We start from the raw sequence: 53,079 nt of genomic DNA on the forward strand, positions 1-53,079 counted from the left end.
ACCCTGCACGGTGCCGAGCGCGGCGTAGTGGTCGAGCCCCCAGCGACCGTCGACCCGCAGCGAGCGCACCACGAGGTTGACCATCGGTGTGGCGGCACCTGCGCGAGCCCGAGCTCGTGCGGCGCTGGTTCCGGTGGGAGGACGCCGAGCTCGACGAGCGCATCAGGGACGACGTCGTCGACGCGCCCGACGAGCACGAGCGGACCGGCGACGGCACGACGACGCGCACGCTGACGTGGCCCCGGAGCGTGCTCGTCGTCGAGGCCCGCGCGACCACGGGCTCCGCGGCGGGTGTCCCGGCGACCGAAGCCGCGGCGACCGGTGCCGCGACGGCAGGCCGCCGGGCGCCCGGTGGTGGACGGACACGGCTCTCGGTGACCCGGCCCAGCCGGGAGGGCTCGCACGCGGCGTACGACGGCGTGCGCGACGAGCTCGACGAGCTGTGGATCGCGTCGGCGCAGCAGCTGCGGTTCGCGCTCGGCGTCCAGCCCGGCGAGGAGCGGCGCACGCTCGCCGTGATCGGCCTCGACGCCGGCACCTCGCGTGACCGGCTGCTCGCCCGCGCGGGGCTGCACGGCGTGCGCGGCGTCCCGGTCGGGGGGAACGTGCAGGCTCGTCGGCCGGACGGGACGTTGCTCGGCGGCACCGTCTGGTTCAAGACCGACCAGCAGCTGGGGCTGCACCTGCACGGCATCACCGCGGCGCTCCTGGTGCTGCAGGAGACGCCCGTCGCGAGCGACCCGCCCAACGGTGCGGTCAACGCGGTGCTCAACGCGTACGGGGTCGACGATGCGACGTTCGCCGACGTGGGTGCGCGCTGGAGCGCGTGGTGGTCGATGGCGGCGCGCGGCGAGCGCGTGATCTAGCGGTCGCCCGCGTCGGTTGTCCTCACGCGCTCGTTCACAGGTCGAGCTGCCACTCGCCGGCCCCGCCCTCGGGTGCGAAACCGAGCCGCACGTTGATCGCGAGCATGTACGAGTTCTCCTCGGCGTTCCACGTCCCGACGCGGCGCACGGCCGGCAGGTCGCGCTCGAGGCGCTGCAGGTTCGCGGCCTTGACCAGCATCCCGAGTCGGTGGCCGCGGTGCTCGGCGACGACGAGCGTGTCGTGCTGGTGCACGTACGCGTCGGTGTGCGGCACGGTGAGGAACGCCGAGTAGGCGACGAGTGTGCGCGACGGCACGTGCTCCGCCGCGACCGCGAGGTACCCGAGGCGGCGCTCGGCGAACTCGTGCTCCTGGTCGCGCACGCGCGCCGCGTCCCACGTCTCCTCGCGGTAGTCGAGGCCGCCCGTGGGGGCGTCGGTGCTCATGCGGGACTGGAGGTACGCGAACGAGTCGACCCACTCGTCGGGGCAGTGCGCGTCCCACAGCACGAGCCGGTAGTCGTCGCCCGCGACAGCCTGGGCGTCGGCGAGGTGCCCGTCGAGCGTCCCGGCGGGCAGCGGGAGGTGCAGCACGGAGCGACGCTCGACCTGCTCGAGCCGCCAGCCGCGCGCGAGCAGGAAGCGTGCACCGGGGTCGTCCGCGGGCACCCGGCCCGACCCCGTGGGGGCGACGAGCGCGTCCTGGTCGGGAGCGGCCTCGGTGCGGAAGTCGGTCGACGCGGTGACGCGCGTGCGGCCGGAGTCTCGTGCGATCGCGAGGAGCGAGTGGTAGAGCGCTGACCCGATGCCGCGGCGTCGGTCGTCGGGCAGCACCCCGAGCTCGACGTACCCGGTGTGCGTGTTGTCGCGCTGCGGCAGGTTCAGCGCGCCGTACCCGACGGGTCGGCCGTCCTCGAGGGCGACGAGCCGCACCTTGCGCTCGTAGGCCTGCGCGCGCAGCGACCCGAGCACCTCGAGGGCGTCGCGGCAGAAGTCGACCTCGCCCCAGGTGTCGAGCGTGACGGCGTTGGCGACGTCGACGTACGCGAGCAGCGTCGCCGAGTTGTCGGGCTGTCCCGACGCGGGGACCGTGACCTCCTGGAGCTCCCACATGTCCCTCAGCGTCCGCCGCGTCGAGCGCCGCGTCCACCGGAATACGCGTAGAGTTCGGTAGACCGAAACTTCAGACGCGGAGGACCGGATGACGACGACGGCCACGCGGCCGACGAGCCGCGCCACGCGACTGCCGTGGCTGCTCGGACCCGCGTTCGTCGCCGCCGTGGCGTACGTCGACCCCGGCAACGTCGCCGCGAACCTCACCGCGGGGGCCCGCTACGGGTACCTGCTGCTGTGGGTGCTGGTCGTCGCGAACGCGATGGCCGTGCTGGTGCAGTACCAGTCGGCGAAGCTGGGGCTCGTCACCGGGCGGTCGCTGCCCGACGTGCTCGGCGACCGCCTCGGCCGGCGCGGGAGGCTCGCGTTCTGGGTCCAGGCGGAGCTGGTCGCGGCCGCGACCGACATCGCGGAGGTCGTCGGAGGGGCCATCGCGCTGCAGCTGCTGTTCGGGGTGCCGCTGTGGCTCGGCGGGATCATCGTCGGCGTGGTCTCCCTCGCGGTCCTCGCGACGCAGGACCGGTACGGGCAGCGACGGTTCGAGACGGTCGTCGTCGGCCTCCTGGCCGTCGTGACGATCGGCTTCCTCGCGGGGCTCGTCGTGAGCCCGCCCGACGCGCGCGGCGTGCTGTCCGGCCTGGTCCCGCGGTTCGACGGATCGGACTCGGTGCTGCTCGCGGCGAGCATGCTCGGTGCGACCGTCATGCCCCATGCGATCTACGTGCACTCCGCCCTCGCGCGTGACCGGCACGGTCACGCGCCCGCGGGGCCCGCGCGCGACCGGCTGCTGCGTGCCACCAGGTGGGACGTGGGCACCGCGCTCGTCGTCGCCGGGATCGTCAACATCGGGCTGCTGCTGCTCGCCGCGTCCGGGCTGCGCGGGCTGCCGGGCACCGACACGATCGAAGGGGCGCACGCCGCGATCGTCGCGGCGCTGGGCACCGGCATCGGCGTCGCGTTCGCGGTCGGGCTGCTCGCGTCCGGGCTCGCGTCGACGTCCGTCGGGGCGTACGCGGGCGCGACGATCATGCAGGGCCTCCTGCACCGCCGCGTGCCGATCCTGGTGCGCCGGGTCGTCACGCTCGTGCCCGCGGTGGTGCTGCTCGCCGTCGGTGCCGACCCCACGTGGACGCTCGTCGTCAGCCAGGTGGTGCTGAGCTTCGGCATCCCGTTCGCCGTGGTCCCGCTCGTACGGTTCACGCGCTCGCGGGACGTCATGGGTGACGCCCGCAACGGCGGACGGCTGCACGCGGTGCTCGTGACGGTCGTCGTGCTCGTCGTCGCGCTCAACGTGGCTCTGCTGGGTCTCCTGCTGCGGGGGTGACGTCGGCGTCGTCGAGGCGCATGGTCAGCACGACGACGTCGTCGTGGCGCTCGACCGGAGGGGCGAGCCCGTCGAGGACGCGGCGCGCGCTCAGCCGCCCCGCTCTCGCGAGCTCGGCCTGCGCGCGGTCGAGCGCGCCCGGCAGGTCGCCCGTGCGCCGCTCGACGAGGCCGTCCGTGTAGAGCACGAGCGTGTCGCCCGGGCGCAGGTTGACGCTGCTGTCGGTGCGTGCGCGCTCGGGCACGAAGCCGAGCGGGAGGTCCGGGCGTGCGTCGAGCCGCTCGACCTCGCCCGACGCGCGGCGCACGAACGGCGGCGGGTGGCCCGCGTTCGACCACGTGAGCCGGCGCCGCCCGTGCGGGGTCGGCGGCTCGAGCCGGGCGAGGATCGCGGTGGCCGTCGCCTGCAGACCGGTGCCGACGTTCGCGCGGTCCAGCAGCTCCAGCACGCGCGACGGTGGCTTGTCGTGCTCCCACAGCAGGCTGCGCAGCATCGGGCGCAGCTGGCCCATGAGCGTCGCGGCCTGCAGGTCGTGGCCCGTGACGTCACCGACGACGACCGCGAACCCGCCGTCGCTCAGCTCGAGCGCGTCGTACCAGTCGCCACCGACCTGCTCGGTGACCTCGGCCGGCGCGTACGCGGCCTCGAGCGTCACGCCGGCAGGCTCCGGCAGGCGCGAGAGCATGGCCTCCTGCAGCGTGCGCGCGACGTCCGTGCGGCTCTCGAGGAGCTGCGCGCGCTCGAACGCCGTCGACGCGTCGCTCGCGAGGGTCACCACCAGGTCGCCCAGCACGCCCGTGAGCGTCCGCGGCCCGTCCCACCGCAGGACGATCGCGCCGAGCAGCGCGGTCGACGTGGTCAGCGGCAGGAACGCCGCGGCGCCAGGTCCGCCCACTCCGGCGACGAGCGGGAAGGCGGCACCCATCTGCGCCGCGTCGTCGAACAGCAGGGGCCGGCGGCCGAGCATCGCGGAGATCGCCGGCGACGCGCGGTTGGTGACGGGTTCGCGCTGCCACAGCGTCGGCGGACCGCCGGGGACGTCGGCGTGCCGCACCCACTCGAGCATGTCCCCGCGGACCACGCCGATCGCGGCCCTGCTCGCGCCCGTGAGCTCGATCGCCGCGCGCTCGACGGCGTCGAGCACGTCGTGCGGGGTGCGCGTGCGCGTGAACGCCTCCGACAGGTCGAGCAGCACCCGCGCGTGCTCCTCGCGCCGGTCCGCGAGGGCGACCGCCTCGCGCTGCCGGATCTCCGAGCCGCACGCGAGCGCCAGGTCCTGCAGCACCTCGAGCTCGTCGTGGGTCCACTCGCGCGGGTGGTCGTCGATCGCGCACAGGCTGCCCACGGCCACGCCTTCCCGGTCGTGCAGCGGGAAGCCGGCGTAGGCGATCACGCCCAGGTCGGGGATCGCCAGGTTGTCGCGCACCAGGTCGACCGTGCGGGCGTCGGAGACGACGAGCGGACGGTCGCGCGCCACGACGTGCTGGCAGAAGGAGTGCGACAGCGGCGTGCCGCGCCGCGACTGGTACGGCTCGGGCAGCCCCAGGGCGCCCGGGAAGCGCTGGCCGTCGGGGCCGACGAACGTGACGAGCGCGACGGGGACGTGCAGGTACGCCTGCACGAGGCGCGCGAACCGCTCGTAGGCGGGGTCCGCGTCGGTGGTGGGTCCGAGCAGGTCGGCACCGGTGCGGGCGGTCTCCCGCACGTCGTCGTCCGGCGGCCCGGCGCTGGTTCTCACGGACGGCATTGTGCGTCAGGACGCAGCGTCACGGACACCCCCGGGGCGAGCGTCGACGTCGGCGATGTCGTCCGCGCGCTCGTCGGCCGCGGCGACGCACACCGTGAGGGCCGAGCGCCGCACGCTCACCTCGAGCGTCGTCGAGTCGTCGATCACGTCGCCGTCGAGCTGACGCGGCTCGGGTGCGCCCGCGCGCACCAGCACGTGCGAGCCGCGGAACGTCTCGCGGTGGGGCGCGTGCCGGCGGCGCAGCGCGATCGCGACGACGAGCTTGAGCCAGTGCCCGATGTTGCGCGGCGCGACGACCGCGACGTCGAGCTCGCCCGAGTCGGGCCTCGCGTCGGGCAGGAGGTCCACGCCCCCCTGGAGCCGGCCGACGTTGCCGACGACGACCGTGCGCGCATGCCGGCGCAGGGTCTCGCCGCCGTCGACGGTGATCTCGACGTGCATCTCGCGGTCGACCAGGTGCCGCAGCGCGGAGAACACGTACGCGACCGGGCCCATGACGTTCTTCACGCGTGCCGGGGCGTCGTCCATGATCTTCGCGTCGAAGCCGATGCCGGCCATGATCGCGAACGCCTGCCCGTCCACCTCGCCGACGTCGATGCGTCGGCGCTCGCCCGCGGTCACGGCGCGGACGCCCCCGTCGACGTCGGTCGGGATGCCCAGGTTCTTGGCCAGCAGGTTGCCCGTGCCGCCCGGGAGCACGGCGAGCGCCGCGTCGGTCCCGACGAGGCCTTCGATCACGGCCCGCACGGTCCCGTCTCCGCCGCACACCATGACGACTTCCGCGCCGTCGCGCGCTGCCTGACGCGCCTGGCCCGTCCCGGGGTCCTCCGCGGTGGTCTCGAGCCACGCGGGGGCGGGCCAGCCCGCGTCGGCGAGCGCGCTGGTGATCTGCTCGCGCAGCTCGTCGGTGCCCGTGACGCGGTGGGCGTTGACGACGACGGCGGTGCGCTGGGGTGTTCGGGCCACGCCGAGAGTCTGCGGGTGCCCGCCCGTTCGCGCGACCGCTGGGGTGCTACTCGCCCGTGCTGCCGTCGATGGACTCGCGCACCAGGTCGGCGTGCCCGTTGTGGCGCGCGTACTCCTCGACGAGGTGCACGAGGATCCAGCGCAGGCTGAACCGGCCGCCGTGGTGGCGGCTCTCCCGGACCGAGAGCTGGTCGAGGCCCCCGGAGGCGAGCGCGTCGTCGACGATGCGCCGCGACCGCTCGACCGACGTCGCGTACAGTGCGAGGAGCTCCGCACCCGTGTCCTGCGCCGCGCTGTTCCACTCCCAGTCGCGGTCCGCCGACCAGTCGACCGACGCCCACGGCTCGAGGGCATCGCTCCCGAGCAGGACCTCCGAGGTCCAGTTGTCCTCGACCAGCGCGAGGTGCTTGAGCAGCCCGCCGAGCGTGATCGTCGACGGCGGGAGCGTCTGCCGGAGCTGCTCGTCGGTGAGGCCGCCGCACTTCGTGAGCAGGGTCGCCCGGTGGAACTCGAGGAAGCCGAGCAGCGTCTCGGCCTCGGAGCCGGACAGCGGCGGGTCGACGCGAGCGGGGGACGGGTCGGTGGGCGTCGTCGGCGTCGTCATGCCCGCGAGCGTATCCGGGCGCCTGGCGCGGGGGCTGCGTGGGGGTTGCGTGGGGGCGCCCACCGGGTCGGCTGGGTCGGCTCAGAGCACGCGGGCGAGCTGCTCCAGCGCGGCGGCCGGGTCGCCCACGGGCACCAGGACGTTGCTCGTCACCCCGACGCGTGTGAGCTCGTCGATGCGTGCGCGCACGCGCTGCGGAGTGCCGGCGAGCGCCAGCTCGCGGACCCACGCGTCCGGCAGCGCTCGTGCGAACTCCTCGCGACCGGCCGAGGCCGCGCGGAGCGCAGCGACGTCGGCGCCGATCTCGAGGGGCGCCAGGTGGGGCGCCCAGTCGGGGTCCCCGACCCACTGCAGCGCGGGCCGGACGGCGTCGACCGCGGCGGCCTCGTCGTCGTCGACGGCCGCGACGTTGTAGGCGACGAGCCGGTGCGGCCCGGCCGCCGCGACCTGCTCGAGCGCAGCCCGCACGTACTGCGGGGTCACCGGCTCGGCCAGCACGGTGCCGTCCGCGACGCGGCCGGACAGCGCGAGCGACCGCGGTCCGCGCACGCCCAGCAGGACGTCGGGGACCTCGTCGGGCACCGCCGAGGGGTCGAGCACGACGTCGTCGAGGTGCACGAGGCCGTCGACGCTCACGCGCTCGCCACGCACGATCGAGCGCACGGCGGACACGTGCTCGCCGAGCAGGGTCAGCGGTGAGCGCGGCCACGTCCCGACCTGTCGCATCCACCCGGGCATGCCGTGGCCGACGCCGATCGTCACGCGCCCGGGGAACAGCTGCGCGAGCGTCGCGACCTCCATCGCGGCGAACGCGGCGTTGCGCGCCCCGGCGGGCAGGATGCCGATGCCCACGTGGATGCGGTCGGTCGCGGCGAGCACGGCCGCGGCCTGCGCGACTCCCCCGCGGAAGCCGAGGTCCTCGACGACCCACAGCTCGTCGAACCCGAGCTCGTCGGCCCGGCGCGCGAACGGCAGGACCTGCGACGCGGGCAGGTCGCGCGGCAGCATCGTGCCGATCCGGGGTGCGGTCACAGCTCCTCCACGGCGTCGCCGTAGGCCTCGACGAAGCGCGCGAACAGGGAGAGGAACGTCTCCGCGTCCGGCCCGAGCGTGTCGAGGCTCGCCGAGAGGGCCCCGAGCGCGCCTGCGAGGTCGCGTTCGAGAGCGGACCGGCCCTCGTCGGTCGGCTCGAGCAGGCGGGCCGTGTGCCCGGGCTCGTCGAACCGGCGCAGCAGGCCCGCGTCGAGAGCGGCGTTGGCCTGGCGGTTGACCGTGGACTGCTCGAGGCCGAGGGCGTCTGAGACCTCGCGCAGCGTGCGGGGTCGACCGTCCGACAGGAGCCACAGCAGGCGCATGTCCGCGGTGTTGAGGCGCATGCGCTGCTCGGCGAGGTGCATGTGCCGGGCGAGCTGGCGCATGAGCCAGCCGACGGCCCGGTCGGGCGAGAGGTCGGGCGGGGGCTGCGCCGACGAGCGGTCCGGCGTCCTGGCGTCCATCGGCCCATCCTCCCGCGGCGTGCTCGTCGTCGTTGGCATCCGGCGCCGACGTATGTACTCTACATACCGGTGATGTGTAGGTTACACATCGCAACCTCGTCGAAGAAGGCCCTATGAACCCCACCCCCGCCGCGCCCGCGGGCGCCGACCGTCGCGCGGTCGTCGTCGTCGCGGTCCTGTGCTTCGCGAGCCTCTGCTCCGCGCTGATGCAGTCGCTCGTCATCCCGATCCAGAGCGAGCTGCCCGAGCTCCTGCACACCACCGCCAGCACGGCGTCGTGGGTCGTCACCGCGACACTGCTCGGCGCCGCGGTCGCGATGCCCGTGACCGGGCGGCTCGCGGACCTCGTCGGTAAGAAGCCCGTCCTCGTCGTGTCCGCGTCGATCCTGCTCGTCGGCTCGCTCGTGTGCGCGGTGTCGGACACCGTCGGACCGGTGCTCGTCGGCCGCGTGCTGCAGGGCGTCGCGATGGGCTACATCCCCGTCGCCATCTCGATGGTCCGCGAGGTCACGCCCGCGCACATGCGCAACACCGCGGTCGCGGGCGTGAGCGCGACGCTCGGCGTCGGCGGCGCGCTCGGCCTGCCGCTCGCGGCATGGATCGCGCAGAGCCACGACTGGCACATGCTGTTCTGGGTCTCCGCGGTGCTCGCCGCTCTCATGGTCGTGCTCTCCGCGACGGTCTTGCCCCACATCCACGACGCGCACCCCGGCCGGCTCGACGTGCTCGGCGCGATCGGCCTCGCCATCGGGCTCGTGTCCCTGCTCGTCGGCGTCTCCAAGGGCAACGACTGGGGCTGGTCGAGCCTCGGCACGATCGGCATGATCGCGGGCGGCGTGGTCGTCCTGCTCGTCTGGGGCGCGTACCAGCTGCGGCACGACGACCCGCTCGTCGACCTGCGCACCACCGCGAAGCGCCCCGTGCTGCTGACCAACGTCGCGGCCGTGCTCATCGGCTTCGGCATGATGGCGCAGTCGATCGTCGTCCCCCAGCTCCTCGAGATGCCCGAGGCCACGGGCTACGGCCTCGGCCAGAGCATCCTCGCCGCAGGGCTGTGGATGGCGCCGGCCGGAATCGTCATGATGCTGTTCGCGCCCGTGTCGAGCCGGCTGCTCACGCGGTTCGGCGGACGGCTCACGCTCGCGACCGGGGCGTTCGTCATCGCCGGCGGCTACGTCCTGGCGGTGTTCATGACGAACGCGCCGTGGCAGCTCATGCTCGCGTCGTGCGTCGCCGCGGCGGGCGTCGGCATCGGCTACGCGGCGATGCCCACGCTCATCCTCACCAACGTGCCCGCGGCGGAGGCGGCCTCGAGCGTCGGCGTGAACAGCCTCATGCGGTCGATGGGTACCACGGTGGCCGGGGCCGTGATGGTCGTCGTCCTGACCAGTCGCACGATGGACCTCGGCGGCGCGGCGATCCCCACGCACGGTGCTTTCCGGCTGTGCTTCGTCATCGGTGCGGCGGCCGCTGCGCTGGGTGCGTGCATCGTGCTGCTCATCCCGCGGCGTTCAGCCGGCACGGCGACGACGGTCGTGGACCCGGAGCCCGAGGCGGTGCTCGCGCACTGACGGCGCATCGGCCTGCCCGGGGCATCGACCCCGGGCAGGCCGCGCCGTGCGACGGCGCTCCCCTCGAGCGTGGTCGCCGCCACGTACCGAGCGCGTGGCACCCGGCTCAGGGCGTCACGATCGGGAACACGGGGTCGGCTGAGTCCAGGAGCGCGGCGTACGCGTCGAGCTCGGACGGGTCCCCCGTCAGCATCAGAGCGCCCGCGTCGACGAGCGCACCCGCGGACGCGGGGTCGAGCAGCACCGCGACGAGCGACGCCTTGGGACCGCTCAGCGAGAGCCGAGGGGACGGGCTCGGTCCTCGGCGCGCGTTGAGGACGCCACGCCGGACCCAAAAGTGCCAGCGCTCGTCGTGCGGGTCGTCGTGCTGGTCGGTCAGCGCGATGTCGATCAGGACGTCGGCGTCGGCTGCCTTCCGGCCGTCGACGTGCACGGCGGCGTAGTCGAACAGGATGTCGACCGGCATCGCGTTGATCGAGTCGTCGCTCGCGCTCGTCAGGCCTGACGAACGCACGCCCGTGCGCAGCTCGAGCGCCGCCGTGAGCATCACTCCACGCCACTGAGGTCCCTCCGCCTGGTAGCCGAGCTGCTCGTACGCGCGCGCCGCGAGCTCCTTGGCCTCCGTGTTCTCGGGCTCGGCGAACACCACGTGGTGCAGGACCTGCGTCGCCCACCGGTAGTCGGCCTGCTCGAGCGCCCGACGGCCCTCCTCCATCAGCCGCTCGGCGCCCACCAGCTGGACGTAGCGCCGAGCGGTCTCGACGGGTGTGTGCGGGTTGAGCGACACCGGGTCGCCATCCCACATCCCCAGCTCCTTCGTGTACACCGCACGCACGTCGTGGTGCACGGTCCCGTGGTAGCCGCGGTTGTACCAACGCTGGCTGAGCGCAGGCGGGAGCTCGATCTCCTCGGCGGCCTCGAGCGGCGTCCAGCCCTTGTTCGCGAAGCGCAGCGCCTGGTCGTGGATGAACTTGTAGGTGTCGCGCTGCGAGCCGATGAACTCCGTCACGGACGCGTTGCCCCACACTGGCCATGTGTGCGGACCGAAGTGCACCGCGGCCTCGTCCCCCCACCGTTCGAGGGTCTCGTCGAGGAACCGCGCGAAGTTGCGTGCATCTCGCGTGCGGGCACCGCGTAGCGTCTGGATGTTGTGCAGCGCGTGGTTGGCGTTCTCGGCGCACGTGAGCGCCCCGAGCTGCGGGATCCAGACGTGCATGTTCTCGGGCGCCTCGGTGTCCGGCGCGTAGAGGAACTCGAGCTCGATCCCCGCGATCGTGCGCCGCTCGCCCGTGCGCGTGATCGGATCGGTCGGGGAGATGTACGAGATCGTCGGGTTGCCGAGAGCGTTGCCGATGCCGCACGTCACGAAACCGCGTTCGCCGTACGGGAGCAGGCTGCCGAACGCGTACTGGGCACGACGCGCCATCGCCGCGCCCGCGACGACGTTCTCCCCGATGGCGAAGCGGTCGAACGACCGCACCGTGCCGGGCGCGATGATCGGCACCCTCCCGCTCGCGACGTCGGCAGGGTCGACGACGCCCTTGACGCCGCCGTAGTGGTCCGCGTGCGTGTGCGTGTAGACCACGGCGGCGACCGGCTTGTCGCTCACGTGCTCGCGGATCATGCGCATCGCCTGCGCGCCACTCTCGATGCCCGTGGTGCAGTCGATGACGACGAGACCGTCGTCGCCCTCGATGACGGTGAGGTCGCCGATGTCGTTGTTGCGGACCTGGTACAGGCCCGCGACGACCTCGTACAGGCCGCCGCGCTTCATCAGCTGCGCCTGCCGCCACAGGCTCGGGTGCACCGAGTCCGGAGCAGGGGTGTCGTCCTCGATGAAGTCGAACCATGACGGGTCGAAGATCGGCGTCCCGTCCGCGTGCAGCACGGCCTCGGTGAGCGGCGCGATCAGGCCACGGGCAGCATCGGCGAAGTCGTCGACGTCGTGCATCGGGAGGTGCTCGAGAGCCTCGCGGTTGGCTGCCGCGGTCTGCGGCGTCGGGGGCAGGGGATGGACGTGCGACATGGCGTGAGCTCCTCGGGACGGGGCGCTCAGGCGCCCAGGATGCGGGCCTTCTGCACGGCGAACTCGTCGGGAGTCAGCACTCCCTGGTCGCGCAGCGCCGCGAGCTGGGTCAGCTGCGCCGCGATCTCGTCGACGGACGCCGGGGCCGGCGCAGCCGGGGCAGGGGCGGGAACGGGCTCGGCCGCAGCGGGCTGCGCCGCCTGGCGCGCTGCCTGCCCCTGGGCCACGCGGCCGGACACTGCGGCGGCGGTGCCCGCGACGACGGCCGTGCGGGCCGCGGTGCCGACGAGCCCGCGGGCTGCGGGTCGTGCGACGGGACGACGGATCATGGTCGTGCTCCTCTCGGTATGGCGTGCTCAGACGCTCGTCACGGACTCCAGCGCGGCCTCGACGGCGTCGCGGGGGATGCGCTCGCCGGCGAGGATCACGCCGCCCGCGTCCCGGATCGCTACCGCGAGCTCGGTCGCCCACGTGTCCTCCCACACGATGAGCACGGCCGACGATCCGGGCTCGAGATCGGCCGCGGCCCGCGCGATGTCGTCGTCACCGAGCACCCCGCCCGCCTCTCCGGGCAGGTGCGCGAACGCGGCGGTCTCCTCGAGCGCGTCGTACTCGAACACCTCGACGGCGCCCGTGACGTCCTTCTTCATGAACACGATGTCGATCACGCGGATCGTGGCGTGCTCCACGAGGTCGACGAGGGCAGGAACGATCTCGCCCGTGAACCGGCTGCCAGGGAAGGCGATGAGCACGTACTGCACGGGTCCGACGGACATCGACGTCTCCTTCGCTCGGCCGGTGACGGGATCGTCGTCGGCGTGCACCCAGCCGACCACCGGGCATGCGGCACGACATCACCCCCCACGGGGTGAACCGCGGGCCGCTACGTTCGGGTGGTGGCGATCGAACGGACCGGCGGTGCGACGTTCGCGCGCTCCAAGAGCGCCGTCCCGGTCGCGTCCACGTGGGTCACCAGGGCCGACCTGCTCGCGCGGCTGGGCCAGGACCCCGCCGCGCCGCTCACCGTCGTACTCGGTCCGGCCGGTGCGGGGAAGACGTCGCTGCTCGGGCAGTGGGCGGCGACTCGCGATCCCTGCGACGTCGCATGGTTGACGTGCGACCGCGGGGATGTCGACGCCCGGTTCTGGCGCGCCGCTCTCCGCGCCGTCGCGGCCGTACGACCGGGGTTCGGTGCGACCTGCCTGGACCTGCTGGCGCTCGACGAACGGGTGGACCATCAGCTCCTCGAGTGCCTGCTCGCGGAAGCTGAGGCGCTCGATGACCCGGTGGCCCTGGTGCTCGACGACCTGCACCTGGTGGGCCCCGCCGTGCACGACCACCTGCGGTTCCTGCTCTCCCGCGGCATGGCTCAGATACGCCTGCTCGTCGGCGCGCGCAGCGAGCCCTGGCTCGGCCTGGACCGGCTTCGGGTCACCGGGGGTCTCGTGGAGGTGCGCGAGGCGGACCTCCGGTTCGACGCGCGCGCCGTGCGTGACGTGCTGCGTCGCCTCGGTGCGCCCGCGGACGCCCACGTCGTCGACCTCGTGCAGGGCCGCACCGAGGGCTGGGCAGCAGGTGTACAGCTCGCGGGCCTCGCGCTGCGCGACACCCGACGGCGCGACGACGTCATCGCGCGTCTGGCTTCCTCCGACGCTGCGGCGCGCGACTACCTGTGGTCCGAGGTCCTCGACGCCCAGCCCGAGCACGTGCGCGAGTTCCTGTTCGACACGTGCGTCGCCGAGGTCCTCACTCCCGCGCTCGCGGCCGTGCTGGCACCGGGGTCCGCCGTGACGCTCGAGGACGTGGAGCGGGCGTCGCTGATGCTCGTCCGGCTCGACCCGGCCGGCACGGAGTTCCGCTACCACCAGCTGTTCGCCGAGCTGCTGCGGTCCCGCCTGAGCGCGCTCGATCCGGAGCGCGAGGCTGCGCTGCACGAGCGTGCTGCTCGGTGGCACGACGAGCACGGCCGACCGGCCGCCGCGTTCCGCCACCGATGGCGGGCGGGCAGGCGCCGGGACGCGATCGCAGGCGTGCAGGACGGCGTGCTCGAGGCGTACGCGGACGCCGCGCTGCCCGTGTTCGACGATGCGGAGCGCGTGCTCACGGACGACGACCTGCGCGCGAGCCTCCAGGCAGCCGTGGGTTACGCGAGTGCGCTGCTGGTTCAGGGGTTCCCGCAGGATGCGGACCGGCTCGCGGCCAGGGTCGCGGCGCTGGCGGGTGAGAGCGGGCCCTCTGGGGTGCTCGAGGCGTCGACGCGTCAGCAGCTGTGGTGCGTGCGCGCGCTGAGCGCGCTGGCGCTCGGCGACACGAGAGCCACGGTCCGTCACGGTCGGACGGCGATCGAGAGCGGCCCCGGCGACGACGAGTGGTCGGCGCTCGCCTCGGCGGGCGTGGCACGTGCGCTCGCGTGGCAGGGGGAGGAGGAGGCAGCCGACGAGACGCTCCGGACGGCCCGCGAGCCCTTCGGTCGAGCGGCCCAGGCCGAGATCGCCGGCACCACCGCTCACGTCCTGCTCGCGCAGGGGCACCTCGAGCGCGCGCTGGGTGTCGCGGACGCGCTGGCGGAGCGCATGCGTGCGGCGGCTCCCGCCTCGCACGACCTACGCCTGCACCCCGAGGTCGTCGCGGCATCGGTCCACCTGGAACGTGGGCGCTCGTCGTACGCGGCTGGCATCCTCGCGGCGGCCGGCGAGCACGTCTCCGCCCTACGACTGCCGGCCCGGGTCCTCGCACTGCTCGGTCTGTCGCGCGCCCTGTGGGTACAAGGCGACGACGACGCGTTCCGCGTGGTCGACGAGTGCCGCCGCCTGCTGCGTCACGCGCCGACGACGAGCGGCCTCGTCGACCGTGTGCGCGCGCGGCGAGCTCGGCTTCTGCTGGACACCGGTGACCTCGACGGAGCGGCGAGCACGATGGATGCCATGTCGAGCCCGTGGCTGCGGAGGATCGTCGAGGCGCACCTGCGGCTCGCGGACGGCGACCTCGGCCGGGCACGTGCCACGCTCGAGAACGTCGAGCGGGATGCACGATCCCCGCGGCGGCGGCTCGACGCGTCGCTCGTCGCACTCGCGCTCGCGCAGGCCGAGGACGGGGACATCGTGGACGCCGCGCGGCAGGTGCTGGCGCGGGCCGAGCCCGAGGGATGGGTGCTCCCGCTGCAGGAGGCCGGGCTCGCGTCGCTCGACGCCGTCCGGGGCGTCGCCCGCTCCAGGACCGTCACACCGTTCGTCGCCGCGCTGCTGGCCGCACGCCCGGTCACGGGCGCTCGCGACCTCCGTGTGCCGCGGCTCACCGGACCCGAGCTCTCGGAGCGGGAGAGGACGGTGCTCGGCTATCTCGCCACGTCGCTCACGTACCCGGAGATCGCGGCGACGCTGTTCGTCTCGGTCAACACCATCAAGACGCACGCCAAGAACATCATGCGCAAGCTCGGCGCGGCTTCCCGGGCGGATGCCGTCGTCCGGGCACGAGAGGCGAGGTACCTGTGAGCGGCTCAGGATCCGGTGGCCTGGTGCGGCACGTCGCTCGCCAGGTGTCACCGCACAGCGCGTCCGAGCTGCTCTACGGCGCCATCGTGACGGCGTCGGTCCTCGCGGTGTCGAGCCTGCACCCGGGACCGGGTGGCCACGTCGTCCTCGCGGCGGGCGTCGTCACCCTCGTGTACTGGCTCGCTCACGTGTACGTCGACGCCGTCGGCGGGCGGTTCCTGGACCCCGAGCACTCGACGACGCGGCGGCTGGGGCACGCGCTGCGGAGCAACTGGGGCGTGCTGCTGGGAGGTGTGCCGCCGATCGTCGTCTACGTCGTCGCGCGGCTGCTCGGCGCTTCGGTGCCCGGCGCGGCGTGGGTCGCGATGTGGTTCACGGTGGGCCTGCTCATGACGGCGGGCGGGTTCGCGGCCTACCGAGCGGGCCGGCGTGGCTTCGCGCTCGTCTCGGAGATCGCCGTGTGCGGCTGTTTCGGCCTGGCGGTCATCGCGATGAAGTACGCGCTGCACTGACGGACCTTCGGAGGCCGGGGCGACCGGGCGCACTGGCACACTCGGGACCATGACGGTCGTCAGGTCGCTGGTCCTGTTCGTCGCCGCCGCGATCTGCGAGATCGGCGGTGCGTGGCTGGTGTGGCAGGGCGTGCGCGAGCACAAGGGTTGGGTGTGGGTCGGTGCCGGCGTCGTGGCGCTCGGGCTGTACGGGTTCGTCGCGACCCTGCAGCCCGACGCGCACTTCGGCCGGATCCTCGCGGCGTACGGGGGCGTGTTCGTCGTCGGCTCGCTGCTGTGGGGCATGGTCGCCGACGGCTTCCGGCCCGACCGCTACGACGTCGCCGGCGCGCTCCTGTGCCTGGGCGGCGTCGCGGTGATCATGTACGGGCCGAGGTCGGCATGAGCGACCGGGACACCCGGGAGTACGACGCGTTCGGGCCGTGGGTCGACGAGGTCCGCTCGGCCGACGACGTGCCGCGCCTGTTCCGCCCGTTCCGGCTCGACCTGGCTCGCACCCGGCTGGTGCTCAAGGTGCCGCGCGACATCGCCCGACGCGACGCGACGCCGGACATGGACCTGTACGACCACCTCGTCGTGCTCGACGACACGCGCATCACCGTCCTGACACGCATCGCGGCCGGCGGGTTCGACGAGAGCGCCGTCGCGTACGGGGACGTGCTCGCGGTGGTCGACGCCGTCGACCTGCTCGACGCCCGGTTCACGCTGCACGACCGGCACGGTGGCACGCTGTCCTTCCGGTACAACGGCTCGGCGGGGCGCAGCATGAAGCAGCTGGTCTCCGAGCTGCGGTCGGCGACGAGCGACGCGCCGATCAGCCCGGTCGCACGCGCCGTCGCGGCCGCGCCCGGGGGTCCGCCGCCCGGTTCCGACGACCTCGGCCCGCGCGGCCGCGGGCTAGTGAGCGAGTACCTGGACGTGGCGCGCTCGCGGCCCGACCTGCGCGCGCAGGCGTGGCACGGGCCGCGCACGCTCCAGACCCGCCGCACCGGACCGGCCGCGTGGTGGCACCGGGTGGTCAGCCTGTTCCTCCCGACGAGGCTCGCGGGTGCTGTCGTCGCGAGCGGACCCCGCACGCTCGAGCTCGTGACGCGGCGCGAGGGGATCACGCGCAGCGCCCGTCCCGACTACTCGCTCGCGCGGGTCGTCGTGCCGCTGGGTGCGCTGGACCGGGTCGATGCCGCTCCGCACCCGGAGCTCGCGGACGTCACGGTGCTCACGCTGGTGGGCGGCGAGGGCGGCGTGCCGCTCGCGGTCCCGACGGGCTCGTCGACGGAGACGTTCCTGACGGCGACCTAGCCGCCGCCGGCGGACGGGTCAGGCGACGTCCGCGCGGAACGCGGTGCGGTAGTCGAGGGGCGGGATGCCGACGACGCGGCGGAAGTGGTGCCGCAGCAGCGCCGCGGACCCGAACCCGCACTCGCGCGCGACCTCCTCGACGTCCAGACCGGTCTCCTCGAGCAGCCGCTGCGCGTGCTGGACCCGCTGGCTCGTGAGCCAGCGCATGGGCGTGGTGCCGGTCTCGGCGGCGAACCGGCGCGCGAACGTGCGCGACGACATGAGCGCGCGGGCCGCGAGCGTGTCGACCGTGTGGTCGTCGGCGAGCGAGCCCTGCACCCACTCGAGCACGTGCCGCAGCGAGTCGTCGGAGCACTCGGGCACGGGCTGCGGGATGAACTGGCGCTGCCCGCCGTCACGCTGCGGCGGGACCACCATGCGGCGGGCGATGGTGCTGGCCACGGAGCTGCCGAGCTCGCGCCGGACGATGTGCAGGCACGCGTCGATGCCCGCCGCGGTGCCGGCGCTCGTGACGATCTGGCCGTCGTCGACGAACAGCACGTCGGGGTCCACCGTGACCTCGGGGAAGCGCTCGGACAGCTCGGCCGCGTGCCGCCAGTGCGTGGTCGCGACGCGGCCGTCGAGGATCCCTGCGGCGGCGAGCACGAACGCGCCCGAGCACACCGACACGATCGTCGCTCCACGCGCGTGCGCGCGGCGGACGGCGTCGAGCACCGCGGGCTCGTACTCGTCGCGCACGACGGTCGCGGGGACGGCGACCAGGTCGACGTCGTCGAGCGCGTCGAGGCCGTGCGGGGTGACGAGGTCGACGCCGATGCCCGACCGGATCGTGCCGCCTGCCTCGACCCCGGCGACGCGGAAGTCGAACGCCGGCACGCCCTCGTCGGTCCGGTCGATGCCGAACACCTCGCACACGACCCCGAACTCGAACATGGCGAGACCGTCCACGAGCAGGACCCCGACGCTGCGCAGCATCGCGCCAGACTACTTGGCAGGATGTTGACGGTCAACGTCGTGGCTGCCACTCGTCGGCGTCGTGCGGCCCGACGAGAGTGGCCGCATGGACACCATCGTGACTGTCATCGCAGCCCTCGTGATCGCCTCGCCGTTCGTCGTGCTCGCGCTGCGCACGACGCGGTGGGACCCCTTCGCCCGCCGGTCCGCCGGCGCGGTGGCGGCCGACGAGCGTGACGCCGACGCGCGCCGCACAGCCGCCGACGTGGCGGCTCTCGTCGGGCACGACGCCCCGACGGCGACCCGGCCGCTCGCCGAGCCGACCTGGACGGCACGCGCGGTCCACATGGACCGAGCCGCCTGACGCGAGGCGGGCCGTCCTCGGCACTACGGCCGCAGCAGCACCTTCGTCGCGCGCCGCTCGTCCATTGCCGCGTACGCCTCGGCGGCCTGCTCGAGCGGCAGCTCGAGGTCGAACACGATGCCGGGCCGCAGCGAGCCGTCCAGCACCTCGGGCAGCAGGTCCTCGATGTACCCGCGTACGGGTGCCACGCCGCCGCGGACGCCCACGTTGGAGTCGAACATGGTCCGTACGGGCAGCTCCGGGCCGCCGTTCGGGACGCCGACGAAGCCCACCTGGCCACCCGGCCGGGCGGATCGCAGCGCCTGGTCCATCGACTCCTTGGTCCCGACGCACTCGAGCACCACGTCGGGCCCGACGCCGTCGAACATCTCCTTGAGCCGCGCCACGCCCTCGTCGCCCCGCTCGGGCACGACGTCGGTGGCTCCGAGCTCGCGCGCGAGCGCCTGCCGGTCATCGTGGCGCGACATCGCGACGATGCGTGCGGCGCCGAGCCGGCGCACGGCGGCGACCGCGCTCAGGCCCACCGCTCCGTCGCCGACGACGGCCACGGTCGAGCCCTCGCGCACCCCGCCCGCGACGGCCGCGTGGTGACCCGTGCACATCACGTCGGACAGCGTCAGCAGGTGCGGCACGAGGGCGCGCCCGGTCTCGGAGTCCGGGTCGAAGCCGGGGACGACGACGAGCGTGCCGTCCGCGAACGGGGCGCGCACCCGCTCGCCCTGGCCACCGTCCGCCGAGGCGCCCTCGGCGTCGTGGCTGCCCCACCAGCCGCCGTGCAGGCATGACGTGCTGACGCCGTTGCGGCAGTTCACGCACGTGCCGTCGCACACGTAGAACGGTGCGATGACGAAGTCGCCGACGGCCACGTCGCGCACGTCGTCGCCGACCTCCTCGACGACGCCCACGTACTCGTGCCCGATGCGGTGCGGTCGCTTCGTCGGCGTCACGCCGCGGTACGGCCACAGATCGGAGCCGCACACGCACGCCGCGACGACGCGGACGACCGCGTCGGTGCCGAACCGGATCTCCGGGTCGGGGACCGTCTCGACGCGGATGTCCCGCTCGCCGTGGATGACCGTCGCGCGCATGGGTTCCTCCTTGCAGGGATGGGTGGCTGCAAAGCAGTCTCGCCCATGCCGGCGAGGGCCGCGTGCGCAGTCGGCGCGCCCCTTCCGGGCGGGCGGGCGACTGCGGCACGCTGGCGCCATGACACCGAACTCGCCCGCGCGCGCCCGGCTGCGGCAAGCGGGGCCGAGATGGCTCGCCTGACCAGCGCCGACGTCGCCCGCGAGAGCGGCGTCTCCCGCACCACGGTGAGCTACGTGCTCAACGGCAAGACGGGCGTCGCGATCCCGGAGGCCACCCGGCAGCGCGTGCGCGAGGCGGCCGAGCGCCTCGGCTACACCCCGTCCGCGGCCGCGCGCGCCCTGCGCCGGGGGCGCAGCGACCTCGTGCTGCTGGTGCTCCCGGACTGGACCGTCGGGCCGGTGATCGACACGCTGCTCGACCACCTCACCGCGGAGCTCGCCGAGCGCGGGCTGTCCCTGCTCGTGCACCACGACCGCGGGCCCCGTCGGCTCGCGGACCTGTGGGGGGCCGTGACGCCGCGTGCCGTGCTGGGCCTGGTGCCGTTCGCGGCGGACGACGCGCACGCGATGCGGCAGGCAGGCATCCAGGTGGTCGGCAGCACGCTCGACGCCGACCCGGAGCCCGGCACGTTCTCCGTCCCGCAGCGCGAGATCGGTCGCCTGCAGGTGGAGCACCTCGCGGCGCGGGGGCACCGGGTGCTGGCGTACGCGGCGCCGAGCGACGAGCGGCTGGCGGAGTTCGCCGACCGGCGTGCCGCGGGTGCGGCGGCGGCGTGCGAGCGTCTGGGTCTGCCCGCGCCTGCCGTCCGGGCGGTCGGGCTGGACGTGACCTCCGCGAGCGCCGCGGTGCAGGAGTGGCGTGCGGGCGACGAGCCCGTCACGGCCGTCGCGGCGTACAACGACGAGGTCGCTCTCGCGGTGCTCGCCGGGCTGCGCGCCGAGGGCCTTTCCGCCCCCGCCGACATCGCGGTCATCGGGGTCGACGACGTCCCGGTCGCAGCCCTCGCCGCGCCGCCGCTCACGACCGTCTGGCAGAACATCGACGCGCAGGCCACGTACCTCGCCGCGTCGGTGCTGGCGGCGCTCGACGGCGCGGACGAGCCGGAGCGCCCGGACGACGTCTTCCATGTCGTCGTCCGGGCGTCGACCTAGCTCCCGGTCAGCTGAACGTGAACCAGTTGAGGTTCACGAAGTCGGCGGGCTGCCCGGAGTCGAACGTCAGGTAGACGGTGTGCGTGCCCGTGGTGTCGGTGATGTTGGCGGGCACGGTCTGCCACGTCTGCCAGCCGCCGGTGCTGGCGATCGCGAAGCTGCCGATCGACGGGCCGGTGAGGCTGTCGAGCCGGACGTTCACGAGCCCGCTGACGCCACCTGCTGCGCCGGATGCGACGCGGGCGGTGAACGTCCGCTTCGCCGACGAGCCGAAGTTCACCGAGTCGAACCGCACGTGGTCGCCGTTGCCGATCCACCCCACGTCCAGGCCGCCCCCGGTGTCGGACGTGCTCTCGGTCGCGACGCCGGCCATCCCGTCGTACGACTCGGCCTCGATCCGGGAGGTCGCGTCGCGACCGGTCGTCGTGCCGGCCGTCGTGACCGAGACCGCGCTGCTGGCGGCGGACCGGTTGCCTGCCGCGTCGTACGCCCGGACCGTGAACGAGTACGTCGTCGATGCGGACAGCCCGGTCGCGGTGTACGTGCGCGCCGTCGTCGTCCCGACGACGGACCCGCCGCGCAGCACCTCGTACCCGGTCACGCCGACGTCGTCGGTGGACGCGTTCCACGTGAGCGTCGTCGACGACGAGGTGGTGCCCGACGCGGACAGCCCGGTCGGCACGCTCGGTGCCGTGGTGTCGCTGGAGCCGGGTGTCGTGACCGAGACCGCGCTGCTCGCGGCGGACCGGTTGCCTGCCGCGTCGTACGCCCGGACCGTGAACGAGTACGTCGTCGAGGCGTACAGGCCGGTCGCGGTGTAGGTGGTCCCGGTCGTCGTCCCGACCACCGACCCGCCGCGCAGCACCTCGTACCCGGTCACGCCGACGTCGTCCGTGGACGCGTTCCACGCCAGCTTCGTCGAGGTGCTCGTCGTCCCGGACGCGGCGAGGCCGGTCGGCGTCGACGGCGGCGTGGTGTCCGTCGGGGCGGTGCCGCTCGAGCTGGCCACCGAGCGGGCCGGTACGGACAGCGTCACGCCGTTCGAGAACGTCACGGTGATCGGCGTCGAGCCCACGTTGGCCGCCTGGTAGGTCCGCACACCGTCCTTGACGAACACCGCGTGCAGCGGTGTGTTCGCCGTGACCGACCGGTCGACCGTCCCGAGGCCCGCGAGGTTCTTGAGCCAGTAGAACGTGTGCGCCCTCGACTCGCCCTCCTCGGGCGTGTACGACGAGGCCTGCGCGCGGAACTGCGAGAGCGCCGTCGGGGCGTCCGCGAGCGCCTGGAACTCCCAGATGATGTCCTGCCACACGGTGGCCGGCCCGCCGTTGTTGCGTTCGAGCTCGGCGAGGTTGCGCTTCACGTACGCCGGGTCGTAGCCGAGGTACAGGTGGCCGCCCGTCGAGGGCAGCAGGTTGATGCCCTGGATCATCTCGGGGTCGGCGCTGAACCACGTCGAGTACGCGCCGCCGTCGCCCCACACCATGCCGACCGTCGAGTGGCCGAACGCGGCGGGGAACGCCTCGTCGTCGGTGTCGAACCAGTAGTTCTCGATGGCCGACGCCTGCGTCGTGTAGAGGTAGATGCCGAGGTCACGGACGGCCTTGTTGCCTGTGGCCTGACCCCACTGGACGAGCCCGCTGGCGAAGTTCATGCCCTCGGACGACGACTCCTGGTTGTTGCCCGCGCCGAACGCGCCGTGCCCGGATGCCCAGTCGTGGCCGGCGTAGACGTCGAAGTCGCGCAGGAACGGGAATCGGGTGTCGCTCCGGTCCCAGTTGGCGGCGTCCTTGATCATCGTGTTGACCATGCCGCCGTATGCGGAGTCGGCCGCCCACGCGGGGTCGAACTCCGCGAGGGTCGCGGCGCCGACCACGTAGTAGCCGTAGTGGAAGTGGTGGTCGTTGAGGTCGGTGTCCGAGCCGTAGGAGGCCGGGTAGCCGATCAGGGTGCCCCACGCGGAGTTGTACCAGAACGACCGGGTCGTCTCGCCGGGCGAGGCGGTCATCCAGTCCGTCATCCGCGTCTTGAGGGATGCGAGCAGGCTGTCGCGCGCGGACGTGTTGCCGGTGGCGTTTGCGATCTGCACCACCTGCGCGATGCGGCCGAAGGCCTTGCCGGTCCAGTACGTGTCGTCGCCGAAGCCAGCGAAGGGGTCCCCGGACGCGACGCTGTTCACGTACCCGTTGAGCTGGGTCGCGTCCGCCGAGCCGGCGGCGAAGCCCGTGTTGGCGAGCTGCGGGAGCACACCGTTGAACGGCGTGACGGTCTGGAACTGCGAGGCGCCGACGACGACCTTCATCGGGCCCCTCGGCGACGTGTACGAGTAGCCGCTGAGCGTCGTCCCGCTGAGGTGGTCGCGCTGGTGCGGGTACAGCGCGAAGACGGTGCCCGTGCCGCTGCCCTGGCGTGCGGTCGTGGTGAACGCGTACGTCGCGGTCATCTTCGCCGTCGCCTCGTCGTACGACCACGAGACCTTGGTGCCCGTGACGTGGTTGTGCGCGTACGGCGCGTAGGCGTTGAGCGCGGCGACGCGGTCGGCGTTGCTGCTGCTCGACGTCGTCGGGAGCACAGCCACCGAGAAGAACGTGCTGCCGTTCAGGGCCGAGCTGATCGTGCTGCCGGACACCGTCCACGTGGAGCCCGTGGGGCCGAACGCGGCGTAGTCGTGCCCGTTGAGCGTGAAGCCGACCGCGGCGTTCGCGTTGCTCCACACCGTGGGGGCGGCGCTGCCGGTGAGCGTCGCGTTGCCGCCGGTCTTCGTCGCGTAGACGAACGGCAGGCCGTGCCCGAACGTGGTGCGCAGGCTGTTCGAGCCGCTGCTCCACAGCTCGCTCACGGTCCAGTCGGAGTAGCCGTCGACCTTCCCGTCCGACGACAGGCCTGCGATGCCCAGGCGGAAGTCCTCGGCGTACGGGTAGTGGTACTCGCCCACGCCGGTCGCCGTGCCGGAGATCGTCGGGGTCGTCGGGTAGCTCACGCCGAGGCCGTTCGTGTACGCGTGGAACGACAGCGGGTGCGCCATGAGGTTCTCGGAGATCGACGCGCAGTCGAACTTGCGCCACAGCAGCGACGTCCACCAGTCGTTGGTGGGGATCGCACCGGCGGGGAAGCTCGCGGTGACGTGCGCGCGCGGGTTCGTCACGGGCGTGCCGTTGCACTCGGTCGGGACGGCGCCGCCGGCGGGTGTGCCCTCGGCGTAGCTGCCTGACCCCACCGACACCGCGCCGGCCGAGGTGGTGACGAGCAGCGGCGTGAGCACCGCAAGCATCGCGGCGATCACCGCACCCCCGACGACGGATCGCCGCGTCGCTCGGGTCGATCGGCTCCGGCGCGTGGGCCGCTGGGTCGGGTTCGATGGCACGCCGTTGTGCATAGGGGACTCCGTCGTCAGGGTGCGCGGCCGGCGGAGCGCGTCGTTGCGCCCGGCTCGACCGAGTGACTCGTGTCACTAGGGGTTTGCCCAGAGTTGTCCGATCGTTCGCCGAAGTCAAGACCTGGGACGCCCGCGGACCTAGGCTCGGCCCGACGAGAGGGGCGACGTGACGGTCGTGCTGATGTGTGGACCCGCCGGCGCGGGCAAGTCCACCGCGGCGGCGCGCCTCGAGCGCGACGGCTACGTCCGGCTCGCGTTCGACGAGCGGGCGTGGGAGCTCGGGCATCGCGACCACCCGCTCCCGGCGACGGTCGCCGCCGCGGTCCACGCCGACCTGCACGCGACCCTCCTCGCCCTCGTCGCGGAGGGTCGGGACGTCGTCGTCGACTCGTCGTTCTGGTCCCGCGCCTCGCGCGACGCCTACCGCGAGCTCCTCGCGCCGGCGGGCATCGTGCCGGTCGTGCACGTCCTCGACACCCCGCGCGAGGTCGTCCTGGCGCGGCTCGCCCGACGGACCGGGGAAGGGCCGCACGACGTCCCGGTCCGACCCGACCGCGCGCTCGCCTACCTCGACGGCTTCGAGCGCCCGACGCCCGACGAGGGCCCGCTCGTCGTCGTCGACGGGACGCTCAGAGCGAGCGGCGACGTCAGCGGATGACCAGGACTGATACCCCGACGCCGACGGCTGACGCGAGACGAAGGTCGGCCGTGAGCAGCGGTGCATCGGTCGCGCGAGCCACGGCCACGTAGAAGGCGTCCGCGACCCTGAGCCTGCCGCGCTCCGCCCAGACGTGACGGAGCAGGTCGACGTGATGCACGCGGTCGCACGGGAACGTGGACCACGCGTCGACCGCGTCCGAAGCCTCCGCGCTGGTCAGGGCTCCGGATCGCTCGAGTCGCGCGACGGCAGACAGGACCTCCGTGTCGATCAGTGCAGGAGCGAGGGGTTCAGACCCGGCCAGGCGTGCGCGCGCGATCCTCTGGAGCGGGCCAGGGATGAGCGCGTGGACGGCCACGCTCGCGTCGAGGACGACCCTCACGCCGGCGAAGAGATGGGTGCGTCAGGCGCGTACTCCACGCGTACGTCGTCGAGGGCCGCGGCGACATCGATCGTTCGGCGGACTGCTGCAGGCGGGTGAGCCGCCAACCACTCATCCATCGACGGACGACCGAGATCGCGGCGCAGCAACTGGGTCACGTACTCCGTCATCGTGACTCCTTGCCTGCGGGCACGTGCGGACAGCTGTGTGTGCAGCTCGTCGGGGAGATTCTTCACCTGCAGGGTGGCCATGGGCATGACCGTAGCATGCTCGAAGCATGCCCGCGCTGATGAGACAGTCCTTGCACGACGCCGGGCGCGTGGTGGATCCGCGACGATGTACGACGAGATCGCGGATGCGCTCGTCCGTGCGGGTGCTCGGCACGTGGAGCTCGACGGTGCCGGGCACCGGGTCCAGGACCACGCCGAGGCGACCGGCTTGATCCGCGAGGTCGTCGGCGCGCAGGGCTGACGCCGCGGACATTAATGCGATGACGCGCCCGACGGCCTCGTCGTACGGTCGTCCACGCTCGGGCCGAGCAGCCGGACGGTGTGACCGTCGCGGGTCCTGCGTCGAAGCCCATCGAGCAACTGCCTCTGGAGCAGCGCCTGTACAGCGCTCGGGTTCGATTCCCGATCTCTGCCGGCCGGCGTGCGGCCACCACGGCGGTCGCGGTCTGCGACGTCCCGCACGACGGGGTGTCCCCCGCGGTCGTCGGGCTGCGCGCCGGTCGGTGCGCGCGCTCGCGACGGAGGTGGACCCGGCCGAAGGGCGGTCGGGGACGGACGACGGGAGGAGGAGAGCGATGCGCATCGTCGTGCAGGAGTGGGAGAAGGTCCTGGTGTACAAGGACGGCCGGTTCGAGGTCGAGCTCGCCCCCGGCAGGTTCCGGCTGGCGCGTCGGCGTCGTCGGTTCGTGCACGTCGTCGTCCGGCCGCGCGTGCTGACCGTGCCGGTGCAGGAGGTGCTGACCGCCGACGGGCTGTCGGTCAAGGTCAGCCTCACGGGCGTGCTGCGTGTCGCGGACGCGCGGGCGTGGACCGAGGCCGTGCAGACCCCGGACGCGTTCGTGTACGCGGAGCTGCAGGTCGCGCTGCGTGACGAGGTCGCCGCGCGCACGCTCGAGGAGCTGCTCGCGCAGCGCGTGCAGGTGGCCGACGCGCTGCTCGCAGCGACGGCGCAGTTCGTCGCGAGCGTGGGTGCGGTGCTCGAGCGGCTCGCGGTGCGCGACGTCGTCGTGCCGGCCGAGCTGCGCCGAGCCGCGGCCGACGCCGCCACCGCGCGGCTCGAGGGTCTCGTGGCGCTCGAGCGTGCACGCACCGAGGTGGCGGCGACGCGTGCGCTGGCCAACGCGGCGCGGCTCGTCGGGACCACGCCGGGCCTCCTCGAGCTGCGGACGCTCCAGGCCGTCGAGGCCGGTGGCGCGACCGTCGTCCTGAAGCAGGGCGTCGCGAGCGCGTGACCTGGACCGGTGGCGACCCCGCGGGGTCGCCACCGGGCTCCGAGATGCCGGTGCGGCGAAGCGTGCCTAGCGTGGCCGGACTCGTCGCACGAGCCGAGGGGAGCCGACGATGCCCGACCAGCAGCCCGACCAGACCACACCCGACCGCCCCGCCCAGCAGCAGGAGCCGCCCGGCCTGACCGCCCCGATGCGGCCGCAGCCCGACCACGGCGAGGAGTCCTACGCCGGGCACGGGCTCCTCGACGGCCGCAAGGCGTTCATCACCGGGGGCGACTCCGGGATCGGCCGCGCGGTCGCGATCGCGTTCGCGCGGGAGGGGGCCGACGTCGCGATCGGCTACCTGGAGCAGGAGCAGGAGGACGCCGACGAGACGGCGCGCTGGGTGCGCGCCGCGGGCCGCACGTGCGTGCTGGTCCCGGCGGACCTGCGCGACGAGGACCAGGCGCGCGGTTCGGTGCGCACGGCCGTCGCCGAGCTCGGGGGCCTGGACGTGCTCGTGAACAACGCGGGCTTCCAGATGGCTCGCCGGGACTCGTTCGCGGACGTCACGACAGACGACCTCGACCGCGTGATGAAGACCAACCTGTACGCCCTCGTGTGGGTCACGCAGGAGGCTCTCGAGCACCTGGGCGAGGGGTCGGCGATCGTCAACTGCTCGTCGATCCAGGCGTACCAGCCGTCCGAGTCGCTCGTCGACTACGCGTCGACGAAGGCCGCGATCAACAACATCACCGTCAACCTCGCGTCCGAGCTGGGGGAGCGCGGCATCCGCGTCAACGCGGTGGCACCCGGACCGATCTGGACCCCGCTGCAGCCCGCCACCCAGCCCGCCGAGAAGCTCGAGACGTTCGGCCAGGACACGCCGCTCGGCCGCGCCGGCGAGCCTGCGGAGGTCGCGCACGCGTTCGTGTTCCTCGCGTCGCAGGTCACGGGCTCGTACGTGTCCGCGACCGTGCTGGGCGTCACCGGGGGCAAGCCGGTGTTCTGACGCGAGCGGTCGCCGATCCCGGCGTCCGGGGTGAGAGTGAGACGACGGGCGCGGGCCCCACGAGGGCCCCGCCGAGTCCCCCGGGCAAGGAGCAGAACATGCGTGCCGTCGTCTACGAAGGCCCCCGCGAGATCGTCGTCAAGGACGTGCCCGATGCGCGCGTCGAGCACCCCACCGATGCCGTCATCCGGCTCACGACCACCAACATCTGCGGCTCCGACCTGCACATGTACGAGGGCAGGACGGACGTCGAGGAGGGGACCGTCCTCGGTCACGAGAACATGGGTGTCGTCGAGGACGTCGGTCCCGGTGTCACGCGGATCAAGGTCGGCGACCGAGTCAGCGTGCCGTTCAACGTCGCATGCGGGACGTGCCGCAGCTGCACGAGCGGCTGGACGTCGTTCTGCCTGCGCACCAACCCGATCGAGGGCATGGTGGGTGCCGCCTACGGGTACGCGAACATGGGTCCGTACCCCGGAGGCCAGGCCGAGTACCTGCGGGTCCCGTTCGCCGACGCCAACCTGCTCGAGCTGCCGCAGGGCACCGAGCACGAGGACGACTTCACGATGCTGTCGGACATCTTCCCGACCGGCTGGCACGGCACGGTGCTCGCGGGCGTCAGCCCGGGCGACGACGTCGCGGTGTTCGGCGCCGGCCCTGTGGGGCTCATGGCCGCGCACTCGGCCCTGATCCAGGGGGCGGCGCGCGTCTTCGTCGTCGACCAGCAGGCCGACCGGCTCGCGCTCGCCGACAAGATCGGTGCGCAGGCCGTCGACTTCTCGGCGGGCGACCCGGTCGAGCAGATCATGGACGCGACGCAGGGCCGCGGCACGGACTGCGGCGTCGAGGCGGTCGGCTACCAGGCGCACGACCCCGCGGGCGACGAGCACCCCGAGCTGGTGCTCGACAACCTCGTGCAGGTGGTGCGCGCGACGGGTGGCATCGGCGTCGTCGGCGTGTACGTGCCGCAGGACCCGGGTGCGGCCGAGGAGGGCGCGAAAGAGGGCCGCGTCGGCTTCGACTACGGCACGTTCTTCACCAAGGGCCAGCACATGGGCACGGGCCAGGCGCCCGTCGCCCGCTACAACCGGCAGCTGCGGGACCTGATCGTCGCGGGCCGCGCGACGCCGTCGTTCATCGTGTCGCACCACCTGGGCCTCGACGACGCCCCCGACGCGTACGCGAGGTTCGACGCACGGGAGGACGGCTGGACCAAGGTGCTGCTGCGTCCGCACGGCTGACGCTCACCGCCCAACGCTCGCCGCTCATCGCTCGCCGCGCGCAGCGGGCGGGCACGCGTCAGGATGCTCGCGTGCCGGTGACGACGAAGAGCCGAGCCGCCGCGGCAGCGTGCGCGGTGGCGCTGTGCGCGGGCTGCGTCGGCCCGGCCGGCGCGGACCGGCACTCCGACGAGGTGCTCGGCACGGCCCTCGACGGCGCCGCGTCGGCCCTCGCGATCGGGACCCTCACGGTCGACCTCCTGGCGGACGGACGCACGTTCCGGACGGTCGCGGACACGACCCTGCAGGACGCGATCGAGGACGCGAGCAGCGCGCAGGGCACGCTCGCGCGGGACCAGCCCGCGACGCCGCAGATGTCGAAGGCCCGGGCCGCGGGAGTCGAGGCCGTGGCCTCGGCCGTCACGGCGCTCGCGGACGCCCGGGAGTGGGTGAACGGCGTCGACGGCACCGACGTGGCCGACGTCCGGTCGGCGCTGGGGGTGGCGACGCAGCGGGTCGATGACGCGTCCGACGCGGTGGATGCCGCCGCGGGGAGCGGCTCGTGAAGAAGCTCCTCGGCGTCGCGCTCGGCATCCTCACCGCGATCGGCGGCTTCGTCGACATCGGTGACCTGGTCACGAACGCGGTCGTCGGGGCACGCTTCGGGCTCTCGCTCGTGTGGGTGGTGCTCGTCGGGATCGTCGGCATCTGCGTGTTCGCGCAGATGTCGGGCCGGGTGGCTGCCGTGAGCGGGCGCGCGACCTTCGAGATCATCCGCGAGCGCCTCGGCCCGCGCGTCGGCGGCATGAACCTCGTCGCGTCGTTCGTCGTCACGATGCTCACGCTCACGGCCGAGGTGGGCGGCATCGCGCTCGCGCTCGAGCTGGCGAGCAGCGTCGAGGAACGGCTGTGGATCCCGTTCGCGGGCCTCGCGGTGTGGCTCGTGCTCTGGCGGGTCAAGTTCTCCGTGCTCGAGAACGTCACCGGCCTGCTCGGCATGTCGCTCGTCGTGTTCGCGGTCGCGCTGTTCCTGCTGGGGCCCGACTGGGGCGAGCTGCTCGACCAGGCGGTCCGGCCGACGATCCCGCAGACCGAGGCCGCGCCGACGTACTGGTACTACGCCGTCGCGCTGTTCGGAGCCGCGATGACGCCGTACGAGGTCTTCTTCTTCTCGTCCGGCGCGCGTGAGGAGAAGTGGACGGTCAAGGACCTGAACATGTCCCGGGCCAACGTGCTCATCGGCTTCCCGCTCGGCGGGCTGCTGTCGATCTCGATCGCCGCGTGCGCCGCCGTGGTGCTGATGCCACGGCACGTCGACGTGACGTCCTTGTCGCAGATCACGCTGCCGGTCGCGCTGGCCGGCGGCAAGCTCGCGCTCGCGGTGGTGATCCTCGGCATCGTCGCCGCGACGTTCGGAGCGGCCCTCGAGACCGCGCTGTCCACCGGGTACACGCTCGCGCAGTTCTTCGGGTGGTCGTGGGGCAAGCACCACCGGCCCGCCGAGGCGGCGCGGTTCCACACCGCGATGCTCGTCGCGGTGCTCGTCGGGACGCTGGTGCTGCTGACCGAGGTCGACCCCATCGCAGTCACCGAGTACTCGGTGGTGTTCTCCGCGGTCGCGCTGCCGCTGACGTACCTGCCGATCCTCGTCGTCGCGAACGACCGCGAGTACATGGGCGAGCACGTCAACGGCCGCGCCACCAACGCCGTGGGGCTGGTCTACCTCGGCATCATCGTCGTCGCGTCGCTCGCGGCGATCCCCCTGATGATCGCGACGGGAGCGGGTGCATGAGCCCACGCGTGCGGCGCGACGAGCGCCCCTTCGACCCCGACGAGGAGCTGCCCGAGCCCCCGCGGCCGGCCGGGCGCGTGCTCGACGCGCGCCTGCACCTGCTGGACCGGCAGGTGGTCGATGTCGACGACGTGCCGGTCATGACCCTCGACGACCTCGAGCTCACCGAGCCCGTCGTCGGCACCGACGTCACGGTCCAGGGCCTGCTGAGCGGACCGGTGCTCGCGACGCGCATCTTCGGTGGCCGCCCGCCGCGCAGCAGGCTGCACCGCACCCCGTGGCGGCTCGTCGCCGAGGTGGGGACGACGGTCCGGCTCGGGGTGCGCGGCGAAGGGCTCGATGTGCTGTGGGTCGAGCGCTGGTTGCGCGACCGGGTGATCGGCAGGATCCCCGGAGGTCGTCATGCTCCTGAGTGACCTGCTCGACGTGCCCGTGCACGATGCGGACGGCGTCCGGCTCGGCTTCGTCGTCGACGTGCGGCTGGTGCTCGACGGCCCGCTCGACGGGTCGCTGGCCCGGCCTCGCCTGCACGGCGTTCTGGTCAGCCCGCGCACAGGGACGTCGTTCCTCGGCTACGAGCGCAACGACGAGCGCTCGCCCGCCCTCGTGGCCCGCTGGCTGCGCCGGCGGCACCGCGGCACGTTCCTGCTGCTGTGGCAGGACGTCGCGGCGGCCGACGACACCGCGGTGGTGACCGTCGAGGGCTACCGCCGCTGGTCGCCGCGCCTAGGCTGACGGTCGGGTAAGCCCGTCAGTGGTTGCGCAGTGCCTTCACGAGCTCCGCCTTCTTCATCGACGAGCGCCCCTCGATGCCGATCTCGGCCGCTCGCTTGCGAAGGTCGGCGACGGACCAGTCGTCGTACGAGCCCGACTCGCCGCCCTTCTTGCCGACCGCGGACCGGCCGCGCGCGGCGGCGGCGTTGGCGATGCGCGCCGACTTCTCCTTGCTGTTCCCCTCGTCGCGCAGGTCCTCGTAGAGCTTCTTGTCCTTGACGCTGGGGCCGGGGTCTCGTCCGGGCATCGCACACCTCCGTCGTCGGTGGTCTCCTGCCCATCGTGCGCGGAGGCCGACGGCTCCGCACCCGCTGCACACGTGCTTGGGCTCGCCCGAGCCTCGGATGCCCTAATCTCTGGCCATGCTCATCATCGGTCTCATCCTGTTCGGCATGCTGGTCGGCGCCGCGGCCCAGCTGGTGCTCGGCCGCGAGAACAAGCAGATCGACTGGACGATGGCGATCGTCGCCGGTCTCGTCGGCTCGTTCGTCGGCGGTCTGCTCGCGAGTCTGATCGCGGGCGACGGCCTCGCCTTCCGCCCCAGCGGGATCATCGGCTCGATCGTCGGCGCGATCATCGTGACCGCACTCTGGCGGTGGCTGAGGTCGCGCCGCTCGGCGTGAGCCGGCGTCGCAGCTGATGCGTCGTCGGGATGCCGGCCGCGCCCCTCGGACGGACGATGGGTGTGGAAGGGAGACGACATGTCGACGACGAACGAGGACGACCGCCAGCACGCCGACGAGCCCGCCGAGGGAGCGGTGACCCCGGAGGCCACCCGGACCGCGCGCGAGCACTCCGAGGACCCTGCCGAAGGCCCCGAGGAGTGACGCCCGACGGTACGTGAAGCGTTACGTGGCTCTGAGCGAAGTAACGCTTCACGCAGCCGTCGCCGCGTCGAGGCGTGGCCCCGTCCGTCGCGGGGTCCGCGATGCGAGAGGATCGCCCGCGCGGGGTACCGCCAGCGGCTGCCGGGGCGATCATGCCCCCATGGACGACTCCACAGCGCAGGCTCTTGGCACCGACAGGGTCATCGACATCACGACGGTCGGCAGGCGCTCGGGTGAGCCGCGCCGCATCGAGATCTGGTTCCACCGGGTCGACGGGCGCTTCTACATCACCGGCACGCCGGGTCGGCCGCGGGCGTGGTACGCCAACCTCGTGGACGAGCCCGCGTTCACGTTCCACCTCAAGGAGTCCGCGACCGCGGACCTCGCAGCGCACGCGCGCCCGGTGACCGACCCGGCCGAGCGGCGCGCGGTGCTCACGGGGATCCTCGCGGGCATCCCCGAGCTGGCGCACGGCGACGGTCGCACGTCGGAGGACTGGTTCGCGGACAGCCCGCTCGTCGAGGTCACGTTCGACGCGTGAGACGCCCGGGCGGGCCGGAATGGATCGCCGGACCGGATGATTGAGCACCGCATGACCACCTACGGAATCATCGGCGCGGGCCACATCGGCAGCCAGGTCGCACGTGCAGTCATCTCGCTCGGCGACGACGTCGTCATCGCCAACTCGCGGGACCCGCAGACGCTCGCGGACCTCGTCGCGGAGCTCGGCCCCCGCGCCCGGGCCGCCACCGCACACGAGGCGGCGCAGGCTGCCGACGTCGCCGTCGTCACCGTCCCGTTCAAGGCGATCGGCGACATCCCCGTCGAGCCGCTCGCGGGCAAGATCGTCCTCGACACGAACAACTACTACTTCGAGCGCGACGGGCACGACGAGCGGCTCGACCGCGGCGAGGCGACCGTGTCCGGCCTCCTCCAAGAGCACCTGCCCACGTCGAAGGTCGTCAAGGCGTTCAACCACATCGCGGCGCCGCAGATCACCACGGACGGCACGCCCGCGGGCACGCCGGACCGGCGAGCGCTCGCGACGTCGAGCGACCACCCGGAGGCGGTCGAGCACGTCACGCGCCTGTACGACGCGCTGGGCTTCGACGCCGTCGACGTCTCGCCGCTGAGCGAGTCGTGGCGCGTCGAGCGCGACCGGCCCGCGTACGTGGTCCGGCAGAACCGCGAGGAGCTGGTCGAGAACCTCGCGAAGGCGCCGCGGACGATCTGACCTGCGAGGTCAGGACGCGGCGCCGACGACGGCCGACGACGTCGCTCCTCCCGCTCAGCCGCCCAGGCGTGCCGCGACGTCCGCCGGGAAGCCGCCCGTCGCGACCGGACCCCAGCGTGTCGGCGTCACGCGGATCAGGGACTTGCCCTGCACGCGCATCGCCGCGCGGTACTCGTCCCAGTCAGGGTGCTCGCCCGCGATGCACCGGTAGTAGTCGACGAGCGCGTCCTCAGCCTCGGGCATGTGCAGGACCTCGGCGTCGCCGTCCACCTGCACCCACGGGCCGTCCCACTCGTCGGAGAGCACGACGACCGAGACGCGCGGGTCGCGCTCGGCGTTGATCGTCTTGGCGCGGCCCGGGTACGTGGACACGACGATGCGGCCGTCGTCGTCGACGCCGCCGCTCACGGGGGAGACCTGCGGGCGGCCGTCGCGGCGCGTCGTCGCGAGCAGCAGCCGGTGGCGCGGGCGGACGAAGTCGAGGAGCTCGGTCAGGTCGACGGTGCGGGTCGTCGCGATGGTGCGGGCCATCCGTCGAGGCTAGCCCGCGCTGCCGGGCGGCGCGGCCGTCGCGAAGACCTCGTCGTACAGGTCGCGGCCGAAGCTGGTCCGCAGCGGCTCACCGGGCTCGAGCCGGTACCGCGAGGTCGACGAGAGGCGTGGCGCGCGCAGGCAGACCGCGGGCCGCGTCGCGTCGTCGTGCAGCGGGCGCGACAGGTCGTACAGGTGCGTCACGAGGTACACGACGACGCCGCAGTCGACGAGCGCGCGTACGACCTCGAGCGCGATCGCAGCCCCCTCGTCCTCCGTGGTGGACGACAGCGACTCGTTGCTGACGACGATCGACCCGGGCCGCACGCGGTCGACGATGTCGGACAGCCGGGTCAGCTCCTCGTCGAGCTTCCCGCTGCGCAGGTCCGCGTCCTCCTCGCGCGCCCAGTGCGTGTGGACGTCGCGCACCAGCGCGACCGTGCACTGCTCCGCGGCGACCGGCATCCCCGCCTGGGCCATGAGGTGCGCGACGCCGAGCGCCCGCAGGAGCGTCGACTTGCCGCCGTGGTTCGCACCACTGACGACGAGCAGGCGCCGGCCTCGGAGGTCGACGTCGTTCACGACCGCCGCGGTGCCCGTGCGCAGCACGAGGCAGGGGTCGTAGACCCCGGCGCATCGCAGCTCGTGCTCACCGGCGGCGGGCGTGGTCGTCGTCGGGAGGCACCACCGTGCGCCCGCTGCCTCGAGCGCGGCCGTCAGTGTGAGGCAGCCGCGGTAGAACGCGAGCTCGGTGCGGAGCGCCTCGAAGAAGCCGACGACGTGCTCGGCGGCGTGCAACGCGGTCGTCGCGACGTCGAGGATCGCGCGGTCGCGGAGCTCGCCGAACGCGCGGGCACCGCCCTCGTCACGCTCGGGCACCGTCCACGAGTGCGTCGGCCGGAGCAGCGGGTTGCGCTGCAGGACGTGGTGGTTCTCGGGCCGCGGGCGGCGCAGGACGAGGCCCAAGGCGAGCCCCGTCGGGGACAGGTGCGCGCTGAGCACGACCCCGTCCTCGAGGCGCAGGTGGCGCACCTCGGCACGCAGCACCTCGAGGTAGTCGTCGTCGATCTCGGCGCGGACGGTCGCGAGCAGCGCGGTCCACCCCGGTGACGTCACGTCGTCGGCGTACCGGTCGGCGACCGCCCGCAGCGCCCGCAGGTCCTCCAGCAGCAGGTCGAGCACCGTCACCGCGTGACCGAGGCTCATGGAGGCGGACCTGTCGAAGACCCACGACGAGGCACGCCGTTCCGCTGTCACGGCCCGCTCTGCGACCTCCTCGAGCTCGTCGAGGAGCCCCGGCACCCGCCGGCACTCCGCGAGGACCGCGTGCCGGTGCTCGACGACGGCGACGTCCTGGACGGGCCGCAGGGTCGTCGCGCGGACCACCCCGCGCACGAACGCGTCGCCGCGCGCCATCGCGTCCCACAGCGTGTCGAGCTCGAGGTCCGCGGCCGTGGCGTCGGCACCGGCCATCTCGGGCGTCGCGCCGTCGACGTCGTGGTCGGGGAACATGAGCCGGACCTTCACGACCGGTCCTCCAGCCTGCTCCGGACGAGCTCGGCGGTCAGCCCGTGCCTGCGTGCGAGCGCTCGCGCGTACGCGAGGCCGTCGGGCGGGCGGCGTGTCACGTGGAACGTGCGCACCGCGGCGTCGTCGGGATCGACCTCGGCGACCATGGAGACCGTCGAGCCGTCGGGTCCTGCGACGTCGTCGACGAACGTGACGCACACGACGAGGGCGCCGGTCGCCCGTGCCCGCGCCAGGATCTCGCGCGTGAGGAAGCGCGCGTCGTCCAGCCCCGTGGAGCTGAACGGCTCGTTGAGGACGACGACCGAGCCGGCGGTCGCGCGTCCCAGCAGGTCCTTCATGCGGTGCAGTCCCTCGCCGAGTCGGCCCGCCAGGTTCCCGAGCCGCTCGGGCCGTTCGAAGTGCGTCAGGACCTGGTCGGCGAGGCCGAGCGCGACGCGGCGCCCCGGCACGGGCAGCCCGACGGCGGCGAGGTGGTGCAGCTGGCCGACCGCGCGGGCGAACGTCGTCTTGCCGCCCTGGTTCGGCCCGGAGAGCAGGAGCAGGCGCTCGGTCGTCGCGAGGGTCAGGTCGTTCGTCACGACGTCCTCGTGGCGGTCCACGAGGCGGGTCGCGAGGACGACGTCGTACACCTCGCGCGCGTCGGTGTGCACGTGCCCGGCACGGACCCGCGGCAGGCACACCGGCAGCCCGGCGGCCCGCAGCGGTGCGATCACGTCGAGCCACGCGAGGTAGAGCCGCACGTCGTGCACGAACCGGGCGGCGAACCCGTCGACGACGTCGCCGACGGCGGCGAACGCGTGCACCTCGTCGAACACCTCCGGGTGCAGCCGCGCGGCCATGCCCAGGACGTGCGCCTGCACCTCGTCCATCCGGCGTCCGCTCGTACGTGGAGGTGCGGCAGCGACCCGACGCTTCGCGCGGCCGTGGTCCGCGAACCGTGCGAACACCTCGCGCACGGTGGCGACGTCGTCGGGCTCGTCGTCGAACCGCCCCACGGTCACGGTGTCGCCGTGCAGCCACAGGGCGACCGTCACGTCGTGGACCGCGGCGGCGAGTGCCGTCGCGCGCGCGTACAGCTCGCGGAAGGAGGGCTCGTCGACGCGCTCGGCGCATGCGCGGGCGACCTCGTCGAGCGCCGCGCTCCGACTGCCCGCGCCGGCCAGCTCGCGCGGCAGGTCCGACGCGAGGGCGACGAGGGCGTCGAGGTACGTCGTCGCCGCGTGCAGCCGCCACAGGTCGGCCTCCACGGGGTACGCCTTGCGCGCCTCCGCGTGCTGCCCGACGCTGCGCGTGACGGCGTCGACGAACGTCTCGACGACCGCGCGCACCGCGGGCACGTCGAGCGCGCGGGCGACGTCCTGCCGGCGACGGACGGCGTCGACCGTCGCGAGCGGCACGGTCAGCACCGCGGCGAGGTCGTCCCCGACCTGCGTCGCAAGCCGCGTGACCAGCTGGTCGATCGCGAGGTCGTGCAGCGCGTCCTCGCCCAGCGGGGGGCGTGTGGCGGTCGTGTCGAGCAGGCTGCCGGACGGCACTGCGTCGGAACGCACTGCGTCGGACGGAACTGCGTCGGTCTCGGGCTCCGCGCGGGCAGGAACGGGCATGGCGACGGCCTCTCCTCCAGCAGGTGCCATCAGCCGTCGCGGCGGTTCGGAGACCTTCTCCCGGCGAGCCCCATCGCCACCGCCAGGGTGGCACCGTCGCGCCCGATGCTCAACCCGAGCCACCTCGCGCAGGCCTCGCCACGGCCTCGCCACGGATGGGGTCGCGGTCCGCCGGGTCGTGTCGTACTGTCGCGACCAGGCGATGGATCCCGCCGAGACCCACGAGGGTCTGAACCGCCACCCAGGCTGATGGTTCCTGTCCAGGACGGACAGGAGCGCGCCCATGAGCGGCCTGCGGATGGCACACGAGCGCGGACCTCCGCGCGGTCGGAGCCCATGTCCCGCCCACCCGGCGGCCGACGGGGCGACTCGTGGTCCCCCGTACCCGACCCATCGCGCTCGTGCCCGGAAAGAAGATCCCATGAACTGCTTCGACTGCCTCACCTCCCTGCAGACCGAGTCCCCCGCCTCCGCGGTGTGCTCGTCGTGCGGTGCCGCGCTCTGCGTCGTGCACGCGCTCGTCGGCGTCCCGCGCCAGGAGGTCCACTCCGTCGGCTCGCCCTCCGCGACGGTCCTGCCTGGCCGCCGCGTCTGGTGCAGCGCGTGCGCGCCGTCGGGCGCCGCCCCGCTCGCCGTCCGCACCCGCAGCCACAAGGTCGCAACCGCGTGAACCGTCGAACCCATTCGCACACCGCACGGAAGGACGCATGATGACCCGCAACGATGTTGCCTTCTCCGACGTCTCCGCTCTGGAGGTCCTGGACTCGCGGGGCAACCCGACACTCCAGGTGACGCTCACGGACCGCGACGGCGTGCGCTACGTCGCCGGCGTGCCCTCGGGGGCGTCGACCGGCACGCGCGAGGCCGTCGAGCTGCGTGACGGCGACGACAAGAGGTTCGGCGGCAAAGGCGTGATGCACGCGGTCGCGAACGTCGACGGCGAGCTCGCCGACCTGCTCCGGTCGCGCACGTGGGCCTCGCTCGCGGACCTCGACGCCGCGATGATCGAGCTGGACGGCACCCCGACGAAGTCGCGTCTCGGCGCCAACGCGCTCGTCGGTGTGTCGATGGCCGCGGCCAGGGCGTTCGCCGGAGGCGACCCGCTGTGGGTGTCGCTGCGACCGGCCGACGTCGAGGCCCGGTTGCCCGTGCCGCACCTCAACGTGCTCAACGGCGGGGTGCACGCCCCCAACGACCTCGACTTCCAAGAGTTCATGATCGCGCCGGTCGGCGCACCGAGCTTCCCGGAGGCGGTCCGTGCGGGAGCGGCGGTCTACGCGGCGCTGCGCTCGCTGCTGCGCACGCGTGGCGACGCCACCGGGCTGGGCGACGAGGGCGGGTTCGCGCCCGACATCGCGCAGCCCGAGGACGTGCTGCGGCTCATCGTGCAGGCGATCGGCGACGCGGGCTACCCCGCGGGCGCCTCGGGTGTCGCGATCGCGCTCGACCCCGCGGCGAGCGAGTTCTACCGCGACGGGAGCTACCACGTGGCGGGCGAGACGCTCAGCAGCGACGACATGATCGCCCGCTACGAGCAGATTGCCGCGGACTTCCCGGTGTGGTCGCTCGAGGACGGGCTGGCCGAGGGCGACTGGGACGGCTGGGAGCGGCTCACGGCGCGCCTCGGGGAGCGTCTGCAGCTCGTCGGCGACGACATCTTCGTCACCAACCCGGCGATCATCACCGAGGCGATCGGGCGCGGCGTCGGCAACTCGTCGCTCATCAAGCTCAACCAGATCGGGACCGTGACGGAGACCCTCGACGCGCAACGGATCAGCCGGGAGGCCGGCTACACGCAGATGGTCTCTCACCGGTCCGGCGAGACCCCGGACCCGTTCATCGCCGACCTCACCGTCGCGACGGGGACCGGCCAGCTCAAGAGCGGGGCACCGGCCCGCGGCGAGCGCGTCGCGAAGTACAACCGGCTGCTCGAGATCGCCGCGACGGCGCCCGAGCTGCCGTACGGACTGACGAGCGAGGCGCGCCTGAGGTGAGGTCGCGGGGTCCGCCGCCGTGGAGCGGCGGACCCCTACACTGACGAACCACGGCGATGGACCCCGCCGGGACGACCGTCCGAACCGCGTCAGCGCTGATGGGCCCTACCTCCGACACGTGGAGGTAGGTCATGCCCGTACGCCGCCTGTCCCTGGACGTCGACAAGGTCGTCGACCGCCCGCACCTGGTCACGCTCGCGCATGCGATCGAGGTGGTTGACGGCGTCGACGCCGTCAACATCACGGTCAACGAGATCGACATCGAGACCGTGGGCACGCAGGTCACGGTCGAGGGCCCGGACATCGACTGCGACGCCCTGTTCCACGCGATCGAGCGCGCGGGCGCCGTCCTGCACAGCATCGACGAGGTCGTGGCCGGCAGCAGGGTGATCGACGTCGTCCCGAGGATGCGTTAGTGGTCGGCACCCCCGGGTGGCGCCTCGTCCCGGTGCTGCCCCTCGTGCTGGGCCTCACGGACGGCATCCTCAACGCCCTGACTCTCGCGTCGGCCGCGATCCTGCGCGACGCCGGCGCCGCGCTCGGGGTCTCGCTCGCGCTCCGCGTCGGGACGGCGGCCCTCGTCACCGCGGGGTTCACCGTCTTCGTCGCGGACTACGCCGAGCGCAGGTCCGTCCTCGTGCGCTCCTCGCGGCAGCTCAACCTGACTCAGCCGGGACGACTCGCCGCGACGAACCTGGGTCGTGCCGTGGTGCGCGAGTCGGCGCTCGCGACGGTCGTCGCGAGCCTGGCGAGCCTCGTCGGGGCGTCGACCCCGCTGCTCGTCGGCGGACTGCTGCCGGTCCCGGCGCTCGTGACGATCGCGGTCACCATCGGGTTCCTCGGTGCGCTCGGGTGGGTGATCGGATCGGTCCTGGCGGCTCGCCGCACGCGCTGGGCGGTGGCAATGCTGCTGGGCGGCGTCGTCGTCACCGTCGTGGGCACAGTGCTGGACATCGCATGAGGACGGCGCGCTCGCGGCACCTGTTCCTGGCGTGCGAGGGCCGCCGGGCCGTGCCCGACGAGCCTGCCGCCGACGACGTGTCGGCCGACCTGGCTCCCGACGCCCCCCTCGACGCGGTCGGCGTCGCGCAGGCGGAGCGGCTCGCGGCCGCCGTCCTGGCGCTCGGCGTGGCCCGCGTGGTGTCGGGCGCCGGCCGGGGGGAGTGGCAGACCGCGCACGTGGCGGCGCTGGCGGCGGCGGTCCCGCACGTCGTCGACAGCCGCCTCGCGGGGACGCGTCCCCTCGCGGTGCTCGAGGACGCGGTGCTCGCGACGACGACTGGCGCCCCGCTCGTCGTCACGCGGGGCGACGTGGTCCGCGGGCTCGTCGCGGCGATCGAGCCGGGCAGGTGCGTCGAGGCGGGTGCGGGCAGCTGGTGCTGGCTGACGCTCAGGTCCGGGCGCTGGGCCGTCGTCGTGACCGACCAGCGTCCCGCTGTGCCCTCCGTGCCTCCTGTGCCGCCCGGTCACGTCGCCGGAGCCGCGAGGTCGGTCCGCTGAGGCTCACGGCGAGACGGTGGTCGCCTCGCGCGGCAGGACCTCGTGCGGGGAGCGAACCAGGAAGTCGCGGATCGTGCCCCGGCTGCGGGTCCAGCACGGCAGGCGGGACTCGAGCCCGACGAGCTCGGCGGCGAGCAGTCCTAGTCGCGTTGCGACTGGGTCGGGACATCCCGCAGCGCTTCGACCTCGGCCAGGTGGTAGCGGCGATGGCCGCCGAGCGTCCGTATCGTCGAGAGACGGCCGGCGCGGGCCCAGCGCGTGACCGTCTTCGGGTCGACCCCGAACAGGTCGGCGACCTGGGCGGGCGTCAGGAGGACGTCACGGTCGTCGGATTCATCGGTTGCCATGTCGTCGCTCCCCCGTCGTCGTCGACCACCTCGCTCTCGACGCTAGCTCTGACGCTCGCTACGCGCGCGTTCGCTTCCCCTGACCATGGGCCGATCGGGCGAATTCGCCCGATCGGCCCATAGCGACAGTGGTCGGCGCACCCCGCGATCCTTCGTCCCGGACCCGCCGGTGCACCCATCACACGTTCGGGCGAACCCGAGGATCGCGGGCTGCGAGTCCGGCGGTCGAGGCGGACCGTGATCTGATGGGCGAGGAAGACTGGATCGACATCGACAACCAGGACATCCGCGCCGCCCGCGAGGCATGGTTCGCCGCCAAGCGCCAGGACCCGACCTCTGCGCGGACGGCGCAGCTGGAGGACGACTTCCGCCGACTGCTGCGCGCACATGTGCAGCAGGTCGAAGAGCGCTCGCACGAGGCGCCGGGCAGCGACGATCCCTGATGCTCAGGAAGGGAGCGGACTGTCCTCGCGCAGCAGGACCTCGTGCTGGGTGCGGACCAGGAAGTCGCGGATGGTGTCCCTGCTGCGGGTCAGGCACGCCAGGCGGGACTCGAGCCCGACGAGCTCGGCGGCGAGCTGTTCGGCGACCGCGACAGGGCACGTCTCCTCGTCGCGCGCCGCGGCGTCCTCGGCGTCCATGAGCACGCGCACGAGCCTCGTCGGGACGCCCGCCTGCACCAGGCTCGCGATGCGCGTGACGCGCTCGACGTGGTCCTCGGTGTAGCTGCGGTATCCGTTCTCGGACCGTGCGGGGGCGAGCAGGCCCTGCTGCTCGTAGTAGCGGACCAGGCGCGGAGCGACCTGGGTCCGCCGGGCGAGCTCACCGATCTGCATCGTCGTGGATCCTCTCGCCGCTACCGCTTGACATTGACACCAATGTCAAACTTTAGCGTCGCTCTCATGGACGTCCACCCCGTCGAGACCGCTTCGACGACGACCGTGCCGACGACGACCCGCGACCGGCTCCCCTGGCCCAGCCTGCTGGCCCTCGGCGCCGCGACGTTCGCCATGGTCACGGCCGAGATGCTGCCCACCGCCGTGCTGCGCCCCATGGCCGACGACCTGGGCGTCGCCGACTCGCGCGCGGGCATGCTCGTGTCGCTGTGGGCCGGTGTCGTCGTGCTCACCGGGTTCCCGCTGGTCGCGCTGACACGACGGTTCGACCGGCGTCGCGTCGTGGTCGTCGGGCTGCTGGTGCTCGCCGCGTCGTCGGTGCTGACGGCCTCGTCGTCCGGCTTCGACGCCGTGGTCGCCGCGCGGCTGCTCGGTGCCGCCTCGGTCGGGCTGCTGTGGGCGACGGTCAACGCGCTCGTGGCCGACCTCGTCCCGGACCGCTCGCTCGGGGCGGCGGTGTCGGTGGTGCTGGGCGGTGCGACGCTCGGCATGGTGATCGGCACGCCCGTGGCGCGCATGGTCACGGACGTGACGGGGTGGCGCGTGGCGTTCGTCGGGCTCGGCGTCGCGACCGTCGTCGTCGCGGCGCTCGTCCGGCTCGTCGTCCGGTCCTCCGTGGCGACGGCCGACGAGCCGGACGCAGACACCGCCGTCGTGCCGACCCCGGTGCGGCCCATGCTGCTGGTCGCAGCGTTCACCGCGCTCGTGCTCGTCGGCCACTACGGCGCCTACACGTACGTCACCGTGCTGGTCCGCGCTGACGGGGTGCCCGGCGGTGCCGGCACCGTGCTCCTGGGGTTCGGACTCGCGTCCGCGGTGGGGATCGCGCTCGCGGGCCGGGTGCGCGAGCGGACGGCGCTCGCGCTCGTCGTCGTCTCCCTCGGCACGGCCGCCTCGCTCGCGGCGCTCGCGGCGGCGTCGCGCAGCACGGTGACCGGCGTCGTCGTGGTGCTCGTGTGGGGCGTGTTCTCCGGCGCTCTCCCGGCTCTCGCGCAGACCGAGATCATGCGCCGTGCGGGTGTCGCGCACCGGTCCGCGGCGGGGGCGCTCGTGCCCGTCCTGTTCAACGGCGGGATCGCGGTGGGCGCCGCGGGCGCGTCGGTGGTCGCCGCGGGCGCGGGGGTCGGGGCCGTGCCGCTGCCGGCGGCGGCCGTGGTCTTCGCGGCGGCGCTCGGGCTCGCGGCGGTCCGACGAGCGGGCGCCCGCTAGCTAGAGCTCGACGTGCTCGAGGATCGCTCCGTGCAGACCGTTCCGGTCCAGCCGGGCGCCCGTGAGTGTCGTCGGCCTGGCGTCCTGACCCGCGCCGCCGGTCCCGAACGTGGCCCCGTGCAGGTCGGCCCCCCGCAGGTCTGCTCCGGACAGGTCGCACCCGTGGAACCGTGCACCTCGCAGCGAGGCGCCGCGCAGGTCTGCGCCCGAGAGGTCGCAGCGGCCGAACCCGACGCCGTCGAGCGTCGCGTGCCGTAGGTCGGCTCCGGCGAAGCTGCAGTACTTGACGAACAGCTGACCGCGCGCGGCCACGGTGTCGAGCCGCGCGCCGGAGAAGTCGACCCTGACCAGCTTCGCGCGGCCACCGACGATCAACGACCGCAGCCGCGCGTTCTCGGCATCGTTCATGCACCGACCTTGCCCGCGCGTCGTCCGGATGTCACTCGAGATCCTGGGCGACGGCACGGGCGAGCCGATCGAGCGCGCCGGCCGCGAGCCGGTTCAGGCCCTCCTGCATGGCGGCCTCGCCTTGACCAACCTTGACGGCCATGCCTAACCTGGACCTTGACATGCCTTGACGGCAGGGTTTGGGAGATGATCGGCGTGACGAGCGTTGCGGAGTTCAAGGTCGCCCTGATGGAGTCGCTCGAGGCCGGCGTCGACGAGCTCGTCGCGACGGACGCTCCAGCTCTCCACGAGGACCCTGCGGTGCTGGCGCGTCGGATGCTCGCCGCGGTTCCGCGGGCACATCTCTACGACCAGCTCGTCGGCCCGTTCTTCGACCTCGAGGGAGTGCGGCGCCTCCTGGGTGGTACGTCGCGTCAGGCTGTCCACGACCGCGTCAAGCGCGGCACGCTCCTGCAGGTGCGCACCAGCGACGACGTGCTGCTCTACCCGGCTTTCCAGTTCGACGGCACCGATGTCTCGCCCCGGATCCGGCAGGTGCTCATCCACCTTCGTGACGCCGGCGTCGACGGCTGGACGATCGCGACCTGGTTCAGCGTGCCCGCGGCCGACCTCGATGGTGACAGCCCCCGCACGCGCCTCGTCGATGCTGGTGCCCCGATCGAGCCCGTCGAGCAGCTTGCGATCGCGGCCGCGCGCCGATGGGCGGCCGCGTGAGCGAGGCCTCACGCGCGAGACCCGCGCAGGGCCCGGCGGACAGGGACCTGAGCGGCTTTCCACGCAAGAACCTGCCCGCCGGCAGGCGCTGGTACCGACAGCACGGCCCTGCCGGGCCGTGGTTCTTCGACTCGAGCACTCAGGGTCGGTTCAACCTCGACTCCCCACGGGGAACCCTGTACCTCGCGAGCACGCCCGAGGGCGCCGCACGGGAGCGGATCGGCTTCGACCTCGCCGCGACTGGTTGGGTCCCGGCCGGGCTCGTGCGTGATCGAGTGATGTCGGTTCTCGACCTGTCGGTCACGTGCACCGTGGCGTACCTGACCGCAGGGAGCGCTCTCGAGTGGGGCGTGGTCTCCAACGAGCTCGCGACGACGGACGACTACGCGCTCACCCGGTCGTGGGCGTGCGCGTTCGACGCCGCGGGATTCGACGGCCTGTGGGGACGGCTGCGTTTCTCCGCAGGACGCGGACGAGCCCTCGCACTCTTCGGTGACGAGGGCACGCGGCCCTGGCCGGTGGATCCTCACCCCCGGACGCTGCGCGATGTCGTCGAGCTCGACATGCTGATGCACGTCGTCGATGCGCCGTCGTCCACGTCGCTGACCATCCTGTCCGACTGACGTCGGCGGCGCGGTTGTCCGCCTACCCCGCGCCCAGCTGCCCGCGACGGCGTGCGAGGTATGCCGTCTCCGCACTGTTGCCCGCCAGGTCGATCGCGCGCGAGTACGCCCCGCGCGCCTCGCGGCTGCGCCCGAGCCGGCGCAGCAGCTCCGCACGCGTGGCGTGGAACGCGTGGTAGCCGTCGAGCGGGAGGCGGTCGACGAGCGCGAGCGCGACCTCCGGCCCGTCGACCTCGGCGACCGCGACCGCGCGGTTGAGCGCCACGATCGGCGTCGGGTCGGTGCGCACGAGCCGGTCGTACAGCGCGACGACCTGCGACCAGTCGGTGTCGCGCGCCTCGCGGGCGTCGGTGTGCACGGCGTTGATCGCCGCGAGGAGCTGGTAGCGCCCCGGCGGCGGCCCGCCCGCGGCGACGGCGGCCAACGTCGAGCGGGCCAGCGCGTGCCCCTCGTCGACCAGCGCGCGGTCCCACGCCGAGCGGTCCTGCTCCTCGAGCGTGACGAGCTCGCCGCTGGTCGACACCCGCGCCGCCGCACGCGCCTCGGTGAGCAGCATCAGCGCGAGCAGCCCGGTGGTCTCGCCGTGGTCGGGCAGCAGCTCGCGCACCAGGCGTGCCAGCCGGATCGCCTCGGCCGTGAGGTCACCGCGCAGCGGGTCCGTACCGGGGCCGGTCGCGAGGTAGCCCTCGTTGAACACCAGGAACAGCACCGCGAGGACGCCGTCCACGCGCGCCGGGAGGTCCTCGCGCGCGGGGACCCGGTACGGGATGTGCGCGGCCCTGATCTTGGCCTTCGCACGCGTGATCCGCTGGCCCATCGCGGGCTCCTGCACCAGGAACGCGCGCGCGATCTCGGGGACCGTGAGCCCGCCGACCATGCGCAGCGTGAGCGCGACCCGCGCGTCCGAGGAGAGCGCCGGGTGGCAGCACGTGAACAGCAGCCGCAGCCGGTCGTCCTCGATCGCGCCGCGCGGCGTGGGCGGGTCGTCGTCGAACAACAGCCGCGCCTCCTCGTGCTTGTCGTCGCGGCGGGCCTCGCGGCGGATGCGGTCGATCGCCTTGCGGGAGGCGGTAGTGGTGAGCCACGCGCCCGGGCTGGCGGGCACGCCGTCCTTCGGCCAGCGCTCGACGGCCGTCGCGAACGCCTCGGCCGTCGCGTCCTCCGCAGTGCCGAGGTCCCCGAACCTCCGCGTGAGGGTCGCGACGACCCGGGCCCACTCGTCGCGGTGGGCCCGGGAGATCGCGTCGTCGACCCGAGAGCCGACCCGAGAGCCGACCCGGGAGCCAGGCGCCGTCACGAGTCCAGCAGCGCCTGGAACGACTCCGCGGTCTCGAACGGCCGCACTTCGACCTTGCCGCGGCACGCCTTCGAGCCCTCGGCCGCGAGCCTCAGCGCGACGTCGAGGTCGGGAACCTCGACGATCCAGAAGCCGCCCAGGTGCTCCTTGGCCTCGAGGTAGGGGCCGTCGGTGAGCACGGGCTGCTCGCCATGGCCGTCGACGACGGTCGCGGTCGACACCTCGGCGAGCCCGTCGGCGAACACGAAGTACCCGTCGGCGACGAGCTGGTCGTTGAACGCGCCCGTGTCGGCGAACGACTCGAGCATCGCCTCCTTCGTCGGGTACGCGCCGTAGGGCGTGCGCTCGGCGGGTCCGTACACGGAGAGCAGGTACTTCGGCATGATGTGCTCCTTCGTCGTGGGCCGGCCCGGTGGCCGCCTCTCATCCTGACGACGAACGGCCGCGCCGGGATCCGACACCTTTGTGCCAGAGATCTTCTGCGGCGTCGACCGCACCCGTACCGTGTCGAGGCGACGCCGCCCGACGGACCGGAGGACCGCGATGACGCCCGAGACCACCATCACCCCCGTGAACGTCGCGGACCTGCTCGTCGGCGAGGACGAGGTGCTGCCCGTGCACGTGCACGTCATCGACCACCCCGAGGGGCGCGTGCTCGTCGACACCGGGCTCACGAGCCTGCACCCCGCCGTCGCGGACATGGACCCGCGCCTCGTCCCGGGAGCGCTCGACGCGATCGCGCGCGACGGGGTCCTCGCGGTGGTCTGCACGCACCTGCACTTCGACCACTGCGGCGGCAACCACCTGTTCGCGGGCATCCCGGTGTACGTCCAGCGCCAGGAGCTCGAGGACGCGCGCACGCTCGAGGACTACACGATCCCCGAGTGGGTCGACGCGCCCGGGGTCGAGTACGTGCCGGTCGACGGGGAGCGCGAGCTGCTGCCCGGTGTCCGGCTGCTGCCCGCACCGGGTCACACGCGCGGCTCGCAGGTGGTCGTCGTCGACACCCCCGCGGGCCGGGAGGTGGTCGTCGGCGACACCGCCGTGTGGGGCGGCCAGCTCGACGAGCCGGAGACCGAGGGCCAGCGGCTCGTGCGGTCGCTCGAGCCGTCGCGCGCGTGGATGTCCCACGCCGACGACCCGTGGGAGCCCGGCCGCTCTGCCTGACCTCCGGCCGGGCTGCGGCCACGGCGGCCCGCGGTTAGCGTCGGCCCGGGAGGTGGCGCCATGGCAGCAGAGGTGAAGGTCGCGCTCGTGACGGGCGTGGGGTCGGGCATCGGGCGGGCGACCGCGCTGCGGCTCGCGGCCGACGGCCTGCACGTCGTCGCGCTCGGGCACCGCCAGGGCAGTGCCGACGACGCGGCCGACGAGATCCGCGCCGCGGGGGGCTCGGCGCTGCCGCTCGCGGCCGACGTCGGCGACGCGGACGCGATGCGCGAGGTCGTGCAGCGCATCGACGACGAGCTCGGCCGCCTCGACGTCGTCGTCGCGAACGCGGGCATCAACGGCGTGTGGGCGCCGCTGGAGCAGATCGACCCCGAGGAGTGGCGGACGACGATCGCCACCAACCTCACCGGCACGTTCCTGACCGTGCGCTTCGCGGTGCCGCTGCTCGTGCGTCGGGGCGGCGCGATCGTCGTCGTCTCGTCGATCAACGGCACGCGCACGTTCTCCAACTCCGGCGCGTCCGCCTACGCGACGAGCAAGGCCGGGCAGCTGGCGTTCGCGCGCATGGTCGCCGTCGAGCTCGCACCCCGGCGGATCAGGGTCAACGTCGTGTGCCCGGGCGCGATCGACACCGAGATCAGCGACAACACCGAGGCCCGCGACACCGAGGGCCTCGGTGTGCGGGCCCAGTACCCGGACGGCCCGATCCCGCTCACGGGGAGCGAGCCGGGCACGCCCGAGCAGGTGGCCGACGCGATCGCGTTCCTCGCGTCCGATTCCGCGAGCCACGTGACCGGTGCCGAGCTGTTCGTCGACGGGGGCCAGTCGCTCGTGGTGTGAGTCGCTCGCCGGACTCAGTTCTCGCCGGACTCAGTGCTCGTCGACCGACCGCGAGCTGCTGAGCGACAGCGCGCCCGCCCCGGCGACGATCCCGACCAGCACGGCCAGCGTCACGTAGACGATCCGCTCGCCGTGGAAGAAGGACTGCACGAGGTCGGCGCCCCACGTCCCGTCGGGCAGGACGGTGGTGACGAGCACCGCGATGAGCGTGCCGACGATCGCGGTGCCGACGCTCGTGCCGACCTCCTGCGCGGTGTCGTTGAGCGCCGCGCCCAGCGAGGTGCGGTTCTCGGGCATCGCGTCGACGAGCGCGACGGCGCAGATCGTCATGACGGTGCGCAGGCCGAACGTGAACGTGACCATGAAGAACGCGATCGCCAGGTAGCCGTGCTCGACGCCCCACGCCATGCCGACGAGCGAGCCGGCGAGGAACACCGCGCCGACGAGGCACGCGATCCGGTGGCCGAAGCGCTTGGCCAGGCCCTCGGAGAGCGGCGTCGCGGCGATCATCGTGACGATGAGCGGCAGGTTGGCGAGGCCGGCGCGCACCGGGCTCCAGCCGTACGCGTACTGGAAGTGCAGGATCAGGCCGAACATCACGCCGGCCATGGCGATCGAGGTGCCGACCTGGGCGATGCTCGCGCCGCGGACGATGCCGCTGCGGAAGATCGTGAGGTCGAGCATCGGCTGCTCGGTGCGGCGCTCGTGGACCACGAAGGCAACCAGCGCGAGCACGGCACCGAGGGCCGAGGCGAAGGTCCACACCGAGGTCCAGCCGTGCTCGACGCCGCTCGTCGCGGTGTAGCAGGCGAGGCCGATCGTGGCGATACTGAGCGCCGAGCCGGGCAGGTCGAGGCGGTCCTTGGTCAGGCCGGCGGGGTCGTCGGCCGCGACGCCCTTGCGCACGCCGATCCACGCGATCAGGGCGATGGGCGCGTTCACCAGCAGCAGCCACTGCCAGCTGACGTGGGCGAGCGCGGTGCCGCCGAGCAGCGGGCCGAGGATGAACCCGCTCATGCCGACGACGATCATCACGGTCATCGCGCGCATCCGGAGCTCGGCCGCGTCGAACAGGCGGAAGACGAGCGAGTTGGTGATGGGCGCCATCATCGCGGCGGCGACGCCGAGCGCGGCGCGCAGGGCGATGAGCTCGCCCGCGGTGCTGACGAACGCGACGAAGATGCTGATCGTGCCGAACGCGGCGAGACCGACGAGCAGCACGCGCCGCCGTCCGATGCGGTCCGCGGCGGAACCCGCCGTGAGCAGCAGACCGCCGAACGTGAGCGAGTACGCGCCGGTGACCCACTGGAGCGCGGTGGTGCCGGCGCCGAGGTCGCGGCCGATCGTCGGCAGGGCGATGGTGAGCAGGGTGTTGTCCACCATCTCGACGAAGAACGCGAGGCAGAGGGCGAACATGGGGATCCACGCGGCGCGCAGCGACGTATAGGTCCGCTGCGAGGCTGGAGCGGTGAGGGTGGTCATGGCGTGGTCCTTTGGCTGGAACGTTGTTCGGTGATCGAACGCTGTTCTATACGCTAGAACGATGTTCGATAGGGTGCAACCCATGCGCAGGGACGAGATCGTGACTGGTGCGTCACAGGGCGGCGCTGCCGCTCGTCGTGGCGGTGGACGCGGGACCACGGGACGGCGGCGCGCGTCGCACTCGCTCGAGGCCGTGATCTCGGAGGCCGTCGCGATCCTCGACGAGTCCGGCGAGCCGGGCCTCACGTTCCGGGCCCTCGCGGCACGGCTCGGCACCGGCGTCGGAAGCATCTACTGGTACGTGTCCAGCAAGGACGAGCTCCTGGAACGGGCCGCGGACAGCGTGCTCGCCGGGGTGCTGGCCCAGACCGCGCACGTCGGGACGGACCCGGACCCGATCGCCGACGTCCGGGCGATCGCGATCGCGTTCTACGAGGCCACGGTCAACCGCCCCTGGCTCGGCGCCTACTTCCTGCAGGACTCGGGGACCCAGATCAACGGCCTCACGCTGTACGACCGGATGGGCCGCCAGGTCATGCGGCTCGACCTCACCCGCCGGCAGCAGTTCGACGCCGTCTCGGCCGTCATGGCGTTCGTCGTCGGCGTCGCTGCCGACCGCGGCCAGGACCCGCCGCAGGAGGTGCGCGACGGCCGCGTCAGTGCCGACGAGTTCGTCGCCGACTTCCGCGCCCAGATCCGCGAGCTGGGCGAGCAGGACTTCCCGTTCCTGTTCAACATCGCCGACGAGTTCGCGGCGCACGACGACGCCGAGCAGTTCCGCGCGGGCCTCGACCTGCTCCTGGCGGGCATCCGCCAGCAGGCGGCGGGCTAGGCGACCGCGGCTCGCAGGTCCGTGTGGCGGAAGTCGTCGCCGACGAACAGCAGAGGCTCGTCCCGGACGGCCGCGAGCGCGTACGCGAAGCAGTCCCCCAGGTTCAGACGGGCGGGGTGCCCGCTCCCGCGGCCGAACTCCCGGTACGCCTCGGCGGCGACCCGCGCGTGCTCCGGCGTCAGCGCGACGACCTCGATGCCGAGGCGTTCGAGCAGGGTCTCGACCCTCCGGTGCTGCTGGGGTGCGCCCTTCTGCCACACCACCGCGGACAGCTCGACGAAGGTCGCGGCCGACATGCGAGGGGCCGGGTCGGCGAGCACCGCGCGGGCCAACGCGTCCCACCCGGGCTCGCCCAGCAGGATCGCGACGACCGCCGACGTGTCGACGATCATCGCGGGAGGCCGAGATCGTCGTAGAGGTCGGCCTCGGCACGGAGCATCCGTGCGCGGTCGTCGGGCGCGAGGTCGACCCGGAACTCGACCAGGAGCTCCTCGACCTCGGACCACCGTGCGTCCGCGCGTCCCGTACGCCCGCCGGCCTCCACCTCGGCGAGGCGGCGGGCGACCGCGTCCTCGACGGCCGCCGTCTGCGACTGCCCGGTGAGCGCCGCGAGCCGACGCACCAAGGAGTGCGTCCGCTCGTTCTTGATGTTGAGCGACATGCGCGGATTCTACCCGGGTAGACATGAGGTCTACCGGAGGTGCCATCCGCCGGCGGGCTGGTGCTAGGGGCCGTCGGCGGGCCGCTCGAAGAGCACCTGGACCGACGGCGCGACCCGTTCGACGAGCTCGTCGAACGTCAGGGCGCACAGCGTCGGGATGCGGGTGATGTGCCGCCCGCAGGCGATCCCGAGGAGCTGGCCGATCGCGAGCGCGAACGTATCGTCCGCGCGTGCGGCCGCCGGCGTCGTGCTCCTGAGGTGGGCCTGCACCGCGGCGATGAGCGGTCGGACGCGCGCCATGGCGGCCTCGTTCGTCAGGGCCGAGCGCGCGAGGATCACCATCTGGCTGCGGGTGTCGTCGCTCTCCCACAGGCTCAGGTAGGCGCGGGTGAGCCGTTCGCCGACGTCCGACACGTCTCCGTCGAGCGAGGACAGGACGAGATGCTCGCCGCCGTCGGGGAACTGGAGCGTCTCGAGGAGCAGCTCCTCCTTCGTGCCGAAGTAGTGGTGCACGAGCGCAGGGTCGACCGACGCAGCGGCGGCGATGCCGCGGATCGTCGAGCCGTCGAAGCCCTGCGCGGCGAAGGTCGCGCGGGCGGCCTCGACGATCTCCTGCCTGGTCGGCTGCCCTCCGGGGCGCCTTCCCGACCTGGTGCTCATCGGCGGAGGGTACCGCCGGAGCGGGCCGGGATCGCTATTCAACATCCGTTGACTTCCTGGCGGGCGGGCTCCTAGCGTGACGCGGGTGAGGGCGATGATCGTCAAGGAGTTCCGCGAGCTGGTCCGCGACCGCCGCACCGTCGGGCTGCTCGTCGCGCTCCCGCTGATCCTGCTGGTGGTGTTCGGGTACGCCGCCAACTTCTACGTCGACCACGCCGAGGCGGCCGTCGTCGGGCCGGACGCCGCGAAGGTCGCCGGGCAGCTCCCGGACTTCTTCGACGTGACCACCACCGACGCGTCGGCCACGGAGCAGGACGCGCGCGACATGCTGCGCGACGACGAGGTCGACGTGGTCTTCGTGACCAGCGAGGCGGGCGTGAAGGCGCTGGTCGACGGCTCGAACCTGTTCGCCGCGCAGTCCATCGTCGCCGGGCTGAACTCGATGGGCGACAAGGTCACCACCGAGGTCCTCTACAACCCGGACCTGACGACGTCCTGGGTGATGATCCCCGCGATCATCGGACTCATCCTCACGTTCATCGGCACGATCGTGACCAGCATCGGCCTGGTCCGCGAACGCGAGAGCGGCACCATCGAGCAGCTCGCGGTGATGCCCATCAAGCCGAGCACGGTGATCCTCGGGAAGATCACGCCCTACTTCATCCTCGCGGCGATCGACATGGTCATCGTCACGGTGCTCGGGATGCTGCTGTTCGACGTCCCGTTCAACGGCAACGTGCTCACGTTCGCGCTCGGCGCGGCGATCTTCCTGTTCGTCGTGCTCGGCATCGGGGTGTTCATCTCGACGATCTCGCAGACCGCCGGGCAGGCGATCCAGACGGCCTTCTTCATCCTGATGCCGCAGATCCTGCTCTCGGGCATGATCTTCCCGCTCGAGGCCATGGCCGCCGGAGTGCGCTGGATCGGCTACCTGCTGCCGCTGACCTACTTCACGATGATCTCCCAGGGCGTGATGCTCCGGGGTGCGCCGATCGCCTCGCTGTGGCTGCCGTTCGTCGTGCTCACCGTCATGGCCGTCGTCGTGTTCACCGCGGCGACCCTGCGCTTCCGGCGTGACCTGGCGCCGGAGCGCAAGCCGTCGAAGCGTGCCGGCGGTGCCGCGTGACGTACGGGGTGGCGTCCCTGAGCGTGTCGTTCGGCGCGACGCAGGCGCTGCACGACGTCACGGTCGAGGTCTCCGCCGGGACGGTGGTCGCGGTCGTCGGCGGCGACGGCGCGGGAAAGACGACCCTGCTGCGGGCCCTGGTGCGGGAGGTGGTTCCCGACGAGGGCACGGTGACCGCACCGCAGAAGTCGCAGCTAGGGTTCCTGCCCGCCTCGTCGGGGAGCTGGGCCGCGCTCACGGTCGCGCAGAACATCGACTTCGTCGGAGGCGTGTACGGGCTCACGGGCGAGCGCCTGGCCACGCGCCGGACGGAGCTCACGGACGCGGCCGGCCTCACGTTCGCCTCGGACCGGCTCGCGTCGCAGCTCTCGGGC

At 73.1% G+C, this 53,079-nt stretch carries 63 protein-coding genes and 2 riboswitches (1 of these 65 only partly in view); of the genes, 36 read left to right on the forward strand and 27 right to left on the reverse strand.

Features of this window, described 5'->3' with window-relative positions; translation table 11 throughout:
* Positions 1–86 precede the first annotated feature (86 nt).
* The gene (locus AW16_RS0103575) at positions 87–866 is read left to right on the forward strand and encodes a hypothetical protein (protein ID WP_051681644.1); all 780 of its coding nucleotides are present in this window, start codon (positions 87–89) and stop codon (positions 864–866) included.
* Between the two features lie 34 nt (positions 867–900).
* Here AW16_RS0103575 and AW16_RS0103580 read toward each other — a convergent pair whose 3' ends face one another.
* Positions 901–1,977, reverse strand: coding sequence for a GNAT family N-acetyltransferase (locus AW16_RS0103580; protein ID WP_029288288.1), 1,077 nt, complete (start codon positions 1,975–1,977; stop codon positions 901–903).
* 88 nt (positions 1,978–2,065) lie between these two features.
* On the opposite strand from AW16_RS0103580, the gene AW16_RS0103585 reads away from it, so the two are divergent.
* Positions 2,066–3,301 (forward strand): Nramp family divalent metal transporter, encoded by a 1,236-nt coding sequence (locus AW16_RS0103585; protein ID WP_029288290.1) that lies wholly within the window; start codon positions 2,066–2,068, stop codon positions 3,299–3,301.
* Here the strand turns inward: AW16_RS0103585 and AW16_RS0103590 are convergent.
* The 5 genes from AW16_RS0103590 to AW16_RS17500 form a co-directional block, all read right to left on the reverse strand.
* On the reverse strand, positions 3,264–5,039 hold the full coding sequence (locus AW16_RS0103590; RefSeq protein WP_197021549.1) for a GAF domain-containing SpoIIE family protein phosphatase: 1,776 nt from the start codon (positions 5,037–5,039) through the stop codon (positions 3,264–3,266). The two genes, AW16_RS0103585 and AW16_RS0103590, sit on opposite strands and share 38 nt — an antisense overlap.
* 15 nt (positions 5,040–5,054) lie before the next feature.
* A complete protein-coding gene (locus AW16_RS0103595) occupies positions 5,055–6,014 on the reverse strand; it encodes a diacylglycerol kinase family protein (protein WP_029288294.1) in 960 nt (319 codons plus the stop codon).
* Positions 6,015–6,060: 46 nt separating this feature from the next.
* Entirely contained in the window at positions 6,061–6,618 is a 558-nt protein-coding gene (locus AW16_RS0103600; RefSeq protein ID WP_029288295.1) for a DinB family protein, read from the reverse strand.
* 81 nt (positions 6,619–6,699) lie between these two features.
* A complete protein-coding gene (locus AW16_RS0103605) occupies positions 6,700–7,650 on the reverse strand; it encodes an LLM class flavin-dependent oxidoreductase (protein WP_029288296.1) in 951 nt (316 codons plus the stop codon).
* Complete coding sequence (locus AW16_RS17500; protein WP_051681646.1) at positions 7,647–8,114, reverse strand: MarR family winged helix-turn-helix transcriptional regulator; 468 nt, start codon at positions 8,112–8,114, stop codon at positions 7,647–7,649. Before AW16_RS17500 ends, AW16_RS0103605 begins: the two co-directional genes overlap by 4 nt.
* Positions 8,115–8,227: 113 nt before the next feature.
* On the opposite strand from AW16_RS17500, the gene AW16_RS0103615 reads away from it, so the two are divergent.
* The gene (locus AW16_RS0103615; RefSeq protein ID WP_051681647.1) at positions 8,228–9,685 is read left to right on the forward strand and encodes an MFS transporter; all 1,458 of its coding nucleotides are present in this window, start codon (positions 8,228–8,230) and stop codon (positions 9,683–9,685) included.
* 106 nt (positions 9,686–9,791) lie between these two features.
* On the opposite strand, the gene AW16_RS0103620 is transcribed toward AW16_RS0103615, so the two are convergent.
* Genes AW16_RS0103620 through AW16_RS0103630 form a run of 3 tightly spaced genes read right to left on the reverse strand, consistent with a single transcriptional unit; the run spans position 9,792 to position 12,487 of the window.
* Positions 9,792–11,711: an alkyl/aryl-sulfatase gene (locus AW16_RS0103620; RefSeq protein ID WP_029288299.1), complete on the reverse strand. Its 1,920-nt coding sequence runs from the start codon at positions 11,709–11,711 to the stop codon at positions 9,792–9,794.
* Between the two features lie 26 nt (positions 11,712–11,737).
* Complete coding sequence (locus AW16_RS0103625; RefSeq protein ID WP_051681648.1) at positions 11,738–12,040, reverse strand: SHOCT domain-containing protein; 303 nt, start codon at positions 12,038–12,040, stop codon at positions 11,738–11,740.
* 27 nt (positions 12,041–12,067) lie between these two features.
* A complete protein-coding gene (locus AW16_RS0103630) occupies positions 12,068–12,487 on the reverse strand; it encodes a DUF6325 family protein (RefSeq protein WP_029288301.1) in 420 nt (139 codons plus the stop codon).
* Between the two features lie 120 nt (positions 12,488–12,607).
* On the opposite strand from AW16_RS0103630, the gene AW16_RS0103635 reads away from it, so the two are divergent.
* Genes AW16_RS0103635 through AW16_RS0103650 form a run of 4 tightly spaced genes read left to right on the forward strand, consistent with a single transcriptional unit; the run spans position 12,608 to position 17,013 of the window.
* Positions 12,608–15,202, forward strand: a complete 2,595-nt coding sequence (locus tag AW16_RS0103635) for a LuxR C-terminal-related transcriptional regulator (RefSeq protein ID WP_029288302.1) — start codon at positions 12,608–12,610, stop codon at positions 15,200–15,202.
* A gap of 23 nt (positions 15,203–15,225) precedes the next feature.
* Positions 15,226–15,714, forward strand: a complete 489-nt coding sequence (locus AW16_RS0103640; RefSeq protein ID WP_029288303.1) for a hypothetical protein — start codon at positions 15,226–15,228, stop codon at positions 15,712–15,714.
* A gap of 49 nt (positions 15,715–15,763) precedes the next feature.
* Complete coding sequence (locus tag AW16_RS0103645) at positions 15,764–16,099, forward strand: YnfA family protein (RefSeq protein WP_029288304.1); 336 nt, start codon at positions 15,764–15,766, stop codon at positions 16,097–16,099.
* Positions 16,096–17,013, forward strand: coding sequence for a hypothetical protein (locus AW16_RS0103650; protein ID WP_029288305.1), 918 nt, complete (start codon positions 16,096–16,098; stop codon positions 17,011–17,013). The genes AW16_RS0103645 and AW16_RS0103650 overlap by 4 nt, the downstream gene beginning before the upstream one ends.
* Before the next feature lie 18 nt (positions 17,014–17,031).
* Here AW16_RS0103650 and AW16_RS0103655 read toward each other — a convergent pair whose 3' ends face one another.
* A complete protein-coding gene (locus AW16_RS0103655; protein WP_029288306.1) occupies positions 17,032–17,988 on the reverse strand; it encodes a helix-turn-helix domain-containing protein in 957 nt (318 codons plus the stop codon).
* 85 nt (positions 17,989–18,073) lie between these two features.
* Between AW16_RS0103655 and AW16_RS0103660 the strand changes: the two genes are divergently transcribed.
* On the forward strand, positions 18,074–18,331 hold the full coding sequence (locus AW16_RS0103660; RefSeq protein WP_029288307.1) for a hypothetical protein: 258 nt from the start codon (positions 18,074–18,076) through the stop codon (positions 18,329–18,331).
* Positions 18,332–18,354: 23 nt separating this feature from the next.
* Here AW16_RS0103660 and AW16_RS0103665 read toward each other — a convergent pair whose 3' ends face one another.
* Positions 18,355–19,419, reverse strand: a complete 1,065-nt coding sequence (locus AW16_RS0103665) for a zinc-dependent alcohol dehydrogenase family protein (protein WP_029288308.1) — start codon at positions 19,417–19,419, stop codon at positions 18,355–18,357.
* Between the two features lie 168 nt (positions 19,420–19,587).
* On the opposite strand from AW16_RS0103665, the gene AW16_RS0103670 reads away from it, so the two are divergent.
* On the forward strand, positions 19,588–20,571 hold the full coding sequence (locus AW16_RS0103670; RefSeq protein WP_029288309.1) for a LacI family DNA-binding transcriptional regulator: 984 nt from the start codon (positions 19,588–19,590) through the stop codon (positions 20,569–20,571).
* A 7-nt stretch (positions 20,572–20,578) separates the two neighbouring features.
* Here AW16_RS0103670 and AW16_RS0103675 read toward each other — a convergent pair whose 3' ends face one another.
* Positions 20,579–23,854 (reverse strand): glycosyl hydrolase, encoded by a 3,276-nt coding sequence (locus tag AW16_RS0103675; RefSeq protein WP_231495941.1) that lies wholly within the window; start codon positions 23,852–23,854, stop codon positions 20,579–20,581.
* Positions 23,855–24,113: 259 nt separating this feature from the next.
* Here AW16_RS0103675 and AW16_RS0103680 point away from each other — a divergent pair, with 259 nt between their 5' ends.
* Positions 24,114–24,605 carry an ATP-binding protein gene (locus AW16_RS0103680; RefSeq protein ID WP_231495942.1) on the forward strand — a complete coding sequence of 164 codons (492 nt, stop codon included), beginning with the start codon at positions 24,114–24,116 and terminating at the stop codon, positions 24,603–24,605.
* On the opposite strand, the gene AW16_RS0103685 is transcribed toward AW16_RS0103680, so the two are convergent.
* Both AW16_RS0103685 and AW16_RS0103690 read right to left on the reverse strand, forming a co-directional pair.
* Positions 24,595–24,987 (reverse strand): type II toxin-antitoxin system VapC family toxin, encoded by a 393-nt coding sequence (locus tag AW16_RS0103685; RefSeq protein ID WP_029288312.1) that lies wholly within the window; start codon positions 24,985–24,987, stop codon positions 24,595–24,597. The genes AW16_RS0103680 and AW16_RS0103685 overlap by 11 nt on opposite strands.
* Entirely contained in the window at positions 24,984–25,238 is a 255-nt protein-coding gene (locus AW16_RS0103690; RefSeq protein ID WP_029288314.1) for a hypothetical protein, read from the reverse strand. The genes AW16_RS0103685 and AW16_RS0103690 overlap by 4 nt, the downstream gene beginning before the upstream one ends.
* An 85-nt stretch (positions 25,239–25,323) precedes the next feature.
* Between AW16_RS0103690 and AW16_RS18870 the strand changes: the two genes are divergently transcribed.
* The 8 genes from AW16_RS18870 (at position 25,324) to AW16_RS0103730 (ending at position 31,184) form a co-directional block, all read left to right on the forward strand.
* On the forward strand, positions 25,324–25,458 hold the full coding sequence (locus AW16_RS18870) for a hypothetical protein (RefSeq protein ID WP_255347047.1): 135 nt from the start codon (positions 25,324–25,326) through the stop codon (positions 25,456–25,458).
* Between the two features lie 334 nt (positions 25,459–25,792).
* On the forward strand, positions 25,793–26,449 hold the full coding sequence (locus tag AW16_RS0103700; protein WP_029288315.1) for an SPFH domain-containing protein: 657 nt from the start codon (positions 25,793–25,795) through the stop codon (positions 26,447–26,449).
* Between the two features lie 109 nt (positions 26,450–26,558).
* A complete protein-coding gene (locus tag AW16_RS0103705; protein ID WP_029288317.1) occupies positions 26,559–27,437 on the forward strand; it encodes an SDR family oxidoreductase in 879 nt (292 codons plus the stop codon).
* A 98-nt stretch (positions 27,438–27,535) separates the two neighbouring features.
* Positions 27,536–28,678, forward strand: a complete 1,143-nt coding sequence (locus AW16_RS0103710; protein ID WP_029288319.1) for a glutathione-independent formaldehyde dehydrogenase — start codon at positions 27,536–27,538, stop codon at positions 28,676–28,678.
* A gap of 71 nt (positions 28,679–28,749) precedes the next feature.
* Positions 28,750–29,223 carry a hypothetical protein gene (locus tag AW16_RS0103715; RefSeq protein WP_029288320.1) on the forward strand — a complete coding sequence of 158 codons (474 nt, stop codon included), beginning with the start codon at positions 28,750–28,752 and terminating at the stop codon, positions 29,221–29,223.
* Positions 29,220–30,449: an Nramp family divalent metal transporter gene (locus AW16_RS0103720; protein WP_029288322.1), complete on the forward strand. Its 1,230-nt coding sequence runs from the start codon at positions 29,220–29,222 to the stop codon at positions 30,447–30,449. Before AW16_RS0103715 ends, AW16_RS0103720 begins: the two co-directional genes overlap by 4 nt.
* Positions 30,446–30,865, forward strand: coding sequence for a hypothetical protein (locus AW16_RS0103725; protein ID WP_051681656.1), 420 nt, complete (start codon positions 30,446–30,448; stop codon positions 30,863–30,865). Before AW16_RS0103720 ends, AW16_RS0103725 begins: the two co-directional genes overlap by 4 nt.
* Positions 30,852–31,184, forward strand: coding sequence for a PRC-barrel domain-containing protein (locus AW16_RS0103730; RefSeq protein ID WP_029288324.1), 333 nt, complete (start codon positions 30,852–30,854; stop codon positions 31,182–31,184). Before AW16_RS0103725 ends, AW16_RS0103730 begins: the two co-directional genes overlap by 14 nt.
* A 16-nt stretch (positions 31,185–31,200) precedes the next feature.
* Here AW16_RS0103730 and AW16_RS0103735 read toward each other — a convergent pair whose 3' ends face one another.
* Positions 31,201–31,470 carry a Rho termination factor N-terminal domain-containing protein gene (locus AW16_RS0103735; RefSeq protein WP_029288326.1) on the reverse strand — a complete coding sequence of 90 codons (270 nt, stop codon included), beginning with the start codon at positions 31,468–31,470 and terminating at the stop codon, positions 31,201–31,203.
* Between the two features lie 115 nt (positions 31,471–31,585).
* Here AW16_RS0103735 and AW16_RS0103740 point away from each other — a divergent pair, with 115 nt between their 5' ends.
* The 4 genes from AW16_RS0103740 (at position 31,586) to AW16_RS0103755 (ending at position 33,284) form a co-directional block, all read left to right on the forward strand.
* Positions 31,586–31,846: a GlsB/YeaQ/YmgE family stress response membrane protein gene (locus AW16_RS0103740; RefSeq protein WP_029288327.1), complete on the forward strand. Its 261-nt coding sequence runs from the start codon at positions 31,586–31,588 to the stop codon at positions 31,844–31,846.
* A 78-nt stretch (positions 31,847–31,924) separates the two neighbouring features.
* A complete protein-coding gene (locus tag AW16_RS18875; RefSeq protein WP_255347048.1) occupies positions 31,925–32,050 on the forward strand; it encodes a hypothetical protein in 126 nt (41 codons plus the stop codon).
* Positions 32,051–32,210: 160 nt separating this feature from the next.
* Complete coding sequence (locus tag AW16_RS0103750) at positions 32,211–32,591, forward strand: nitroreductase/quinone reductase family protein (protein ID WP_029288329.1); 381 nt, start codon at positions 32,211–32,213, stop codon at positions 32,589–32,591.
* Positions 32,592–32,627: 36 nt separating this feature from the next.
* Entirely contained in the window at positions 32,628–33,284 is a 657-nt protein-coding gene (locus AW16_RS0103755; RefSeq protein ID WP_255347049.1) for an NADPH-dependent F420 reductase, read from the forward strand.
* Positions 33,285–33,338: 54 nt separating this feature from the next.
* On the opposite strand, the gene AW16_RS0103760 is transcribed toward AW16_RS0103755, so the two are convergent.
* From AW16_RS0103760 to AW16_RS16810, 3 genes are read right to left on the reverse strand one after another with little or no spacing between them, the layout of a single operon-like run.
* Positions 33,339–33,815, reverse strand: a complete 477-nt coding sequence (locus AW16_RS0103760) for a PPOX class F420-dependent oxidoreductase (protein WP_029288333.1) — start codon at positions 33,813–33,815, stop codon at positions 33,339–33,341.
* A gap of 9 nt (positions 33,816–33,824) precedes the next feature.
* Positions 33,825–35,342, reverse strand: coding sequence for a hypothetical protein (locus AW16_RS0103765; protein WP_029288335.1), 1,518 nt, complete (start codon positions 35,340–35,342; stop codon positions 33,825–33,827).
* Entirely contained in the window at positions 35,339–36,949 is a 1,611-nt protein-coding gene (locus AW16_RS16810; protein ID WP_156044042.1) for a hypothetical protein, read from the reverse strand. The genes AW16_RS0103765 and AW16_RS16810 overlap by 4 nt, the downstream gene beginning before the upstream one ends.
* Before the next feature lie 13 nt (positions 36,950–36,962).
* Positions 36,963–37,036, reverse strand: a riboswitch (Fluoride riboswitch).
* A 102-nt stretch (positions 37,037–37,138) separates the two neighbouring features.
* A riboswitch (Fluoride riboswitch) is annotated at positions 37,139–37,215 on the forward strand.
* 155 nt (positions 37,216–37,370) lie between these two features.
* On the opposite strand from AW16_RS16810, the gene AW16_RS0103775 reads away from it, so the two are divergent.
* The 5 genes from AW16_RS0103775 to AW16_RS0103795 all read left to right on the forward strand — a co-directional run bounded on the left by AW16_RS0103775 (position 37,371) and on the right by AW16_RS0103795 (position 40,443).
* Positions 37,371–37,619 carry a hypothetical protein gene (locus tag AW16_RS0103775; RefSeq protein WP_197021551.1) on the forward strand — a complete coding sequence of 83 codons (249 nt, stop codon included), beginning with the start codon at positions 37,371–37,373 and terminating at the stop codon, positions 37,617–37,619.
* A 40-nt stretch (positions 37,620–37,659) separates the two neighbouring features.
* Positions 37,660–38,943, forward strand: coding sequence for a phosphopyruvate hydratase (gene eno, locus AW16_RS0103780; RefSeq protein WP_029288340.1), 1,284 nt, complete (start codon positions 37,660–37,662; stop codon positions 38,941–38,943).
* Positions 38,944–39,074: 131 nt separating this feature from the next.
* Positions 39,075–39,359, forward strand: a complete 285-nt coding sequence (locus AW16_RS0103785; protein ID WP_029288342.1) for a DUF211 domain-containing protein — start codon at positions 39,075–39,077, stop codon at positions 39,357–39,359.
* The gene (locus tag AW16_RS0103790; RefSeq protein WP_197021553.1) at positions 39,359–39,904 is read left to right on the forward strand and encodes a hypothetical protein; all 546 of its coding nucleotides are present in this window, start codon (positions 39,359–39,361) and stop codon (positions 39,902–39,904) included. Before AW16_RS0103785 ends, AW16_RS0103790 begins: the two co-directional genes overlap by 1 nt.
* Positions 39,901–40,443 carry a histidine phosphatase family protein gene (locus tag AW16_RS0103795; protein WP_029288345.1) on the forward strand — a complete coding sequence of 181 codons (543 nt, stop codon included), beginning with the start codon at positions 39,901–39,903 and terminating at the stop codon, positions 40,441–40,443. Before AW16_RS0103790 ends, AW16_RS0103795 begins: the two co-directional genes overlap by 4 nt.
* Positions 40,444–40,583: 140 nt before the next feature.
* Here AW16_RS0103795 and AW16_RS0103800 read toward each other — a convergent pair whose 3' ends face one another.
* Positions 40,584–40,790, reverse strand: coding sequence for a BldC family transcriptional regulator (locus AW16_RS0103800; RefSeq protein WP_029288347.1), 207 nt, complete (start codon positions 40,788–40,790; stop codon positions 40,584–40,586).
* Positions 40,791–41,035: 245 nt separating this feature from the next.
* Between AW16_RS0103800 and AW16_RS0103805 the strand changes: the two genes are divergently transcribed.
* Positions 41,036–41,233 carry a hypothetical protein gene (locus AW16_RS0103805; RefSeq protein ID WP_029288349.1) on the forward strand — a complete coding sequence of 66 codons (198 nt, stop codon included), beginning with the start codon at positions 41,036–41,038 and terminating at the stop codon, positions 41,231–41,233.
* A 3-nt stretch (positions 41,234–41,236) separates the two neighbouring features.
* Here AW16_RS0103805 and AW16_RS0103810 read toward each other — a convergent pair whose 3' ends face one another.
* On the reverse strand, positions 41,237–41,626 hold the full coding sequence (locus AW16_RS0103810; RefSeq protein ID WP_029288351.1) for a MerR family transcriptional regulator: 390 nt from the start codon (positions 41,624–41,626) through the stop codon (positions 41,237–41,239).
* Positions 41,627–41,692: 66 nt separating this feature from the next.
* Here AW16_RS0103810 and AW16_RS0103815 point away from each other — a divergent pair, with 66 nt between their 5' ends.
* Positions 41,693–42,895 (forward strand): MFS transporter, encoded by a 1,203-nt coding sequence (locus AW16_RS0103815; protein WP_081861445.1) that lies wholly within the window; start codon positions 41,693–41,695, stop codon positions 42,893–42,895.
* On the opposite strand, the gene AW16_RS17505 is transcribed toward AW16_RS0103815, so the two are convergent.
* Positions 42,896–43,303 carry a pentapeptide repeat-containing protein gene (locus AW16_RS17505; protein WP_051681650.1) on the reverse strand — a complete coding sequence of 136 codons (408 nt, stop codon included), beginning with the start codon at positions 43,301–43,303 and terminating at the stop codon, positions 42,896–42,898.
* Positions 43,304–43,498: 195 nt separating this feature from the next.
* Here AW16_RS17505 and AW16_RS0103830 point away from each other — a divergent pair, with 195 nt between their 5' ends.
* A complete protein-coding gene (locus AW16_RS0103830) occupies positions 43,499–44,017 on the forward strand; it encodes a hypothetical protein (protein ID WP_156044043.1) in 519 nt (172 codons plus the stop codon).
* Positions 44,014–44,640 carry an RES family NAD+ phosphorylase gene (locus tag AW16_RS0103835; RefSeq protein WP_197021555.1) on the forward strand — a complete coding sequence of 209 codons (627 nt, stop codon included), beginning with the start codon at positions 44,014–44,016 and terminating at the stop codon, positions 44,638–44,640. The genes AW16_RS0103830 and AW16_RS0103835 overlap by 4 nt, the downstream gene beginning before the upstream one ends.
* Before the next feature lie 22 nt (positions 44,641–44,662).
* On the opposite strand, the gene AW16_RS0103840 is transcribed toward AW16_RS0103835, so the two are convergent.
* Complete coding sequence (locus AW16_RS0103840) at positions 44,663–45,937, reverse strand: RNA polymerase sigma factor (RefSeq protein WP_051681653.1); 1,275 nt, start codon at positions 45,935–45,937, stop codon at positions 44,663–44,665.
* Complete coding sequence (locus AW16_RS0103845; RefSeq protein WP_029288454.1) at positions 45,934–46,320, reverse strand: YciI family protein; 387 nt, start codon at positions 46,318–46,320, stop codon at positions 45,934–45,936. Before AW16_RS0103845 ends, AW16_RS0103840 begins: the two co-directional genes overlap by 4 nt.
* 160 nt (positions 46,321–46,480) lie before the next feature.
* On the opposite strand from AW16_RS0103845, the gene AW16_RS0103850 reads away from it, so the two are divergent.
* Positions 46,481–47,104 (forward strand): MBL fold metallo-hydrolase, encoded by a 624-nt coding sequence (locus tag AW16_RS0103850; protein ID WP_029288364.1) that lies wholly within the window; start codon positions 46,481–46,483, stop codon positions 47,102–47,104.
* Positions 47,105–47,164: 60 nt separating this feature from the next.
* Positions 47,165–47,944: an SDR family NAD(P)-dependent oxidoreductase gene (locus tag AW16_RS0103855; protein WP_029288366.1), complete on the forward strand. Its 780-nt coding sequence runs from the start codon at positions 47,165–47,167 to the stop codon at positions 47,942–47,944.
* 30 nt (positions 47,945–47,974) lie between these two features.
* Here the strand turns inward: AW16_RS0103855 and AW16_RS0103860 are convergent, their stop codons facing one another.
* Positions 47,975–49,426, reverse strand: coding sequence for a tetracycline resistance MFS efflux pump (locus AW16_RS0103860; RefSeq protein ID WP_029288367.1), 1,452 nt, complete (start codon positions 49,424–49,426; stop codon positions 47,975–47,977).
* A gap of 82 nt (positions 49,427–49,508) precedes the next feature.
* Between AW16_RS0103860 and AW16_RS0103865 the strand changes: the two genes are divergently transcribed.
* Positions 49,509–50,258 carry a TetR/AcrR family transcriptional regulator gene (locus tag AW16_RS0103865; RefSeq protein WP_081861446.1) on the forward strand — a complete coding sequence of 250 codons (750 nt, stop codon included), beginning with the start codon at positions 49,509–49,511 and terminating at the stop codon, positions 50,256–50,258.
* On the opposite strand, the gene AW16_RS0103870 is transcribed toward AW16_RS0103865, so the two are convergent.
* The 3 genes from AW16_RS0103870 to AW16_RS0103880 form a co-directional block, all read right to left on the reverse strand.
* Positions 50,255–50,650, reverse strand: a complete 396-nt coding sequence (locus AW16_RS0103870; protein ID WP_029288371.1) for a type II toxin-antitoxin system VapC family toxin — start codon at positions 50,648–50,650, stop codon at positions 50,255–50,257. The two genes, AW16_RS0103865 and AW16_RS0103870, sit on opposite strands and share 4 nt — an antisense overlap.
* Positions 50,647–50,919, reverse strand: a complete 273-nt coding sequence (locus tag AW16_RS0103875; RefSeq protein WP_029288373.1) for a type II toxin-antitoxin system VapB family antitoxin — start codon at positions 50,917–50,919, stop codon at positions 50,647–50,649. Before AW16_RS0103875 ends, AW16_RS0103870 begins: the two co-directional genes overlap by 4 nt.
* A 63-nt stretch (positions 50,920–50,982) precedes the next feature.
* Complete coding sequence (locus tag AW16_RS0103880; RefSeq protein WP_029288374.1) at positions 50,983–51,579, reverse strand: TetR/AcrR family transcriptional regulator; 597 nt, start codon at positions 51,577–51,579, stop codon at positions 50,983–50,985.
* Between the two features lie 94 nt (positions 51,580–51,673).
* Between AW16_RS0103880 and AW16_RS0103885 the strand changes: the two genes are divergently transcribed.
* Positions 51,674–52,705, forward strand: a complete 1,032-nt coding sequence (locus tag AW16_RS0103885) for an ABC transporter permease (protein WP_231495943.1) — start codon at positions 51,674–51,676, stop codon at positions 52,703–52,705.
* Positions 52,702–53,079, forward strand: the beginning of a protein-coding gene (locus AW16_RS0103890; protein WP_029288378.1) for an ABC transporter ATP-binding protein. 447 nt of this gene lie beyond the right edge of the window; the window shows 378 of its 825 coding nt (coding positions 1–378); its start codon is at positions 52,702–52,704; the stop codon falls past the right edge of the window. The genes AW16_RS0103885 and AW16_RS0103890 overlap by 4 nt, the downstream gene beginning before the upstream one ends.

Origin of the sequence: Cellulomonas sp. HZM (assembly GCF_000708885.1) — a bacterium.
Taxonomy (GTDB): domain Bacteria; phylum Actinomycetota; class Actinomycetes; order Actinomycetales; family Cellulomonadaceae; genus Cellulomonas.

Excerpts from the sequence above, each read along its gene's own strand:
- AW16_RS0103800 (WP_029288347.1), bottom strand. The coding sequence starts at position 40,790 with ATGGCAACCGATGAATCCGACGACCGTGACGTCCTCCTGACGCCCGCC.
- AW16_RS17505 (WP_051681650.1), bottom strand. The coding sequence starts at position 43,303 with ATGAACGATGCCGAGAACGCGCGGCTGCGGTCGTTGATCGTCGGTGGC.
- AW16_RS16810 (WP_156044042.1), bottom strand. The coding sequence starts at position 36,949 with ATGCCCGTTCCTGCCCGCGCGGAGCCCGAGACCGACGCAGTTCCGTCC.
- AW16_RS0103655 (WP_029288306.1), bottom strand. The coding sequence starts at position 17,988 with ATGCTGCGCAGCGTCGGGGTCCTGCTCGTGGACGGTCTCGCCATGTTC.
- AW16_RS0103630 (WP_029288301.1), bottom strand. The coding sequence starts at position 12,487 with ATGTCCGTCGGACCCGTGCAGTACGTGCTCATCGCCTTCCCTGGCAGC.
- AW16_RS0103860 (WP_029288367.1), bottom strand. The coding sequence starts at position 49,426 with ATGACCACCCTCACCGCTCCAGCCTCGCAGCGGACCTATACGTCGCTG.
- AW16_RS0103660 (WP_029288307.1), top strand. The coding sequence starts at position 18,074 with ATGGACACCATCGTGACTGTCATCGCAGCCCTCGTGATCGCCTCGCCG.
- AW16_RS0103725 (WP_051681656.1), top strand. The coding sequence starts at position 30,446 with ATGAGCCCACGCGTGCGGCGCGACGAGCGCCCCTTCGACCCCGACGAG.
- AW16_RS0103730 (WP_029288324.1), top strand. The coding sequence starts at position 30,852 with ATGCTCCTGAGTGACCTGCTCGACGTGCCCGTGCACGATGCGGACGGC.
- AW16_RS0103870 (WP_029288371.1), bottom strand. The coding sequence starts at position 50,650 with ATGATCGTCGACACGTCGGCGGTCGTCGCGATCCTGCTGGGCGAGCCC.
- AW16_RS0103615 (WP_051681647.1), top strand. The coding sequence starts at position 8,228 with ATGAACCCCACCCCCGCCGCGCCCGCGGGCGCCGACCGTCGCGCGGTC.
- AW16_RS0103750 (WP_029288329.1), top strand. The coding sequence starts at position 32,211 with ATGGACGACTCCACAGCGCAGGCTCTTGGCACCGACAGGGTCATCGAC.
- AW16_RS0103880 (WP_029288374.1), bottom strand. The coding sequence starts at position 51,579 with ATGAGCACCAGGTCGGGAAGGCGCCCCGGAGGGCAGCCGACCAGGCAG.
- AW16_RS0103735 (WP_029288326.1), bottom strand. The coding sequence starts at position 31,470 with ATGCCCGGACGAGACCCCGGCCCCAGCGTCAAGGACAAGAAGCTCTAC.
- AW16_RS0103670 (WP_029288309.1), top strand. The coding sequence starts at position 19,588 with ATGGCTCGCCTGACCAGCGCCGACGTCGCCCGCGAGAGCGGCGTCTCC.
- AW16_RS0103795 (WP_029288345.1), top strand. The coding sequence starts at position 39,901 with ATGAGGACGGCGCGCTCGCGGCACCTGTTCCTGGCGTGCGAGGGCCGC.
- AW16_RS0103690 (WP_029288314.1), bottom strand. The coding sequence starts at position 25,238 with ATGGCCACCCTGCAGGTGAAGAATCTCCCCGACGAGCTGCACACACAG.
- AW16_RS0103580 (WP_029288288.1), bottom strand. The coding sequence starts at position 1,977 with ATGTGGGAGCTCCAGGAGGTCACGGTCCCCGCGTCGGGACAGCCCGAC.
- AW16_RS0103785 (WP_029288342.1), top strand. The coding sequence starts at position 39,075 with ATGCCCGTACGCCGCCTGTCCCTGGACGTCGACAAGGTCGTCGACCGC.
- AW16_RS0103815 (WP_081861445.1), top strand. The coding sequence starts at position 41,693 with ATGGACGTCCACCCCGTCGAGACCGCTTCGACGACGACCGTGCCGACG.
- AW16_RS0103810 (WP_029288351.1), bottom strand. The coding sequence starts at position 41,626 with ATGCAGATCGGTGAGCTCGCCCGGCGGACCCAGGTCGCTCCGCGCCTG.
- AW16_RS0103625 (WP_051681648.1), bottom strand. The coding sequence starts at position 12,040 with ATGATCCGTCGTCCCGTCGCACGACCCGCAGCCCGCGGGCTCGTCGGC.
- AW16_RS17500 (WP_051681646.1), bottom strand. The coding sequence starts at position 8,114 with ATGGACGCCAGGACGCCGGACCGCTCGTCGGCGCAGCCCCCGCCCGAC.
- AW16_RS0103700 (WP_029288315.1), top strand. The coding sequence starts at position 25,793 with ATGCGCATCGTCGTGCAGGAGTGGGAGAAGGTCCTGGTGTACAAGGAC.
- AW16_RS0103620 (WP_029288299.1), bottom strand. The coding sequence starts at position 11,711 with ATGTCGCACGTCCATCCCCTGCCCCCGACGCCGCAGACCGCGGCAGCC.
- AW16_RS0103710 (WP_029288319.1), top strand. The coding sequence starts at position 27,536 with ATGCGTGCCGTCGTCTACGAAGGCCCCCGCGAGATCGTCGTCAAGGAC.
- AW16_RS0103875 (WP_029288373.1), bottom strand. The coding sequence starts at position 50,919 with ATGTCGCTCAACATCAAGAACGAGCGGACGCACTCCTTGGTGCGTCGG.
- eno (WP_029288340.1), top strand. The coding sequence starts at position 37,660 with ATGACCCGCAACGATGTTGCCTTCTCCGACGTCTCCGCTCTGGAGGTC.
- AW16_RS0103885 (WP_231495943.1), top strand. The coding sequence starts at position 51,674 with ATGATCGTCAAGGAGTTCCGCGAGCTGGTCCGCGACCGCCGCACCGTC.
- AW16_RS18875 (WP_255347048.1), top strand. The coding sequence starts at position 31,925 with ATGTCGACGACGAACGAGGACGACCGCCAGCACGCCGACGAGCCCGCC.
- AW16_RS0103705 (WP_029288317.1), top strand. The coding sequence starts at position 26,559 with ATGCCCGACCAGCAGCCCGACCAGACCACACCCGACCGCCCCGCCCAG.
- AW16_RS0103865 (WP_081861446.1), top strand. The coding sequence starts at position 49,509 with ATGCGCAGGGACGAGATCGTGACTGGTGCGTCACAGGGCGGCGCTGCC.
- AW16_RS0103645 (WP_029288304.1), top strand. The coding sequence starts at position 15,764 with ATGACGGTCGTCAGGTCGCTGGTCCTGTTCGTCGCCGCCGCGATCTGC.
- AW16_RS0103585 (WP_029288290.1), top strand. The coding sequence starts at position 2,066 with ATGACGACGACGGCCACGCGGCCGACGAGCCGCGCCACGCGACTGCCG.
- AW16_RS0103845 (WP_029288454.1), bottom strand. The coding sequence starts at position 46,320 with ATGCCGAAGTACCTGCTCTCCGTGTACGGACCCGCCGAGCGCACGCCC.
- AW16_RS0103650 (WP_029288305.1), top strand. The coding sequence starts at position 16,096 with ATGAGCGACCGGGACACCCGGGAGTACGACGCGTTCGGGCCGTGGGTC.
- AW16_RS0103665 (WP_029288308.1), bottom strand. The coding sequence starts at position 19,419 with ATGCGCGCGACGGTCATCCACGGCGAGCGGGACATCCGCGTCGAGACG.
- AW16_RS0103755 (WP_255347049.1), top strand. The coding sequence starts at position 32,628 with ATGATTGAGCACCGCATGACCACCTACGGAATCATCGGCGCGGGCCAC.
- AW16_RS0103805 (WP_029288349.1), top strand. The coding sequence starts at position 41,036 with ATGGGCGAGGAAGACTGGATCGACATCGACAACCAGGACATCCGCGCC.
- AW16_RS0103850 (WP_029288364.1), top strand. The coding sequence starts at position 46,481 with ATGACGCCCGAGACCACCATCACCCCCGTGAACGTCGCGGACCTGCTC.
- AW16_RS18870 (WP_255347047.1), top strand. The coding sequence starts at position 25,324 with ATGTACGACGAGATCGCGGATGCGCTCGTCCGTGCGGGTGCTCGGCAC.
- AW16_RS0103600 (WP_029288295.1), bottom strand. The coding sequence starts at position 6,618 with ATGACGACGCCGACGACGCCCACCGACCCGTCCCCCGCTCGCGTCGAC.
- AW16_RS0103740 (WP_029288327.1), top strand. The coding sequence starts at position 31,586 with ATGCTCATCATCGGTCTCATCCTGTTCGGCATGCTGGTCGGCGCCGCG.
- AW16_RS0103775 (WP_197021551.1), top strand. The coding sequence starts at position 37,371 with ATGAACTGCTTCGACTGCCTCACCTCCCTGCAGACCGAGTCCCCCGCC.
- AW16_RS0103855 (WP_029288366.1), top strand. The coding sequence starts at position 47,165 with ATGGCAGCAGAGGTGAAGGTCGCGCTCGTGACGGGCGTGGGGTCGGGC.
- AW16_RS0103760 (WP_029288333.1), bottom strand. The coding sequence starts at position 33,815 with ATGGCCCGCACCATCGCGACGACCCGCACCGTCGACCTGACCGAGCTC.